This is a genomic window from Actinokineospora terrae, assembly GCF_900111175.1.
Taxonomy (GTDB): domain Bacteria; phylum Actinomycetota; class Actinomycetes; order Mycobacteriales; family Pseudonocardiaceae; genus Actinokineospora; species Actinokineospora terrae.
Genome location: NZ_FOGI01000003.1, coordinates 67,177 through 124,293, shown reverse-complemented (window position 1 = coordinate 124,293; position 57,117 = coordinate 67,177). Strand labels below are relative to the sequence as shown.

At 69.9% G+C, this 57,117-nt stretch carries 55 protein-coding genes (1 of these 55 only partly in view); 35 read left to right on the top strand and 20 right to left on the bottom strand.

Annotation, left to right across the window (positions count from 1 at the left end):
- Window positions 1–487, bottom strand: the 5' portion of a protein-coding gene (locus BMY07_RS06640; RefSeq protein WP_092775588.1) for a cysteine hydrolase family protein. Its footprint begins 65 nt before the window's first position; the window shows 487 of its 552 coding nt (coding positions 1–487); it begins with the start codon at window positions 485–487; the stop codon falls past the left edge of the window.
- Between the two features lie 71 nt (window positions 488–558).
- Between BMY07_RS06640 and BMY07_RS06635 the strand changes: the two genes are divergently transcribed.
- Both BMY07_RS06635 and BMY07_RS06630 read left to right on the top strand, forming a co-directional pair.
- Window positions 559–1,500 carry a GlxA family transcriptional regulator gene (locus BMY07_RS06635; RefSeq protein ID WP_092775587.1) on the top strand — a complete coding sequence of 314 codons (942 nt, stop codon included), beginning with the start codon at window positions 559–561 and terminating at the stop codon, window positions 1,498–1,500.
- 179 nt (window positions 1,501–1,679) lie between these two features.
- Window positions 1,680–2,321: a hypothetical protein gene (locus tag BMY07_RS06630; RefSeq protein ID WP_092775586.1), complete on the top strand. Its 642-nt coding sequence runs from the start codon at window positions 1,680–1,682 to the stop codon at window positions 2,319–2,321.
- On the opposite strand, the gene BMY07_RS06625 is transcribed toward BMY07_RS06630, so the two are convergent.
- Together BMY07_RS06625 and BMY07_RS06620 are read right to left on the bottom strand one after the other, a co-directional pair.
- Window positions 2,318–2,965: a response regulator gene (locus BMY07_RS06625; protein WP_092775585.1), complete on the bottom strand. Its 648-nt coding sequence runs from the start codon at window positions 2,963–2,965 to the stop codon at window positions 2,318–2,320. The two genes, BMY07_RS06630 and BMY07_RS06625, sit on opposite strands and share 4 nt — an antisense overlap.
- Window positions 2,962–4,251 carry a sensor histidine kinase gene (locus BMY07_RS06620; RefSeq protein ID WP_143073387.1) on the bottom strand — a complete coding sequence of 430 codons (1,290 nt, stop codon included), beginning with the start codon at window positions 4,249–4,251 and terminating at the stop codon, window positions 2,962–2,964. Before BMY07_RS06620 ends, BMY07_RS06625 begins: the two co-directional genes overlap by 4 nt.
- 230 nt (window positions 4,252–4,481) lie before the next feature.
- Here BMY07_RS06620 and BMY07_RS06615 point away from each other — a divergent pair, with 230 nt between their 5' ends.
- Window positions 4,482–6,047: a chitinase gene (locus BMY07_RS06615; RefSeq protein ID WP_092775583.1), complete on the top strand. Its 1,566-nt coding sequence runs from the start codon at window positions 4,482–4,484 to the stop codon at window positions 6,045–6,047.
- 61 nt (window positions 6,048–6,108) lie between these two features.
- Here the strand turns inward: BMY07_RS06615 and BMY07_RS06610 are convergent, their stop codons facing one another.
- The 3 genes from BMY07_RS06610 to BMY07_RS06600 form a co-directional block, all read right to left on the bottom strand.
- Window positions 6,109–6,882, bottom strand: a complete 774-nt coding sequence (locus tag BMY07_RS06610) for an enoyl-CoA hydratase-related protein (RefSeq protein ID WP_092775582.1) — start codon at window positions 6,880–6,882, stop codon at window positions 6,109–6,111.
- A 9-nt stretch (window positions 6,883–6,891) separates the two neighbouring features.
- A complete protein-coding gene (locus BMY07_RS06605) occupies window positions 6,892–10,596 on the bottom strand; it encodes a wHTH domain-containing protein (protein WP_092775581.1) in 3,705 nt (1,234 codons plus the stop codon).
- A gap of 220 nt (window positions 10,597–10,816) precedes the next feature.
- Window positions 10,817–11,356, bottom strand: a complete 540-nt coding sequence (locus BMY07_RS06600; protein WP_177215476.1) for an NUDIX domain-containing protein — start codon at window positions 11,354–11,356, stop codon at window positions 10,817–10,819.
- A gap of 44 nt (window positions 11,357–11,400) precedes the next feature.
- Between BMY07_RS06600 and nucS the strand changes: the two genes are divergently transcribed.
- Entirely contained in the window at window positions 11,401–12,060 is a 660-nt protein-coding gene (gene nucS / locus BMY07_RS06595; RefSeq protein WP_177215475.1) for an endonuclease NucS, read from the top strand.
- An 8-nt stretch (window positions 12,061–12,068) separates the two neighbouring features.
- Here the strand turns inward: nucS and BMY07_RS33445 are convergent, their stop codons facing one another.
- On the bottom strand, window positions 12,069–12,878 hold the full coding sequence (locus BMY07_RS33445) for a hypothetical protein (protein ID WP_143073386.1): 810 nt from the start codon (window positions 12,876–12,878) through the stop codon (window positions 12,069–12,071).
- 151 nt (window positions 12,879–13,029) lie between these two features.
- A complete protein-coding gene (locus BMY07_RS06585) occupies window positions 13,030–13,626 on the bottom strand; it encodes a hypothetical protein (protein WP_245782241.1) in 597 nt (198 codons plus the stop codon).
- Window positions 13,627–13,703: 77 nt separating this feature from the next.
- Between BMY07_RS06585 and BMY07_RS06580 the strand changes: the two genes are divergently transcribed.
- The 9 genes from BMY07_RS06580 to BMY07_RS06540 all read left to right on the top strand — a co-directional run bounded on the left by BMY07_RS06580 (window position 13,704) and on the right by BMY07_RS06540 (window position 22,978).
- Window positions 13,704–14,897 carry an MFS transporter gene (locus tag BMY07_RS06580; protein WP_092775576.1) on the top strand — a complete coding sequence of 398 codons (1,194 nt, stop codon included), beginning with the start codon at window positions 13,704–13,706 and terminating at the stop codon, window positions 14,895–14,897.
- 109 nt (window positions 14,898–15,006) lie between these two features.
- Complete coding sequence (locus BMY07_RS06575) at window positions 15,007–16,695, top strand: sodium:solute symporter family protein (protein ID WP_092776056.1); 1,689 nt, start codon at window positions 15,007–15,009, stop codon at window positions 16,693–16,695.
- A gap of 10 nt (window positions 16,696–16,705) precedes the next feature.
- Window positions 16,706–16,969: a hypothetical protein gene (locus BMY07_RS06570; protein WP_092775575.1), complete on the top strand. Its 264-nt coding sequence runs from the start codon at window positions 16,706–16,708 to the stop codon at window positions 16,967–16,969.
- A 45-nt stretch (window positions 16,970–17,014) separates the two neighbouring features.
- Window positions 17,015–18,004: a DUF3558 family protein gene (locus BMY07_RS06565; RefSeq protein ID WP_092775574.1), complete on the top strand. Its 990-nt coding sequence runs from the start codon at window positions 17,015–17,017 to the stop codon at window positions 18,002–18,004.
- Between the two features lie 34 nt (window positions 18,005–18,038).
- Entirely contained in the window at window positions 18,039–19,028 is a 990-nt protein-coding gene (gene dhaK, locus BMY07_RS06560; protein WP_092775573.1) for a dihydroxyacetone kinase subunit DhaK, read from the top strand.
- On the top strand, window positions 19,028–19,645 hold the full coding sequence (gene dhaL / locus BMY07_RS06555) for a dihydroxyacetone kinase subunit DhaL (protein WP_092776053.1): 618 nt from the start codon (window positions 19,028–19,030) through the stop codon (window positions 19,643–19,645). The genes dhaK and dhaL overlap by 1 nt, the downstream gene beginning before the upstream one ends.
- 21 nt (window positions 19,646–19,666) lie before the next feature.
- The gene (dhaM, locus tag BMY07_RS06550) at window positions 19,667–20,308 is read left to right on the top strand and encodes a dihydroxyacetone kinase phosphoryl donor subunit DhaM (RefSeq protein ID WP_092775572.1); all 642 of its coding nucleotides are present in this window, start codon (window positions 19,667–19,669) and stop codon (window positions 20,306–20,308) included.
- A gap of 668 nt (window positions 20,309–20,976) precedes the next feature.
- Window positions 20,977–22,758, top strand: a complete 1,782-nt coding sequence (locus BMY07_RS06545) for a 3-hydroxyacyl-CoA dehydrogenase family protein (protein ID WP_092775571.1) — start codon at window positions 20,977–20,979, stop codon at window positions 22,756–22,758.
- A 13-nt stretch (window positions 22,759–22,771) separates the two neighbouring features.
- Entirely contained in the window at window positions 22,772–22,978 is a 207-nt protein-coding gene (locus BMY07_RS06540) for an FmdB family zinc ribbon protein (protein ID WP_092775570.1), read from the top strand.
- Here BMY07_RS06540 and map read toward each other — a convergent pair.
- A complete protein-coding gene (map, locus tag BMY07_RS06535; protein WP_092775569.1) occupies window positions 22,975–23,739 on the bottom strand; it encodes a type I methionyl aminopeptidase in 765 nt (254 codons plus the stop codon). The genes BMY07_RS06540 and map overlap by 4 nt on opposite strands.
- 46 nt (window positions 23,740–23,785) lie before the next feature.
- On the opposite strand from map, the gene BMY07_RS06530 reads away from it, so the two are divergent.
- The gene (locus tag BMY07_RS06530) at window positions 23,786–24,052 is read left to right on the top strand and encodes a helix-turn-helix domain-containing protein (RefSeq protein WP_092776050.1); all 267 of its coding nucleotides are present in this window, start codon (window positions 23,786–23,788) and stop codon (window positions 24,050–24,052) included.
- 63 nt (window positions 24,053–24,115) lie between these two features.
- Here the strand turns inward: BMY07_RS06530 and BMY07_RS06525 are convergent, their stop codons facing one another.
- Window positions 24,116–25,051 (bottom strand): carbohydrate kinase family protein, encoded by a 936-nt coding sequence (locus BMY07_RS06525; protein WP_092776047.1) that lies wholly within the window; start codon window positions 25,049–25,051, stop codon window positions 24,116–24,118.
- 207 nt (window positions 25,052–25,258) lie between these two features.
- Between BMY07_RS06525 and BMY07_RS06520 the strand changes: the two genes are divergently transcribed.
- A complete protein-coding gene (locus BMY07_RS06520; RefSeq protein WP_143073385.1) occupies window positions 25,259–25,492 on the top strand; it encodes a hypothetical protein in 234 nt (77 codons plus the stop codon).
- Window positions 25,493–25,640: 148 nt separating this feature from the next.
- Here the strand turns inward: BMY07_RS06520 and BMY07_RS06515 are convergent, their stop codons facing one another.
- Together BMY07_RS06515 and BMY07_RS06510 are read right to left on the bottom strand one after the other, a co-directional pair.
- Window positions 25,641–26,003, bottom strand: coding sequence for a HesB/IscA family protein (locus BMY07_RS06515; RefSeq protein ID WP_092775567.1), 363 nt, complete (start codon window positions 26,001–26,003; stop codon window positions 25,641–25,643).
- A 122-nt stretch (window positions 26,004–26,125) separates the two neighbouring features.
- Window positions 26,126–27,154, bottom strand: a complete 1,029-nt coding sequence (locus BMY07_RS06510; RefSeq protein WP_092775566.1) for a glycerate kinase family protein — start codon at window positions 27,152–27,154, stop codon at window positions 26,126–26,128.
- Between the two features lie 44 nt (window positions 27,155–27,198).
- Between BMY07_RS06510 and BMY07_RS06505 the strand changes: the two genes are divergently transcribed.
- Window positions 27,199–27,849, top strand: a complete 651-nt coding sequence (locus BMY07_RS06505; protein ID WP_092775565.1) for a DUF3043 domain-containing protein — start codon at window positions 27,199–27,201, stop codon at window positions 27,847–27,849.
- Window positions 27,850–27,925: 76 nt separating this feature from the next.
- Here the strand turns inward: BMY07_RS06505 and BMY07_RS06500 are convergent, their stop codons facing one another.
- On the bottom strand, window positions 27,926–28,240 hold the full coding sequence (locus tag BMY07_RS06500) for a hypothetical protein (RefSeq protein ID WP_092775564.1): 315 nt from the start codon (window positions 28,238–28,240) through the stop codon (window positions 27,926–27,928).
- A 241-nt stretch (window positions 28,241–28,481) separates the two neighbouring features.
- Here BMY07_RS06500 and BMY07_RS06495 point away from each other — a divergent pair, with 241 nt between their 5' ends.
- The 3 genes from BMY07_RS06495 to BMY07_RS06485 all read left to right on the top strand — a co-directional run bounded on the left by BMY07_RS06495 (window position 28,482) and on the right by BMY07_RS06485 (window position 32,502).
- Window positions 28,482–29,348 carry a helix-turn-helix domain-containing protein gene (locus tag BMY07_RS06495; protein WP_245782240.1) on the top strand — a complete coding sequence of 289 codons (867 nt, stop codon included), beginning with the start codon at window positions 28,482–28,484 and terminating at the stop codon, window positions 29,346–29,348.
- Between the two features lie 5 nt (window positions 29,349–29,353).
- Window positions 29,354–29,542 (top strand): DUF397 domain-containing protein, encoded by a 189-nt coding sequence (locus BMY07_RS06490; RefSeq protein WP_092775562.1) that lies wholly within the window; start codon window positions 29,354–29,356, stop codon window positions 29,540–29,542.
- Between the two features lie 77 nt (window positions 29,543–29,619).
- Window positions 29,620–32,502 carry an NACHT domain-containing protein gene (locus BMY07_RS06485; RefSeq protein ID WP_092775561.1) on the top strand — a complete coding sequence of 961 codons (2,883 nt, stop codon included), beginning with the start codon at window positions 29,620–29,622 and terminating at the stop codon, window positions 32,500–32,502.
- Window positions 32,503–32,567: 65 nt separating this feature from the next.
- Here the strand turns inward: BMY07_RS06485 and asnB are convergent, their stop codons facing one another.
- Window positions 32,568–34,496 (bottom strand): asparagine synthase (glutamine-hydrolyzing), encoded by a 1,929-nt coding sequence (gene asnB / locus BMY07_RS06480; RefSeq protein ID WP_092775560.1) that lies wholly within the window; start codon window positions 34,494–34,496, stop codon window positions 32,568–32,570.
- Between the two features lie 296 nt (window positions 34,497–34,792).
- Between asnB and ctaC the strand changes: the two genes are divergently transcribed.
- Complete coding sequence (gene ctaC, locus BMY07_RS06475; RefSeq protein WP_092775559.1) at window positions 34,793–35,752, top strand: aa3-type cytochrome oxidase subunit II; 960 nt, start codon at window positions 34,793–34,795, stop codon at window positions 35,750–35,752.
- 50 nt (window positions 35,753–35,802) lie between these two features.
- On the top strand, window positions 35,803–36,204 hold the full coding sequence (locus tag BMY07_RS06470) for a cytochrome c oxidase subunit 4 (protein WP_092775558.1): 402 nt from the start codon (window positions 35,803–35,805) through the stop codon (window positions 36,202–36,204).
- A 201-nt stretch (window positions 36,205–36,405) separates the two neighbouring features.
- On the opposite strand, the gene BMY07_RS06465 is transcribed toward BMY07_RS06470, so the two are convergent.
- From BMY07_RS06465 to BMY07_RS06450, 4 genes are read right to left on the bottom strand one after another with little or no spacing between them, the layout of a single operon-like run.
- Entirely contained in the window at window positions 36,406–37,002 is a 597-nt protein-coding gene (locus tag BMY07_RS06465) for a DinB family protein (protein ID WP_092775557.1), read from the bottom strand.
- Between the two features lie 48 nt (window positions 37,003–37,050).
- Entirely contained in the window at window positions 37,051–38,094 is a 1,044-nt protein-coding gene (trpD, locus tag BMY07_RS06460; protein WP_092775556.1) for an anthranilate phosphoribosyltransferase, read from the bottom strand.
- Window position 38,095: 1 nt separating this feature from the next.
- On the bottom strand, window positions 38,096–38,506 hold the full coding sequence (locus BMY07_RS06455; protein WP_092775555.1) for a hypothetical protein: 411 nt from the start codon (window positions 38,504–38,506) through the stop codon (window positions 38,096–38,098).
- Between the two features lie 57 nt (window positions 38,507–38,563).
- Window positions 38,564–38,971, bottom strand: coding sequence for a hypothetical protein (locus BMY07_RS06450; protein ID WP_092775554.1), 408 nt, complete (start codon window positions 38,969–38,971; stop codon window positions 38,564–38,566).
- Window positions 38,972–39,054: 83 nt separating this feature from the next.
- Here BMY07_RS06450 and ctaE point away from each other — a divergent pair, with 83 nt between their 5' ends.
- The 5 genes from ctaE to BMY07_RS06425 all read left to right on the top strand — a co-directional run bounded on the left by ctaE (window position 39,055) and on the right by BMY07_RS06425 (window position 44,367).
- Window positions 39,055–39,684, top strand: coding sequence for an aa3-type cytochrome oxidase subunit III (ctaE, locus tag BMY07_RS06445; RefSeq protein WP_092775553.1), 630 nt, complete (start codon window positions 39,055–39,057; stop codon window positions 39,682–39,684).
- Between the two features lie 82 nt (window positions 39,685–39,766).
- The gene (qcrC, locus tag BMY07_RS06440; RefSeq protein WP_092775552.1) at window positions 39,767–40,564 is read left to right on the top strand and encodes a cytochrome bc1 complex diheme cytochrome c subunit; all 798 of its coding nucleotides are present in this window, start codon (window positions 39,767–39,769) and stop codon (window positions 40,562–40,564) included.
- The gene (qcrA, locus tag BMY07_RS06435; RefSeq protein WP_092775551.1) at window positions 40,561–41,694 is read left to right on the top strand and encodes a cytochrome bc1 complex Rieske iron-sulfur subunit; all 1,134 of its coding nucleotides are present in this window, start codon (window positions 40,561–40,563) and stop codon (window positions 41,692–41,694) included. Before qcrC ends, qcrA begins: the two co-directional genes overlap by 4 nt.
- Entirely contained in the window at window positions 41,691–43,343 is a 1,653-nt protein-coding gene (gene qcrB / locus BMY07_RS06430) for a cytochrome bc1 complex cytochrome b subunit (RefSeq protein ID WP_092775550.1), read from the top strand. The genes qcrA and qcrB overlap by 4 nt, the downstream gene beginning before the upstream one ends.
- Window positions 43,344–43,449: 106 nt before the next feature.
- The gene (locus tag BMY07_RS06425) at window positions 43,450–44,367 is read left to right on the top strand and encodes a serine hydrolase (RefSeq protein WP_245782239.1); all 918 of its coding nucleotides are present in this window, start codon (window positions 43,450–43,452) and stop codon (window positions 44,365–44,367) included.
- 5 nt (window positions 44,368–44,372) lie between these two features.
- On the opposite strand, the gene BMY07_RS06420 is transcribed toward BMY07_RS06425, so the two are convergent.
- Window positions 44,373–44,651: an Lrp/AsnC family transcriptional regulator gene (locus tag BMY07_RS06420; RefSeq protein ID WP_092775549.1), complete on the bottom strand. Its 279-nt coding sequence runs from the start codon at window positions 44,649–44,651 to the stop codon at window positions 44,373–44,375.
- A gap of 95 nt (window positions 44,652–44,746) precedes the next feature.
- Between BMY07_RS06420 and BMY07_RS06415 the strand changes: the two genes are divergently transcribed.
- The 9 genes from BMY07_RS06415 to BMY07_RS06375 all read left to right on the top strand — a co-directional run bounded on the left by BMY07_RS06415 (window position 44,747) and on the right by BMY07_RS06375 (window position 55,290).
- Window positions 44,747–45,175, top strand: coding sequence for a YbaB/EbfC family nucleoid-associated protein (locus tag BMY07_RS06415; RefSeq protein WP_092775548.1), 429 nt, complete (start codon window positions 44,747–44,749; stop codon window positions 45,173–45,175).
- Window positions 45,176–45,217: 42 nt separating this feature from the next.
- Entirely contained in the window at window positions 45,218–46,936 is a 1,719-nt protein-coding gene (locus BMY07_RS06410) for a DEDD exonuclease domain-containing protein (protein ID WP_092775547.1), read from the top strand.
- Between the two features lie 19 nt (window positions 46,937–46,955).
- Window positions 46,956–47,615: a hypothetical protein gene (locus tag BMY07_RS06405; RefSeq protein ID WP_092775546.1), complete on the top strand. Its 660-nt coding sequence runs from the start codon at window positions 46,956–46,958 to the stop codon at window positions 47,613–47,615.
- A gap of 71 nt (window positions 47,616–47,686) precedes the next feature.
- Window positions 47,687–49,039 (top strand): NYN domain-containing protein, encoded by a 1,353-nt coding sequence (locus BMY07_RS06400; protein WP_092775545.1) that lies wholly within the window; start codon window positions 47,687–47,689, stop codon window positions 49,037–49,039.
- A gap of 5 nt (window positions 49,040–49,044) precedes the next feature.
- Window positions 49,045–50,829 (top strand): D-alanyl-D-alanine carboxypeptidase family protein, encoded by a 1,785-nt coding sequence (locus BMY07_RS06395; RefSeq protein WP_092775544.1) that lies wholly within the window; start codon window positions 49,045–49,047, stop codon window positions 50,827–50,829.
- 128 nt (window positions 50,830–50,957) lie between these two features.
- Window positions 50,958–51,143 carry a hypothetical protein gene (locus BMY07_RS06390; protein ID WP_092775543.1) on the top strand — a complete coding sequence of 62 codons (186 nt, stop codon included), beginning with the start codon at window positions 50,958–50,960 and terminating at the stop codon, window positions 51,141–51,143.
- A 458-nt stretch (window positions 51,144–51,601) separates the two neighbouring features.
- Window positions 51,602–52,657: a C40 family peptidase gene (locus BMY07_RS34805; RefSeq protein ID WP_218150616.1), complete on the top strand. Its 1,056-nt coding sequence runs from the start codon at window positions 51,602–51,604 to the stop codon at window positions 52,655–52,657.
- A 109-nt stretch (window positions 52,658–52,766) separates the two neighbouring features.
- Window positions 52,767–54,122: a peptidase MA family metallohydrolase gene (locus BMY07_RS06380; RefSeq protein ID WP_245782238.1), complete on the top strand. Its 1,356-nt coding sequence runs from the start codon at window positions 52,767–52,769 to the stop codon at window positions 54,120–54,122.
- Between the two features lie 19 nt (window positions 54,123–54,141).
- On the top strand, window positions 54,142–55,290 hold the full coding sequence (locus tag BMY07_RS06375; RefSeq protein WP_092775542.1) for a glycosyltransferase family 4 protein: 1,149 nt from the start codon (window positions 54,142–54,144) through the stop codon (window positions 55,288–55,290).
- A 41-nt stretch (window positions 55,291–55,331) separates the two neighbouring features.
- Here the strand turns inward: BMY07_RS06375 and BMY07_RS06370 are convergent.
- On the bottom strand, window positions 55,332–57,117 hold a 1,786-nt coding region (locus BMY07_RS06370; protein ID WP_177215474.1), incomplete at its 5' end, for a HEAT repeat domain-containing protein.

Here is a 57,117-nt window from a genome sequence, read left to right as displayed (position 1 = left end):
TGGTGGCGGTCGCCCGGGACAACTCGTCGGCGGTCAGGACAGTGCCATCCGGACCCGCTTGGTCGAACGTGAAGGTCGCGTCCAACGCCACGTGCACCTCGTAGCCCAGGTTGCCGCCAACGCGCGCGGTTGTCTCAACGCACATGTTGGTCTGGATGCCCGCGAGCACGATCCGGTTGATGCCCTTGGCGGTGAGCCACTGGTGCAGGTCCACGGCACCGTGGAACGCGGAGTTGACGTGCTTGGTGAACATCAGGTCCGGCTCCGCGCCGTCCAGTTCCGGCTTGAACCGCGCCCCGGGCGTGCCCTGCTCCAGCGGCGACCCCTTGAACAGGGAGTCGTGCCGCACCAGCACGAGTGGCTGCCCCGCCGAGGTCCAGGCGTCGAGCAGGGTCTTGATGTTGGACTCCGCCGCCGGGTTGTTGCGCTTGCCCGCGCGCGGGTCGTCGAAGCCGCGCTGCACGTCGATCAGGATCAGTGCTGTCATGCGGTCAACGGTGCCGGGTCCGCCTCGGGTTCTCCAGGTGCAGAAAAGGCGCGATGCGATACTTTCCTGCCATGCGCGCGATCGGGGTTCTCCTGCTGCCGGGCACCCGCCTGTTCGACTTCGCCGTCGTCAACGAGGTGTGGTCGGTCGGCCGCACCGGTGTCGGCCCGTTCGAGGTCCGGCTCTGCGGCCCGGCCAAGCGCCCGGTCGACCTGCACCCGGCGGGCACGGCCACGCCGACGCACGGCCTCACCGGGCTGACCGACTGCGACCTCGTCCTCGTGCTCGGCCGAGCCGACCCGGCCGCCGAGGTGCCCGCGTCCGTGCGCACCGCCCTGCGCGCCGCGCACGCGTCCGGCACCACCGTCGCCGCCCTGTGCTCCGGCGCCTTCACCCTCGCCGCCGCGGGCCTGCTGGACGGCCGCAGGGCCACCACCCACTGGGCACTGCTGGACGACCTCGCCGCCGCCTACCCGACCACCCTGGTCGAGCGGGACGTCCTGTTCACCGAGCACGACGGACTGCTCACCTCGGCAGGCGTCGTCGGCGGCCTCGACCTGTGCCTGCACCTCGTGCGCCGCGACCTCGGCCCCCGCGCCGCCAACACCCTCGCCCGCAGGCTGGTGATGCCCCCGGTTCGCGAAGGCGGCCAAGCGCAGTACGTCGACGCCCCCATCCCCAACCGCCCCGAACGCGGCGACATCGCCACGACGATCGACTGGGCACTGTCGGTCTTGAGCGACCCGATCGGCATCCCAGACCTAGCCGCTAGAGCCCGGATGAGTCCCCGTGGCTTCCACCGAGCGTTCGTCGCCGCGATGGGCGACACGCCCGGTCGCTGGCTCTTGCTCCAACGGCTCCGGCTCGCTCAACTGCTCCTAGAGACGACAACCCTGTCCGTCGACCGCGTCGCCACCCGCAGCGGCCTCGGCACATCCGCCAACCTCCGCCGCCGCATGCGAGCCGAGTTCGGCACCACCCCGTCGACCTATAGGCGCACCTTCGCGAGCTAGCGGTCTGTCTCGGCCACGCGCTCGCGGAGACGGTCGCGGATCTCGTCTGGTGTGTAGGCGCGGCGCTGGCGTTCTGCTCGGGCTATAGCTGCTCCGGTAGCGGCAACGCCGACGACGCCGGCTAGTCCTAGGAACTTCCAAACGCGTCGCATGTGCCGAGGTTACCTAGGCTCAGGGGCATGGGCTCTCTCACTCTGGACGAGGCCGTCGGGCTGACCCGCACCGGTGATCTGTGGCTGTTCCGCGGCCGCACCGCCGCCGACCGGGCGATCCAGACCCTCACCAACTCCCCGGTCAACCACGTCGGCATGGCGGTCGTGCTCGACGACCTGCCGCCGCTGATGTGGCACGCGGAGCTGGGCCGGTCGCTGCCGGACCGCTGGACCGGCGAGCGCCAGCGCGGCGTCCAGTTGCACGACCTGCACGACGCCGTGGTCGTCTGGGCCACGAGGTACGGGCAGAAGGGCTGGCTCCGGCAGCTGCCCGAGCCGGTCACCCAGGCCCAGGAGGACGCCGTCCTGCGCACCATCGCCCGGCTGGACGGCACGCCGTTCCCGTCGACCGCGCGGCTGGCAGGCCGGTGGGCGAAGGGGCGGGTGCCGCTGACCCGCTGGCAGAAGCCCAGGCAGGCCGAGTTCGAGAGCGCGTACTGCGCCGAGGTCGTGGCCGCCACCATGATCGAGATGGGCCTGCTCCCGGCCACCGACCGCGCCCACGCCTACGACCCTGGCACGTTCTGGAGCGGCGACGGCCTCGACCTGCCGCACGGCCTGGAGATCGGGGTCGACGTCCCGCCGGGCAGCACCCCCGCGGGCACCTAGCCGACCAGGCCCGCTTCCTGGGCCAACACCGCTGCCTGGACCCGCGAGCGCAGGTCCAGCTTGGTCAGCACCCGCGACACGTGGGTCTTCACGGTGGCCTCGCCGATGCCGAGGCGGCGGGCGATCTGCTGGTTGGACAGGCCCTCGCCGACGCAGACCAGCACCTCCGATTCCCGGTCGGTCAGCTGGTCGAGACCCGGCGGCGACACGACTTCGCGGGGTTGCGCCGCGGCGAAGGCGTGGATCAGGCGCCGGGTCACGCTCGGTTCGATGACCCCGTCGCCCGCGGCCACTACGCGGATCGCGTCGATCAGGCGGGGTGCGTCGACAGACTTAAGAAGGAACCCGGACGCGCCCGCGCGGAGCGCCCCATAGACGTAAGAGTCCATGTCGAACGTGGTGAGCACTAGGACCGCGCAGACACCGTCCGCAACCAGCCTGCGGGTGGCCTCTATGCCGTCCACCTCCGGCATGCGGACGTCCATCAGCACTACGTCGGGCCGTAGTGCAGTGGCCTTGCGAACCGCCGCGGCACCGTCACCTGCCTCGGCGACGACCTCGATGTCCGGGGCGGTGTCGAGGATCATCGCCAGACCGTTGCGGATCGCGGCGTGGTCGTCGGCCACCAAGACCCTGATCGTCACGCTTCCTCCACCGGGAACTCGGCACGCACGCGCCAACCGCCTTCGACCGGTCCCGCGGACAGTGTCCCGTGAACCGCGTCGACTCGTTCGGCCATCCCCAGCAGACCGGCCCCAGTGGGATTGGGTGGCCCGGCAGGCCTGTCGCTGGACACTTCGACTACCAGGGTCTCGCTGGACCTGTTGATCCGTAGGGACACGCTGGCTCCTGGCGCGTGTTTTACGGCGTTGGTAAGAGATTCCTGCACGATCCGGTAGGCGGTGAGGTCCACGGCTGCCGGTAGGTCATCTATCCCGTCCACCTCAACCGTGACGGTCAGCCCTGCCGCGTTCGCCGAGCGAACAAGACGCTCGAACTCGGCTAGCCGCGCGGGTGAGGTGAACGCGTCCTGCCCGTCGGTCGAGCGCAGGAGTCCGATCATGGCGCGCATCTCGGCCAGGGACGCCAGGCTGTTCTCCCGCATCGACCGCAGCACGGTCCTGGTCCGCTGGGGGTCGTGTTCGCGCATCGTGAGCAGCGCCTCGGACTGGATCGCGATGGCCGACAGGTGACCGGCGATCACGTCGTGCAGGTCCCGCGCCATGCTCGCCCGCTCGGCGGCCACCGCCGCGTCCCGGTCCAGTTCGGCGATCCGCGCCAGCTGGTCCGCCCGCGCCCGCTCCGCCTCGGCGATCTCCCGCTGCTGGCGCACGTTGAGCGCCCACCACACAGGCATCGCGGGTAGCGAGCACGCGCTGATGATGATGAGCAGCGCTATCCGGAACGAGTCGGACAAGACGAGCGCCACCATGATGACCAGGCCGAGGTAGCACCACAGGATGATGACGACTGTCTGGCTTGACCGTCGCGATCCGTAGAGCACGGCCAGGTAGATCAGGTCGCCGAAGGCCAAGGCGATCGCCAGCGTCAGACCCATCGCGATGTCTATGGCCAGCAAGGGCACACCTGCGGCTAGGGCTATCCCGGGCGCCTTGTGCTTGGCGAGCTGGAGCAGGCATAGACCCGCCAACACCGCGTACCGCACCCAGAACGGCCCCTTGAGCGCCCCCGAGTCGACCAGGCTGGGTGCGTTGATGGCGAAGAGGACGACACCGAGCAGGTAGACGAAGACGATCTGCGCGAGCCGCCTGCCCCACTCCTTGACCACACGACAATCACAGCACACGCCTGCCTGCCCCGGCTCAGCCGACAGTCGAGCCCCGAGGTCCCCCGAAATGATGACACCGGCCGCGGTGCCCATGATCGTCCACAGCGGACCGGGCAGCGCGGCCGGACCTGGTGTGACCACAAAGGATGGTAGAGCTGTCGATCGCCAGGCGGGCGGGTGGTCCCGCCGTGCGCCATACGCCGATCGGGGGTGGTCACGCACCGTTGATGGTCCACCGGCGCGCGGGGGACGCGCGGGGTGGGCAGGGGTTGCCGCTCGGCGCCCCGGGGGTTGACAGCGCGCAATGGTCTAGTCCATTTTGAGGTGGTCCCGATCACCCTGCACCTGCACATGCCCCCTTGGAGGCAGCCATGACGTCCCGCGCCAAGCGGGCGATCATCGCCCTGCTGTCCGCCCTGTCGGTCACCACAGGCCTGGTCCTGGCCTTCGCGGGCAACGCCGCCGCGGCCAACCTCGTCGCCAACCCCGGATTCGAGGCGGGCAGCCTCTCCGGCTGGACCTGCTCCGGCGGCGGTAGCGTCACCGGCACCGACAAGCGCACCGGCAACTACGCGCTGACGGCCGCTCCTGCGGGCTCGGACAACGCCCGTTGTTCGCAGACCGTCACCGTGAACCCGAGCTCGCGCTACACCCTGACCGCGTGGGTCAAGGGCTCTTACGTCTACCTCGGCGCCTCCGGGACCGGCACCACCGACGTCAGCACCTGGCACCCCGGTGGTTCGTCGTGGGTGCAGCTGTCAACCAGCTTCAGCACCGGCGCCAGCACCCGGTCGGTCACCGTCTACCTGCACGGCTGGTACGGCCAGCCCGCGTACCTCGCCGACGACGTGAGCCTCGACGGCCCGGGCACCCCGCCGACCTCCACTACGACCACCACGACGACGACCCGCCCCACGTCGTCCACCACCACCACCACGACGACCACCCCGCCGTCGAGCACCACCACGACCACTACACCGCCGTCGAGCACTACGACGACGACCACCACCACTACGACGACCACCACGCCGAACCCGAACCTGCCGCTGCCCAAGCACGTCCTGACCGGGTACTGGCACAACTTCGACAACGGCGCGAAGGCCCTGACCATCGCGCAGGTGCCGACCACCTACGACATCATCGCGGTGTCGTTCGCCGACGCGGTGCCCGCCGTGCGCGGCCGGGTCGAGTTCAACCTCGACCCCGGGTTGTCCAAGAAGCTCGGCGGCTACACCATCGAGCAGTTCAAGGCCGACGTGAAGACCGCCCAGGGCCGCGGCCAGAAGGTCATCATCTCGGTCGGCGGCGAGAAGGGCACCATCTGGGCCGGTGACACCGCCTCGGCCACCGCGTTCGCCAACAGCGTGATCGAACTGATCCGCACCTACGGCTTCGACGGCGTCGACATCGACCTGGAGAACGGCGTCAGCGCCCAGTACATGGGCCCGGCGCTGCGCAGCATCTACAACGCGGGCGGCAAGATCATCACGATGGCCCCGCAGACCATCGACGGCCAGTCGACCGGTCAGGCGTACTTCCAGCTGGCGCTGGCGGTCAAGGACATCCTGACCATCTGGAACATGCAGTACTACAACTCCGGCACGATGCTGGGCTGCGACCAGCAGGTCTACTCGCAGGGCACGGTCAACTTCCTGACCGCGCTGGCCTGCATCCAGCTGCAGGGCGGCCTGCGCGCCGACCAGGTCGGCCTCGGCCTGCCCGCGTCGCCGTCCGGGGCCGGTGGCGGCTACCAGTCACCGACCAACGTCAACAACGCGCTGAACTGCCTGGCGCGTGGCACCAACTGCGGCACCTTCAAGCCGTCGACCACGTACCCGGACATCCGGGGCGCGATGACCTGGTCGATCAACTGGGACGCCTCTAACGGGTACGCGTTTGCCAACACGGTGGCGCCGTTCCTGGACACCCTGCCGTAAGAGGGGGCCGACCGGTTGAACGTGCGCGGCGGGGCGAGGGTGCCCGCCGCGCACGTTCTGTTTAGTCAGGCCAGACCGGCGTGCGCTTCTCCAAGAAGGCCGCCATCCCCTCCTTGGCCCCCTTGAGCTGGGACGCCGACGCCATGACCTCTATGGCCAACGCGTAGGCGTCCTGCTCAGGCCTATCCAGCTGCGCATAGATCGTCTGCTTCCCCAGCGCCTTGGACGCACCGCTGCCTCTAGTAGCGCGCCTCACCAGGTCGTCTACCGCGTTGTCGAGCTCATCATCCGGCACCGCCCGATTGATCAGCCCCCACTCCTCAGCGGTCCTAGCGTCGATGACGTCACCGGTGAGAGCCAGCTCCATCAGCCTCTTACGCCCCACAGCCCGCGCCACCGGCACGGCAGGCGTGTGACAGAACCACCCACCCTTACCGCCCGGCAGCGCAAACCCCGCCGACTCGGCCGCGATGGCCAGGTCGCAGGTAGCCACAAGCTGACACCCCGCCGCCGTGGCCAGCCCATGCACCCGCGCAACCACAACCTGCGGCACCGTCTGGATGGTCCGCATCAACTCGGTGCACAGCCTGAGCAGCCCTCTTACCCCCAGCAAGTCCCTAGCCGCCACATCCGCGAAGTCATGCCCCGCCGAGAACACCGGCCCCGCCCCCGCCAGCACAATCCCCTTGGCATCCGACGTCCCCGCCACACAGAACGCCGCCAGCAACTCCGCCAAGTGCTCCGCCGACAACGCGTTCCGCCGCTCCGGCCGATTCATGGTGATCCGCACGGTCTCACCCTCACGGGTGACGAGGATGTGCTGGTAGTCGGACATACCCCGACCCTAGCCACCCACCCGCGGCACCCGCCCCATCAACCGCTCGATCGCCTCCTCCACCGGCTCCACCTCGAAGTCAAGCTCTTCCAACCGCGCCACCACCTCGGCGACCGGCAACCCCGTGGTCAGCGCGAGGCCCAAGACCTGCCTGATGGACACGGGCTCGTCGGGAGAGTGGGTTTCCCGTTCGTCGAACCGCACCAGGAGTGAGGGGCCGTCCTGGTCCTCGAACGGGCGGAACGCGATACCCAGTTCCGCCAAGCGGGCGGCTGTTCCGTCCCACGGACCGAGGTGCGCGTTCCGCGTCACCAACGGCTGGAGATAGCCGGGAGCCCGGTGCTGCTGGAGGAAGATCTGGCAGCTGCGCTGCCAGTGGAATATCGCGCTGTCCGCGCGGGTCGCGACGTCGATGTCCGGCACGACGCGCGGGCGGCACGAACCTTGCTGCTCGATCCAGTCCAGCACCGCGCTCAGTGATCGCTGCGTCCGGTGTGACACGAAGATCGCCGCGTGCAGAGCTCTTGCCGGTGACCACGTTTCGTCGGGCAGGTCGAGTTCGCCGATGAGGGGATCGGTCCCCGGGTCGTCGAGCCACGGACGCCCCTGGGGTTTCCGGCTGGGAAACCAAGACCTGGCAGCAGGGTTCTCGTCGGCTGAGCCGGTCACGCGGTAGCCGAGCACCGCAAGTCGGTCGACAACTGCTCCCAGCGGCCACCGCAGGTGTTCGGCGGCCGATTCCGCATGCCTCGTCCCCACCTCGGCGCCGACCAGCCAGCCCGGTCTTCCGTCCAGGTCCCGGCTCAGGAGTACGACATCGGCTTCCGTGTACCGCCGCGGCACGGGGAACTCCGCCACGTCGAACGAGTACGCCCGGAGTCGCTCCGCCACCTCGGCGGGGGACAGGTTGGCCGCGCGGGAGTACCAAGCCACGTGCCCCTGCGGGATCGACCGCCCCGCCGAGAGCGCGGCGAGCAGCGCGCGGTCGCCCGGCTCGGCGCGTTCGGGCAAGCTGTCGGGGTTCTCGACCGGATATCCCAGCTCGGCGAGTCGTCGCGCCACCGCTCTGGGGCCGCGGCCGAGGAGGGCCGCCACGTCCGCGATGTCGGCCGCGTCGACCGGATCCGCCCGGGCAGCCACATCCGGCGATCTCGTGGTCCTGTTGAGCCGGGCGAGCACGGTCCAGTCGGAAGGCAGGGCGGGCATGATCGAACCGGCCCGGACGGGTCCCCCGGCGCCGAGCAGTGCGGGCACGTGCGCCAGCAGGTGCCAGAACAGGATCCAGTCCGGCATCGGGTGCAGCCACGCGCCGCTGTTAGTGCGGCTCCGGTCGTTGTTGATCCCACCGGGGGAACAGCCGATCCTGGCGAAGTCCTCCCCCAGGCTTGTCGCGTTCGTCTCGATCGCGGCCGAGGCGACGATGTCGGCCACGCCGGGGCTCGTGTCCGCCACGTGGTGCAGCCACCGCTCCGAGAGGAATTCGGGAGCGGCCACGAGCAGCGTAGGCGCGGCATCGTCGAGCAGCCGTTCGACCTGGTCGGACACGTCGTCGAGCACGGTGGTGCGGTCGACGGTGAGCCGTGGCACCCAGTCCCGCGTCAGGTTCACCACCGCGCCGCGGAGGTCTGGGTGGTTGGTGAGGGTCTTGAGCACGCCAAGCTGCTTGGCAGGCGTGGTGTAGAGCCCGTCGGCCAGCAAGGCACCTCCGTTCTCGCACCACACGACCTGCCCATTGGGTTCCTGGGGACCGTGGACGAGTTCACCCGAGCCGTTGACACCGCTGGTGTTCCTCGGCCGGAACACGAAGGGTTCCCACTCGGCGGCCACCCCGTCGTCCTCGGCCGTGGTGTGGAACTCGGCGATGCCCAGCAGGCGGTCCAGCACCTCGACACAGGAGAAAGTGCTCTTCAGGTCGCGCAGGTACAGGGTGACGGTGGTACCCGGTTGCGTGCCGTGGTCCTCGACCTGGCTGATCCGGAACAGGTGGCCGGGACCCACGATCCACACCCGCCACACCGGGCCGGGGCGGCCGCCGTGGCGGTCCATGCGGCAGGTGGTGACCTCGATCTCGTCGGCCAGCATGAAGTAGCTCAGGACGCCGATGCCGAAGCGGCTGTTGGGGTGCAGGTGGATGTCGCGCTCGGCCCACTCCGCCTGCTCCTCGGCGAACTCCGGGCGATCGGCGAAGCGGATTCCGGCCTGGGAGAACACCTCGCGCAACTCCTGGGCGCCCATGCCGATGCCGTTGTCGGTGCAGCGCAGGTAGTGGCGGCCGGTGTCGTCGACTCCCTGCTCGAAGGTGATGCGCCCGGACCAGTCGGTCCGGTCCAGGAACTGGTGCCGGGCTTGGCGGTACCGGCAGGCGTCGAGGGCGTTCTGGTACAGCTCGCGGACGGCGAGGGACCTGTCGCCGTAGAGCTGTTCGCCCATGAGGAGTTCGCGCACGCGGGTCTCGTCGAGGCGGAACCGGGTGACGGGGACCGTGAACGCCGGGATGCCGTCCACCGAGGCGGGGACGACCCGGTCGGCCGAGGCGCGGGCGGGCAGGAGGAGCAGCGGTTGCAGGTGCGCGTCGTCGGCGGACACCGCGTGGATGGCGCTGAGCACGGCATCCACCCGCGTCACCTGGTCTCGCAGCGCTTCCATCACGGCCTCGTGGTGGCACTCGGCGACCAGACCGAGTCCGATGTGGACGGGCTCCCAGCTCAGCTCGGCCAGCGTGGACCGCAACCGCGCCAGGTCGACCGGGTTCGGCACGCCCAGGTGCTCGACCACCACCGGCGACAGCGCGATCGGCTCGACGGCGAGGGCGTGGGCGGCGGCGAGCAGCAGCCCGATCAGGCGTTCGCGAACGACGACGCCACCGAGGTGGCTGGTGCGGGGCCTCAGGTCGAGCCGGTCGGGGTTGCCGAGATCGCCGGGGGAGAGGCGGAACAGGCGGGTCACCCGGTCGAGGGCGTCGACCACGACCCTGCGGGTCGGTTCGGGCAGGTCGAGGCTGGTCGGCGGGAGCGGTTGGGTGGCCAGCCAGCGGTGACGCAGCCACTTGTCGATCTCGGGGAGGCCGCGGGCGACCAGGCGCCGCTCCTGCTGGCCGTCCAGGAAGCGGGCGAACGAGGCCTCGTCCACGTCGACCCGCACTGTGCGGGCGTGGTGGGCCAGAGGCGCGAGCGCCAGTAGAGCGGCCTCCAGCGGCGAGAACCCGACCTCGCCGATCAGGCCGATCAACGCGCCGACCTGGGCGGTCACCCGTTTGGGCAGGGCGTCATCGCGCCAGGGGTCGTCCGGCGCGCGGCTGGCGGCGAACAGCTGCTCGGCGGCGGTCATCGCCATCGCCACGTGGCCGCTGGCCTCGTCGACGCCGGTCCACGCGGGGTGCGAGCGGACCAGGTCAGTCCAGTCGGCGGCGGCCGGGCGGCGTGCGGGAGTCGGGCGCGGTGACCTCTCCGCCCTGCCGTGCAGGGCGCGCCAGTACCTGAGGTCCGTGGTGAGCGCGGAGACGGCCCCCGCGCGGGCGCCGTGGTCCGCGTAGGTCTCCACCAGTGCCTGCACGACGTTCCACGGCGGCGCGGACACCGTCTGGCCGAGGTGGAGTTCGGAGATCCGGCTCTTGGACACACCGGTCCGCTTGCCGACCGCCGCCAGCGGTGGCTTGCCGCTCTCCTCCCACAGCTGCCTGAGCCTCTCGCAGAGCTCGGCGACCTCGTCCGCCATCCGGTCCTCCTCCCGTCCGTCCGGTGTGGTTGGGCTCCCACCTGGGGTTCTACCGCGCGCCGTCCGGTCTCGTCCGCGTTCCGGGACACCGGGTGCCACCGGGCGACAGCGTTTCCCCCGAACGGCCCATACGAGGGAGGGAACGGGATGAGCGAGGTCCTGGAACTGGTCAAGGCGGTGCTGGAGGCCGCGGTCGCGGGGGTCGCGGCCTACCAGCTGTTCACGCGGAAGCGTGGTGCTCGTGCAAGAGCAGCTGCGTGTAGGCGGCGACGCTCTGGGCGTCGGTGATGTCGCCGGTGCGGATCATGGCTTCGAAGGTGGCGCGGGGGAACCAGGCGGCGCGCATGTCCTGTTCCTCGAGTTCGCGGGCGGGTGGGCCCTGGGTGAGGTCGGTGGCGAGGTAGACGTGGCCGCGTTGGCTGGACATGCCCGCAGCGACGTCGAGGGTGCCGATGGGGGTCATGGTGGCGGCGACGAGGCCGGTCTCCTCGCGCAGTTCGCGGGCGGCCAGTTCCTCGGGCGCCAGCACGGCGCGGTCGGGGGCGGTGCCCTGGGGGAACTCCCAGCGGCGCAGGCCGAGCGGGTAGCGGTACTGCTCCACCAGCATCAGGCGCTCGCCGTCGAGCGGGATGACCAGGGCGTAGTCGGGCTTGTCGATCACACCGTAGATGCCGGGGCTGCCGTCGTGGCGGCGGATGCGGTCTTCGCGGACGGTCATCCAGGCGTTGGCATAGACCTGTGTCGAGTCGAGGCGTTCCACAGGGTCGATCCTGCCGTGCCCGCCGGACGGGCTAACCTGCCCCGGTGCGTCTCGTGATCGCTCGTTGCCAGGTCGACTACGCCGGGCGGCTCACCGCCCACCTGCCGATGGCCAACCGCCTGCTGCTGGTCAAGGCGGACGGCTCGCTGTCGGTGCACTCCGACGACCGCGCGTACAAGCCGCTGAACTGGATGACCCCGCCGTGCTGGCTGACCGAGGAGCCGGGGGTGTGGACGGTGCAGAACAAGGCGGGCGAGAAGCTGGTCATCACGCTCGAGGAGGTCATGCACGACTCCGCGCACGAACTCGGCGCCGAACCCGGCCTGGTCAAGGACGGCGTCGAGGCGCACCTGCAGGAGCTGCTCGCCGAGCACATCACCACCCTCGGCGACGGCTACACCCTGGTGCGCCGCGAGTTCCCCACCGCCATCGGCCCGGTCGACATCATGTGCCGCGACTCCGGCGGCGCCTCGGTCGCCGTCGAGATCAAGCGCCGCGGCGAGATCGACGGGGTCGAGCAGCTGACCAGGTACCTGGAACTGCTCAACCGCGACCCGCTGCTCGCCCCGGTCCGGGGTGTGTTCGCCGCGCAGCTGATCAAGCCCCAGGCCCGCGTCCTCGCCGAAGACCGCGGCATCCGCTGCGTCACCCTCGACTACGACACCCTGCGCGGCATCGAGTCCGACGAGTTCCGCCTGTTCTGACCCGCCTCTCAGCGTTTGGCGGAGCTTGTTCCCGCCTTGGCGAGAACCTGCTCCTTCAGTTCGCCACGGCGCGTCTTAATCGCCTTGCCGACACGGCCGCGATCTCGCGAGAGGTCGCGTTGCAGTAGCTTGATGTTCTTGCGCGCCTCTACCAGTGCCGACTTCCACTCCGTCAAGCAGGCAGTCAAGTTCGACTGCGGATCCAGATCGGGCACCTCCAACGCGCGGTCCAGTTGCGCGAAATTGGGTTGTTGATTGGTGGGCAACCTGTTGACGGCGGCGGAGAACGAGCCTTGCCGGTAGCCGATCACTCTGGCCACTTTGTGCTCGACTTCTTCGGCCAGCGCGGGGAATCTGTTTTTCTCCTGCTTGCCAAGGTCGATCAACGACTGAACTGCTTTCAGTAGATCTGTGATCTTGCCGACCATCATTCGATATTTCTTGACCATTCCTTCTTGTTGCCGAAGAAGTGTGATTAGCTCGCGATACACCGAATCGTGATTCTTGGCAAAAGTATTGATCTGCTTGTTGAGAGTTCTTTCGTTGCTGCGCAACTGGGCTTGGCGGGTATTTCGACAATATCTGGCATAGCGGAGTGCTCGGCGACCGTCCCGCAGCGTCGTGGCCATTACGAGGTCGCCGCCAAGAAGCCCGAAGAACCAGCGCGTACGCCAGTCCTGGCCTGCCGCCATTTGCTTGAACGTTCCTCGCTTCTCTTCCGCTGTCGCCCTGAGCGGTCCGAGGTCGGCCTCGGCCTTGAGGAACTCGCGGGCACGCTCGAGGGCGAGATTCCACGATTCGTGTTGAGACACTGCCACGATTGCCCTCCGCGTAGGTCATGGTGCTGCATGCGACTGAGGCTTGTCGATTTCGCAAGTTAGCACGCCACTTGGCGGGTGGAGGCCGCGCTGCTATTGGCAGTAATCGGACAGTTTCGTGCCACGCGCCCGCCGGGATCGACGCGTGGTGTCACTCCGTGAAGAAGTCGACCATTGCCTGGTAGCGGGGATGGGGTTCGCCGATCCAGCGGCCGGGGCCGACCTGGTTTTCCCAGGTGCGGTGGTGCTCCAACAGGGCGTTGACGAGGTCGGTGGCCAGGGCGGCGGCTTCGTAGAGGTCCTGGTCGGCGGTTTGGGCGCTCGCGCCGATGATGAGGCCGCGGACGTTGGCGGAGTGGCCGTAGCGGAAGTGGCCGGAGCCGAGCAGGTGCTGGTCGACGAGGGCGGCCTCGCCGTGGTTGTGGCCGGTGTGGCGGTGGCCGGAGGCCTTGGCGGCGGCGTTGGGGAGGAAGGGGAGCGCCTCGTCGCCGAGGGTGAGGGCGGCCAGGACGGCTTCCTCGTCGCGCTCCCACCTGGGGGCTGTCGGGTCGAGGACGACGAAGGCCATGCTGGACCTCGGGTAGCGGCCCGCCTGGTGGCCGTCCCACACGCTCTCGGCGCGGCGGAGTCCCGCGCTGAACAGCACGTCGGCGAGCGCGGCGTCGTCGAGCATGTAGTCGTACGGGTTGCGGCGGTGTCGAACGCGCACGACAAGCCCGTGCGGGGAGGCACCCTCTCGAATGGTCACCAGCGCATTGTGCGCGACGACCGGCGGTGGGGTCCCGGTGGCGGCGCTCACCACCCTATTGGTATAGACCTTGTCGGGTGAGCACCTCGAACCGGCTGTGGACCCCGACCTTCGCGCTGTACTTCACCGCGCGGATCGTGTCGATGCTCGGCGACATGATGATCCCGGTGGCGATGTCGGTCGCCGTGCTGGGACTCGGGTACGGGGTCACCGGCGTCGGGTTGGCCCTCGGCGCGTGGATGGGTGCTTTCGCGCTGTGCGTCGTGTTCGGCGGGGTCGTCGCCGACCGGTTCCACCCGTTGCCGCAGATGGTCGGCGCCGACGCGGTGCGCTGCGCTGTGCAGGCCGGGCTGGCGGTGTACCTGCTGCTGGGGCACCCGCCGCTGTCGTTCGTCGTCGGCACGTCGTTGCTCGGTGGCGTCGCGACGGCGATGTTCCAACCGGGCCTGACCAGCATGGTGCCGCAGGTGGCCGCGGACCCGCACCGGGCCAACGGGGTGCTGCGGATCAGCCAGGGCCTGGCGACCATGCTCGGCCCGGCGCTGGCGGGCGTGCTCGTCGCGACCACCTCGATCGGGCTGGCGTTCGCAGTGGACGCGGCGACGTTCGCGGTGAGCGGGATCTGCCTGCTGCTGGTGAAGGTGCCCCGCTTCGAGGTGACCGGCACCGAGTCGACCTGGCACAACCTGCGCGCCGGGTGGCACGAGTTCCGGTCCCGGTCCTGGCTGTGGTCGGTCATCCTGATCTGGTGGGTGCTCGGCGTCCTGGTCTGGGGCCCGATCCACCCGCTGGGCGCGGCGTCGATCATCGAGGTGCACGGCACGGCCGCGTTCGGCTACGCGGAGGCCGCCTTTGGCGCGGGCAGCGTCCTCGGCGGCCTCGTCGCGATCAGGCTGCGCCCGGCACGGCCGTTGTTCAGCGGCGGGATCGCGATGTTCCTGTTCCCGCTGATGCCGCTCGCCGCCGCGCTGGTGCCCGCCGTGCCGGTGCTGCTGTCGCTCTACGCCATCAGCGGCCTCGGCTGGGCGTTCTGGGGCGTCCAGTGGGCCACCGCCGTGCAAACCCAGGTCCCCCAGGACAAACTCAACCGCGTCGCCGCCTACGAGGTCGCCGGTTCCATCCTCGCCGTCCCCTTGGGACAGGTCCTCGCAGGCCCCGCCAGCACCACCTTCGGCGTCCACCCCCTGCTGTTCGTCGCCGCCATCGCGGGCACCGGCTGCGCCATCGCCCTCGTCACCACAGCCCCGATCCGCCGCCTCACCCGGGTCTGACCGGCTGAATCGGGCAAAGCGGACCCGCGGGAAGTTCGTCATGCGGCGGGTGCCGAGGGGGTTCATGCTGTCCCGGTGATCACAGCGAGGTGACTGGGTGGTGGTTGGTGTGCACCTTCTCGCGGATGCCGATTTGCGGTTGGACGCGGCTCCGATCGACTATGTGCTGCTGGGTGTCTATTTCGTCGTGGTACTCGGGATCGGGGCGCTGGCGCGGAGATCGGTGTCGAGCAGTCTGGACTTCTTCCTGTCCGGGCGGTCGTTGCCCGCGTGGGTGACCGGGTTGGCGTTCATCTCGGCGAACCTGGGCGCGGTGGAGATCTTCGGGATGACCGCGAACGGGGCCCAGTACGGGATCCCGACGATGCACTACTACTGGATCGGTGCCATCCCGGCGATGGTGTTCCTCGGTCTGGTGATGATGCCGTTCTACTACGGCTCGAAAGTGCGCAGTGTCCCCGAGTTCCTGCTGCGCCGGTTCGGGAAGTTCGCGCACCTGGTCAACGGCCTCAGTTTCGCCGCGGCGCAGGTGCTCATCGCCGGGGTCAACCTGTTCGCGCTCGCGACCGTGGTCAACCTGCTGCTCGGGTGGCCGTTGTGGCTCAGTGTCGTGGTCGCCGCGGTCATCGTGTTGGCGTACACCTCGCTGGGCGGGTTGAAGGCCGCGGTCTACAACGAGGTCATGCAGTTCTTCGTGATCGTGGCGATGATGCTGCCGCTCACCTTCGTGGGCCTGCACAAGGTCGGCGGGTGGGACGGGCTGGTCGCCAAGATCACCGCGGCCTCACCGGGCACCGCGTCCGAGCAGCTGAACTCGTGGCCGGGCATGAACCTCACCGGTATCGGCAACGCGACCCTCAGCGTGCTCGGGATCGTGTTCGGGCTGGGCTTCGTGCTCTCCTTCGGTTACTGGACAACGAACTTCGCCGAGGTGCAGCGGGCCATGTCGGCCAAGAGCATGTCGGCGGCGCGGCGGACCCCGCTCATCGGCGCGTACCCGAAGACTTTCATCGCGCTGATCATCATCATCCCCGGCATGATCGCCGCGGTGCTGGTGCCGGAACTGGCCGCGTTCAAGCAGGGCCAGGACACCGGGGTCACCTACAACAACGCCATCCTGCTGCTGATCCGCGACCTGCTGCCCAACGGCATGCTCGGCATCGCGATCACCGGCCTGCTGGCGGCGTTCATGGCGGGCATGGCGGCCAACGTCAGCTCGTTCAACACCGTCTTCACCTACGACCTGTGGCAGGCCTACGTCCGCAAGGACAAGCCGGACGAGTACTACCTCAAGGTCGGTCGCGTGGTGACGGCGCTGGGCTGCCTGGTGGCGATCGGCACCGCGTTCATCGCCAGCAACTTCACCAACATCATGGACTACCTGCAGACCCTGTTCGGCTTCTTCAACGCGCCGCTGTTCGCGACCTTCCTGCTCGGCATGTTCTGGAAGCGGATGACCCCGCTGGCCGGTGGGCTCGGCCTGATCGCGGGCACGGCCTCGGCGATCACCGTCGACGTGCTCAACCGCAACGACGTGCTGCACCTGGCCGGGCAGGGCGCCAGTTTCGTCGCCGCGAGCGCCGCGTTCGTGGTCGACATCGCGGTCAGCGTGCTGGTGTCGCTGGTGACGCGGCCCAAGCCGGACTCGGAGCTGGTCGGCCTGGTGTGGTCGCTCACCCCGCGTGACCAGCTGCGCCACGACGACACCGGGGAGAACGCGGGCTGGTACCGCAAACCGGGGGTGCTCGCCGCCGGGGTGCTGGTCGTGACGCTGGCCCTCAACATCGTCTTCTGGTGAGGAGCGGGACATGGCTGAGAAGCGGGCCGCAGGCCTGTTCGACCTGCGCGGGGTGCTGGCGCTGCTGTTCGCGGTGTACGGGTTCGTGCTGACCGTGCTGGGTGTCGCGTTCACCACCCAGGCGGACCTGGACAAGGCCGCTGGGGTGAACGTGAACCTGTGGATGGGCCTCGGGATGCTGGCGGTGGCGCTGCTGTTCGCACTCTGGGTGCGCCTGCGACCGCTCACCGTGCCCGAGGGCGAGCAGCCGGAGCAGTCCGAACGGGACGCCTGACCGGTTCCCCGCACGGGCCGGGCCCCGGGTGGTTACCGTTGGCCCGTGCGGGGTTCCTTATCACTGATCGCGGCCGGTGCGGCGCTGGCGCTCGTCGCCGGGTGCGGCGCGTCGGTCGACCTGTCCAAGTCCACGTCACCGCGGCGCACGGTGCCCGCCGGGTCCGGCTTCGAGCCGACCACCTCGGCGCCCGGCCCGACCGGCACCGTCGACCCCGAGGTGCTGCGCCGGGTCGACCCGTGCGGCCTGCTCGACGAGGACACGCTCAAGCCGCTGGGCCAACCGGCGGAGAGCAGGCTGCGGGACTTCTCGCAGTGCTCCAACTACATGAAGGACTCCGAGGGCAAGGAGCTCAACTTCACGCTGAGCGTCGGCGACCTCACCATCGGCCAACCCGACGCGGGTTCCGAGATCGACGGCCTGCCCTACGTCCAGTCCGAATTGGAGGACAAGTCCGCGTGCTTCGCCACCGCGATCACCGAGACCAACCCCAACCGCGGCATCACGGTGCAGGTCGGCCGCCGGGACAAGGGCAACCTGTGCGTCCCGGGCAAGGCCGTGCTGCACTCCGCGCTCGCCAAGATCCGCAAGAGCCCACCGCAGCTGGAACTGGCGAAGAACACCCTGGTCGAGCTGGAGCCGTGCACGCTGATCTCGGAGACCGTCATCGCGACCGCGGTCGGCGCGAACTCCCGCAAACGGCCGAGCGGGGCGCACGCGTGCTCCTGGAACGGCGACGGTGTGTCGTTCATGCTCACCTTCCGCATCGGTGTCCGCCCGGACACCATCGCCGACTCCGCAGGCACCACCCCGATCAACCTGGGCGACGGCGTCACCGCCCAGCAGAAGCCCGACAAGGACGGCGCCCGCTGCCGGGTCGAGTGGGCGCACGCCGCGTTCCCCGGTGACGACGAGCGCGCCGAGGTCGTGGCCCTGGACTACAGCCGCTACTCGGACAAGGTGGCGGGCGAGGACCCGTGCGCGAAGGTGCAGACCGTGGCCAAGTCGCTGATCCCGAGGTTGCCCAAGCGGTAGCGGGCGGAGTAGGAACGGTCCGGGGAGGCGAGTGATGAAGAAGATCATCAACAACCCGGCCGACGTGGTGACCGACGCCCTGCGCGGGCTGGCCGCCGCACACCCCGCACTGCTGCGGGTGACCCGGGACCCGGCCGTGGTGGCCTGGGCCGGGTCGCCGGTGGCGGGCAAGGTCGCCGTCATCTCCGGCGGCGGGTCCGGCCACGAGCCCCTGCACACCGGCTTCGTCGGCCCCGGCATGCTCGACGCGGCCTGCCCCGGCGCGGTGTTCACCTCGCCGACCCCGGACCAGGTCCAGGCCGCTGCCGCCCAGGTCGACGGGGGTGCGGGCGTGCTGCTGCTGGTCAAGAACTACACCGGCGACGTCCTCAACTTCGAGACCGCCGCCGAGTTCCTCGACAACACCCGCACGGTCCTCATCGACGACGACGTCGCGGTCCAGGACTCGTCGTTCACGGCCGGGCGCCGGGGCGTGGGGGCGACGGTCCTGGTGGAGAAGATCGCCGGGGCGGCCGCCGCTGCCGGTGCCGACCTGGACACCTGCGCCCGCCTTGCCGAGGCGGTGGTGGCGGGCGCGCGGTCGATGGGCCTGGCGTTGACGGCGCCGACCGTGCCGCACGTGGGGTCGCCCAGCTTCGTGCTGCCCGAGGACGAGGTGGAGGTCGGCATCGGCATCCACGGCGAGCCCGGCCGCCGCCGCGAGCCGCTGACCGACGCGTCCGCCCTGGTGGCCGCGCTGCTGGAGCCGATCCTGGACGATCTGCCCTTCGTTGCGGGGGACGAGGTGCTGCTGTTCACGAACTCCATGGGCGGCACACCGTTGCTGGAGCTGTACCTGGCGCACGGGATCGCCGAGGAGTTGTTGGCAGCACGCGGGATCACTGTGATCCGACGACTGGTCGGGCCGTATGTGACGAGCCTGGACATGCAGGGCATCAGCCTGACGCTGCTGCGCCTGGACCCCGCGCTGACCGACTTGTGGGACGCGCCAGTGCACACGGCGGCGTTGCGCTGGGGCATGTGATGGGGTGCGACGCCCGCTCGGTCGCCGCCGCTGTGGTGGCCGCTGCTGGGGTGGTTGGGGAGCACCGGGACGAGCTTGTGCGGCTGGATCAGGCCATGGGGGACGCTGATCATGGCGAGAACCTGCGGCGGGGGTTCGGGTTCGTGGTGTCGGCGTTGGATGAGTCCACTCCGGACACACCGGGGGCGGTGCTGAAGCTGGTGGCGTCGGTGCTGATCTCGAAGGTGGGCGGGGCGGCGGGGCCGTTGTTCGGGACGTCGTTCCTGCGGGCGGCTGGGGCTGTTGGTGCTGCTGAGGAGTTGACGCCGGAGTTGGTGAGCGCGGCACTGGGGGCGGCACTGGGCGGGGTGGTGGCTCGGGGTAAGGCGGAGTTGGGGGACAAGACGATGGTCGACGCCCTAGCCCCTGCCGCCTCGGCCCGAGGCGCCGACATCCCCACCTTGCTGACCGCTGCCGCTATCGCGGCCGACGCCGGAGCCGAATCGACAATTCCTTTGGTGGCCCGAAAAGGCCGCGCGTCTTACTTGGGCGAACGCGCGATCGGCCACCTGGATCCTGGTGCGCGCTCGGTGGCACTGCTGCTGCGCTCCTTCGCCAACTCGGCGATGGGGTTGTGACCGCGAGACGGGGGTTGGGTTGTGACTGTTGGCATCGTGATCGTGTCGCACAGTGCCGCACTGGCGGCCGGGGTGGTCGAGGTCGCGGCCGCGATGGCACCGGATGTCGTTTTGGTGGCAGCGGGCGGGTTCGACGGCGGGCTGGGTACTGACATCGACTTGGTGTCGAACGGGATCGCGGCGGCGCAGGGTGGGGATGGGGTGGTGCTGCTGTACGACATCGGCAGTGCGAAGATGGTCGCTGACCTGGCCGTGGAGATGCTGGGCGATCCCGAGCAGGCCGCCGTGGTCGACGCGCCGCTGGTCGAGGGCGCGGTCGCCTCGGCTGTCGCGGCCCAAGGCGGCGCCACCCTCGACGAAGTCCTCTCGGCCGCCGCCAGCGCACTCAACCTCGAAGACGTCGAGCGGTCCGACGGCGTCGAGCTCACCCTGATCGAAGACCTCCACGCCCGCCCCGCCGGGCTCATCGCCAGATCCCTCGCCGATCTCGACGCCACGGTGACCGTCACCCACAACGCCCGCTCGGTCGATGCCCGGAGCCCCCTGGCCCTGATGTCCCTCAACGCCCAAACCGGCGACCACCTAACCCTCGCCGCCACCGGCCCCGACGCCGCCGAGGCACTACGGCGCACAAAATCCCTGGTCGAACGCGGTTTCGCCTAACCGCGCCCACCCTGGTCCATACGAGCTGACACAGGGCCATCCCGCGCTCACGATCGTCGGCCCTCACCCGCCTCCACGTTCGTTGGCCGAACCGCGCTCCTCGGACTCTCTGCCCCCAACCCGATAGAGACCGTGCGACGTTGGCCTCCACGTGCCCACCAAGGTCGTTTGTCCCACCGCGCCCCTCTGAGTCGTTGGCCCACACGCGCTCCTCGGAGTCGCTGGTGCCAACTGCTCGATGGGGCGGACTTGTTTTGTGTGGGGTGGCACCCTCCGTAAGCTCGCCGCGCGGGGGAGGGCCGCTTTTCAGGCCCCGCCTTTGTGCTCTTCCCAGGAGGGTGCAGGGGCCCCGCGCAAAACGAGTCCGCCCCATCGAGCAAAGCTCAACACTCGCGCCCAGGCCAATGCCGAAGGCGAGGTCTGTCCGTCGACGGCGAAGCCGAGACCGAGAGCCGAACACCCCTCAGCTCAAGATCAAACTCGTCACAGCAGCCCCCGATATACAGCTTACCGAGAGCCACCGACAAACCGAGCGGAGCGACCAGCCCCCTGTGGACAACCCACCCCAGCAGAACCGGTCCAGTGGCGCACCTCACCCCCCACCCTCCACCCCTCGTGGCATCATCAGCGCAAGATGTTACCGGCAGGTAGCAACGCGGGAGGTCGCTGTGGCGCGGGAAATCACCATCGTCGGCGTTGTCGGGTTGGGCACCATGGGGGCTGGGATCGCGGAGGTACTGGCGCGCAGTGGCGTGCGCGTGATCGCCGTCGACGTCGATGCCGCAGGGGTTGAGCGGGGCCGCGGGCACATCGAGCACTCCACCTCCCGGGCGGTCGCCAAGGGCAAGCTCGACGGCGGGGCGCGTGATGCTCTGCTGGGGTTGATCAGCTACGGCACCGCGTTGACCGATCTCGCCGACGTCGACCTCGTCATCGAGGCGATTCCGGAGTCGTTGGACCTCAAGGCCCGCCTGTTCGCCGAGGTGGACCGGATCGTGCGGCCGGAGGTGGTGCTGGCGTCGAACACGTCTTCGTTGTCGGTCACGCAGATCAGTGTCCACACCGGACGGCCGGGGAAGGTTGTCGGGTTGCACTTCTTCAACCCGGCGCCGGTTCTGCGACTGACCGAGGTCGTGCGCACGGTCGTCACCGAGCCGGATGTGGTCGCCGACGTGGTCGAGTTCGCGCGGCGGTTGGGCAAGGAGCCGGTGGTGATCGGCGACCGGGCCGGGTTCATCGCGAACGCGCTGCTGTTCGGGTACCTCAACCACGCCGTCGCCATGTACGAGTCCCGTTACGCCACAAGGGAAGACCTCGACGCGGCCATGCGGTTCGGCTGCGGCTACCCGATGGGCCCGTTGGCGCTGCTGGACCTCATCGGCCTCGACACCGCGTACGAGATCCTGGAGACGATGTACGGCCAGTCGCGCAATCGGTTGCACGCGCCGACGCCGATCCTCAAGCAGATGATCACCGCAGGCCTGTTGGGGCGCAAGAGCGGCCGCGGCTTCTACACCTACGACGGCCCCGACTCGCCTACCGTGGTGGCTGACGCGCAGACACCCAGAACGTCCTCTGAGGACACAAAAGGCGTGCGCGAGGTGCGGCGAGTCGGCGTCGTCGGAACCGGGACCATGGCCACCGGCATCGTGGAAGTGTTCGCAAGCAAGGGGTTTGACGTCATCCTGCGTGCGCGGTCGGCGGAGAAGGCGGCTGCGGCGATCGGGAAAGTCGGCAAGTCGCTCGACCGTCAGGTGGCCAAGGGGCGACTGTCCGAAGAGGATCGAAACGCGACGCTGGGACGGATCACGCCTGCGGTCGAGTTCGCCGAGTTGGCCGACTGCGACCTCGTGATCGAGGCGGTCGCGGAGGAGTTGTCGGTCAAGCAGGCGGTGTTCGGCGCGCTGGACGAGGTCGCGAAGCCCGGTGCCGTGCTGGCGACCACGACGTCGTCACTGCCGGTCATCGAGTGCGCGGCGGCGACCTCCCGGCCGCAGGACGTCATCGGGCTGCACTTCTTCAACCCGGCGCCGGTGATGAAGCTGGTCGAGGTCGTCTCGACGATCTCCACCGGGGCCGACGTCGTGGCGACCGCGGGGGCGGTGTGCGCGCGGGTCGGCAAGCACCCGGTGCACTGTGGCGACCGCGCCGGGTTCATCGTCAACGCCCTGCTGTTCCCGTACCTCAACGACGCGGTGCGCATGCTGGAGGCGCACTACGCCGACGCCGACGACATCGACACGGCGATGAAGGTCGGCTGCGGGCTGCCGATGGGGCCGTTCGAACTGCTCGACGTGGTCGGCCTCGACGTGTCGCTGGCCATCGAGCGGACCCTCTTCAACGAGTTCCACGAGTCCGGCTACGCGCCAGCCCCGCTGCTGGAGCACCTGGTCACCGCGGGCCGCCTGGGTCGCAAAACCGGGAAGGGTTTCCGCGACTACAGCCGGTGAGGATAATGACCCCGTGCCCACCTACGAGTTCCGCTGCCGCGAATGCGGCGCCACCTACGACGTCAACCGCCCCATGATCGCCGCCAACGACCCCGCCCCCTGCCCGGACGGCCACGCCGACACCGTCAAGCTCCTGACCATGGCAGGCCTGTCGGGCCGCGCGGGCGCGGGCGCACCCCCGGCGGGCGGCGGCTGCTGCGGTGGGGGTTGCTGCAGCTAGAGGGTCGTGAGGATCCGGGGGCCGTCGTCGGTGATGGCGACGGTGTGTTCTACGTGGGCGGCTCGGCGGCCGTCTGTGGTGCGCAGGGTCCAGCCGTCGTCGTCGGTGGTGAAGGGGTCGGTGCCCGCGTGCAGCATGGGCTCGATGGCCAGGACCATGCCCGCGCGCAGGCGCAGGCCGCGGCCGGGGCGGGCCTCGTTGGGGACCGACGGGGACTCGTGCATGGACCGGCCGATGCCGTGGCCGCCGAAGTCCGGGGGGATGCCGTAGCCCGCGCCGCGCGCGGTGGTGCCGATGGCGTTGCCGATGTCACCGAGGCGGTTGCCGGGGACGGCCACCTCGATCGCCGCCGCGAGGGCCCGTTCCGCGGTCTCGATCAGGCGCAGGTCCGCCGGGTCGGGGGTGCCGACGACGAAGGACATCGCCGCGTCGCCGTGCCAGCCGCCGACGTGCGCGCCGAAGTCGATGCTCAGCAGGTCGCCGTCGCGCAGGCGGGTCCGGTCCGGGATGCCGTGCACGATCGCGTCGTTCACCGAGGTGCACAGGACGGCCGGGTACGGGGTCGGCGCGAACGCGGGCAGGTAGTCCAGGAACGACGACCCGGCCTTGTGCTCGGCCAGCACCTCCCGCGCCACCTCGTCCAGCTCCAGCAGCGTGACCCCCACGTCGGCGGCCGCCCGCACCCGCGTCAACGCCGTGGCGACCACCCGCCCCGCAACCCGCATCGCGTCCAGCTCGGCCGCGGTCTTCAGCTCGATCATGCGGATAACTATACCGGTATAGCTATCCCGCGCTAGCATGGCACCCATGGTCCGGCCCCCACTCAGCCCCGACGAACGCCTCCGCGGCGAACTCCTCGGCACCCTCCTGCGCACCGCCCGCGGCCCCCGCAGCATGGTCGACGTCGCCGCCGCCGCCAGAATCTCCGTCGAGACCCTCCGCAAAATCGAACGCGGCCGAGTCCCCACCCCCGCCTTCTTCACCGTCGCCGCCATCGCCGGTGCGGTGGACCTGCCACTGGCCGACCTGATCGCCGCCACCGTGCCGGAACAACCAGACCAACTCACGGCATAAGCGGCCTGCCGACGCGAACGGGGCCGCCACCCAAGTAGGTGACGGCCCCGCAAAACTGAAAGATCAGCCGGGGAGGATGGCGCCGATTTCGGTGCCTGCCTCCGGGCCGAAGGCCTCGCTGATGCGCGACACCGCCGTCGCCTTGGAGAACTTCCACTCCTGGGGGCCGTCCGCCTCCAGGACCAGCACGGCGACCATCGAGCCCAGCTGGGCCGACCGCTCAAGGCTCAGCCCCTGCGTAAGCGCGGCCAGGAAGCCGGCGCGGAAGCCGTCGCCCACGCCGGTCGGGTCGACCTTCGCGAGTTCCGGCACGGCGCCCACCTGCAGAGACGTCCCGTCCTGGGTGACGATCTCCACGCCCTTCTCGCCCAGCGTCGTGATGCGCAGGCCGACGCGGGACATGACCTCGGACTCGGACCAGCCCGTCTTGCGGCGCAGCAGTTCCCACTCGTAGTCGTTGCCGAAGAGGTAGTCCGCGCCCGTGATGAACTCGCGGATCTGGTCGCCGTCCATCCGGGCCAGTTGCTGGGACGGGTCCACGGCGAAGGTGTAGCCGCGCTCGCGGCTCTCCGCGGCATGGCGGAGCATGGCGGCGGGGTCGTTCGGGCTGATCAGGACGAGGTCGAGGCCGCCCACTCCTGCGGCGATAGGGGCGAGTTCGATCTGGCGGGCCTCCGACATCGCGCCCGCGTAGAAGGACGCGATCTGGCACTGCTCGTCGTCGGTGGTGCAGACGAACCGCGCGGTGTTGGCGACCTCGGAGACGTGGACGCCCGAGGTGTTGACGCCGTGGCGTTCGAGCCAGGAGCGGTAGTCGGCGAAGTCGTCGCCCGCCGCGCCGACCAGGACCGGGGCGGTGCCCAGGACCCCGAGGGCGAAGGCGATGTTGGCGCCGTTGCCGCCGCGCCGCACGACGAGGTCGTCGACGAGGAAGCTCAGCGAGATGCGGTGCAGCTGTTCGGTGACGAGTTGCTCGGCGAACTTCCCCGGGAAGTGCATCAGGTGATCTGTGGCGATGCTTCCGGTGACGGCAACGGGCACGGAGCCCTCCCTGTCTCCTCGGCCCGGCGACGCCTGATCGACGTCGAACCAGGCTCGGCGCGGTCATGCGGTTCTACCACCCACCCGGGTGGCATCCGATCACCTTCGAACACTACCGCCTGGTACCCCTGGGAACTGCCGCCATCGGGGCCTAGCGTGGCCAGGATGAGCGCATCACAGCAGGTGAGGACCCTGGTGGACGCAGAACCGGAATCCTCGCCACATCACCGGGCCGCCCAGCTGCCGGAGAGCATGGGCGAGCTCATCGCCGACTGCGCGGGCATCCCGCCCGAGCTCACCCACCACCGCCCGGCCCTGCCCGGCCCGCGCGTCCCAGCCCCCTGGCAGGTCGACGACGCGACACACGCCCAGGTAGCAGACCTAGACGAGTACGTATAACTTTCCCCCGCCGCCCGCCCCTCGTCCTCGCCCGGCATCGTTCCCGGCTTGGCGGGCGCACCGCCGCCCGGACAGGCGAGGCGACCAGGCGGACCTGAGACGCGCGAAGGGCCCGTGACCAGGTCACGGGCCCTTCGCGGCGCAACGACTAGTGGAACGAGTCGCCGCAGGCGCAGCTGCCGCCCGCGTTCGGGTTGTCGATGGTGAAACCCTGCTTCTCGATCGTGTCGACGAAGTCGATGGTCGCACCCTGCACGTACGGGGCACTCATCCGGTCCACGGCGACCTTCAGGCCGTCGAAGTCGCGGAACAGGTCCCCGTCGAGGGTGCGCTCGTCGAAGAACAGCTGGTAGCGCAGACCCGCACAGCCACCGGGCTGCACGGCGATGCGCAGGTGCATGTCGTCGCGGCCCTCCTGCTCGAGCAGGGCCTTGGCCTTGACGGCGGCGGCGGCGGACAGTTCGACACCGTGGGTCGCCGCCTCGGTGCCAGTCTCCTGAGCGGTGGTCATCGTTCTCCCTGGGAAAGTCCTACGCGGGCTCGTAACCGACTCAACAGCGCTCGCCCGGCCTTTGTTCCGTGCCTACCGCGTCCATGGTGGCACACCCGGGACCCCCAGCGGCACGGATGCGGTCACCGCCACTGCCTCGCCACGTGTTCGGCCAGGTCAGCCAGGGTGCCCACCGGGTCAAACAGTGCGGCGTCCACCGAGCCCGCGTGTTCGGTGACCGCGTGCGCCTCCGCGACCCCGATCGACCCGGCCTGCCTGCGGCCCACCGACACCTGACCGGCCAGCACCACGCACGGCACGCCCCGCTCCGCCGCCGACCGCGCCACCGCCGTCACCAGCTTCCCGCGCAGCGACTGCCAGTCGAAGCTGCCCTCGCCGGTGACGACCAGGTCGGCCCGGTCCAGCACGTGGTCGAGCCGGGTCGCCGCCTGCACCACCTCCGCGCCGGACACCACCGACGCCCCCAGCGCCATCAACGCGAACCCCAGCCCGCCCGCCGCGCCCGCACCGGGCCGGTCCCGCAGGTCTTCCCCGTACCGGATCGCGACCTCGTCCGCCCAGGCCGCCAGCCGCGCCTCCAGCCGGTCCACCGCCGCCTCGTCCGCGCCCTTCTGCGGGCCGAACGTTGCCGCCGCGCCGTGCGGGCCGAGCAGCGGGTTCTCCACGTCGACCGCCGCGAACAGCTCCGGCAGCGGACCGTCGAGCACCTCCAGCGCGCCCCGCCCGCCGTCCGTGGTCGCCGAGCCGCCCAGCCCGATCACCACCCGCGACACCCCGGCGTCCCGCGCGGCCAGCACCAACTCGCCGACACCCCTGGTCGTGGCCGTCTCGCACGACTCGACGCGCCGGTCGTCGGGCACCAGGTGCAGGCCGACCGCCTCCGCCGACTCCAGGTAGGCGACCCCGTCGTGGATCAGCCACTTGGCGTCGACGGGCTCGCCCAACGGCCCGGTCACCGAGGTCAGATGCGGTGTGGCGTCCTCAAGAGCGCCCAGCAGCACCTCGACGAACCCCGTCCCGCCATCGGCGAGCGGGCGGGTCACCAGGCGGTGGGCCGGAGCGCCCCTCCGCCACCCCGCCGCGATCGCGTCGGCGGCCTGGGCTGAGGTGAGCGTCCCGCCGAAGCAGTCGGGAGCGATGACGACTCGCACGGGCGCAGCGTAGCGACAGACGGGCTTGTCCTACGCTTGTCGGCGTGAGGTTCCTGCGCCGCAATTCCGCCGACAAGTCCGAAGCCACCGAGGTGGGGGATGACGCCGTCACAGTCGGCGACGCTGCGCCCAGGGGCCACACGCCCGGTAAGGGCAAGCCGACCCCCAAGCGCCGCGAGGCCGAGGGGCGTAAGCGCGGCCCGGTAGCGCCACCGCCGAAGACGACACGTGAGGCGCTCAAGCGTGCCCGCGGCAACAAGGAGGACCGCAAGGCCCTCTCCGCGCAGCGCCGCGAACAGCGCGCCGAGCAGCGCCGCCGGATGGCCGACGGCGACGACCGGTACCTGATGCCGCGCGACCGCGGGCCGGTCAAGGCGTACGTGCGGGACCTGGTCGACAGCAAGCGCAACCTGCTGGGCCTGTTCATGCCGCTGGCGATCCTGGTGTTCGTGTCGCTGCTGTCGACCTCGCTGAAGGTCCAGCAGTACGCGACCCTGGTCTGCCTGGTGATGCTGGTCGCGATGGTCGTCGAGGCCGTGCTCAACGGGCGCCGCGTCGTGCGCCGGGTCCGCGAGAAGTTCCCGAAGGAGACGGTCGGCGGCGCCGGGATCGGGTGGTACGCCTTCGTGCGGGCGACCCAGCTGCGCAAGCTGCGCGTCCCCAAGCCGCGGGTCACACCGGGTACCGCCGTCTAGCTCTCTCTATCCGACGTGTGGGGCCGTTTCCTCTTGGGAGCGGCCCCACACGTCTGTGCGGAGCGGGCACGGGGGCTCAGATCTCGTCGGGGGTCTCTGGGGCTGCCCAGATGAGACGGGCCTGGGTGTTGGCGCGGGTGAAGAGGGGGAGCGCGGACTCGGGGGCGGTCAACGTCATCCGCAGCGGGCGGTAGATGCCGACCAGTTCGGCGTGCTCGGGGAAGGCCATGCCCCAGGCGGCGATGCGGGCGTCGTGGCGGTCGCCGAACTCCTCGACGATGGCGAAGACGCGGGGGGCCTCGTCGGCCACCGCGCCCGCGAGCAGGGCGGCGAACTCGGGCTCGTCGCAGGCCGGGGGCCTGGTGCGGGCGGCGGTGGTGATGGTGGTCATGAATTGCCTCCGTCGTGGGCTAATATTGGACCCCGCTGGTTCTTGTCATCGCCGCAACGGTTACGGTCGCAACCGTGCACCTTCACGATTTGCCAGCGTCACTGGCTACCCAGTGCCGATGAGCTTATTGTGTAACTCCAGTTTGTATAGTCACCTAAACGAGTGATCCGGTGCGGGTCACTCAACGTGATCGGCTGTGGAAGGATCTACGGCCATGACGAGCCCATCGCGGTCGATCAGCATGCAGCGGCGGCTGCTCGGCGCGGAGCTGCTGCGGCTGCGCGAACTCGCCGGTCTGACCCAGGACGAAGCCGCCGAGCACCTGGGCAAGGCGGGCAACAAGATCAGCCGCGTCGAGTCGGGGAAGATCGGCATCGACAAGACCGACCTGGACGTGCTGCTGGAGCGCTACCAGGCATCGGAGAAGGACCGCCTCTGGTGCCGAGAACTGTCCCGCCTGTCCAAACCCAAGCGCGGCAGGCCCACCGGCGAGACGACGCTTTACCTGGGACCGCGCTGGTTCCGCGCCTTCCGGGACCTGGAAACCGACGCCAGCGAGATCATGGAAGTCGGCACGGAGATCATCCCCGGCATCCTGCAGACCGACGACTACATCCGCGCCATGTTCGACGCACAAGGCGAAGATGCGGCTGACCATGTCGTGGACGACGCCCTGCGTGTGCGGGCCGACCGGCGAACCCTGCTGAACAGGGAGAACGCAGCTCGGTTCGCCTTCGTGCTCAGCGAATCAGTGGTGCGCCGTCAGATCGGCGGGCCTGCGGTGATGGCTGACCAACTGCGTCACCTGGCTGAGATCGCTGTGCAGCCGAATGTAACGCTCCAGATCATCCCGTTCGACGCCCGGTCTTACGCCCACCTGTGCACGGACTTCACGCTGTTCCGGTTCGGCCACGAGATGGCCAATGACATCGTCTACCTGGAGATGTTCTCCGACGCCGCCTACCTCGACAAGCCGCCGGAGACGGTTCGCCGCTACGGGGAGCTGTTTGGAAGATTGCGAGGGGTAGCCCTCGGCCCGGTCGAATCGCGACACTTGGTGGCAACCGTGGCGGAGGAGTACGCCGCGGTGGCAACCACAGGGAGATGACAGCTATGTCCGACTGGGCCACGGTCCCGTTCCGCAAGTCCACCCGCAGCAGCACCAACGGCGGAAACTGCGTGGAGGTGGGCTTCCGTCCCGGCTTGGTTGCCGTCCGGGACTCGAAGTCTCCTGCTAGCGGCCTGATCGAACTGCACATCACCACGTGGACCAAGACCATGGCGTCGTTCCGCGCCTCGTGACGCCACTGGCCGCCTGTCACCCGGGACGGGCGGCCGGTACGTTGGCACGCACTGGCCGTACGGTGAACGGAGTCAGGGTGCGGGTCCCGATCGCGCTGGCGGTTGGGGTGGCAGCGGTGTTGGCCACCCTCATCGCGCAGTGGCAGGCAGTGGTCGCGTTGATCACCGGGGCCGTGGTGACCGCGGTGACCCAAGTCCTGGTCGAGGTGTGGAAGCGGCGCAAGGCCCAGTTGGTGGACAACGTCAACCGGGTGGTGGACCGGGTGGTGAGCCAGTTCCCGCGCAAGTACCGAGACTACGTGGCGAGCACCTTGCGGTACATCGACCAGAAGGGGCTGGCCACCATCGGTGAGGCCAACCCCGACCTGGACGACGTCTACGTGGACGTCAGCATGGCTCCCATGGCGCCGCACCAAGCGGACGCGGGGATGCTGCCCGGCGGGTTGAAGGATCCGATGGAGCGGCGCGACTTGGCGCACTTCCTGGACGAGCAGATGCCTGCGGTCCTCGCCGTGGTGGGGGTTCCGGGCAGCGGCAAGACAACGCTGCTCCGGCACACGGCGCGGTTCATCTGCCAGCAACCGAAGGGCAGGCGAAGGTCGGTGCCGATCCTGCTGTACCTGCGCGACCACGTCGACGCGATCGCCGAGGACAAGACGATCCTGTTACCCGAGCTGGTCCGCGAGTCCATCGGGCGGCTGGCCGCGAGCGAGCCGACCGGGTGGTTCGGTGATCAGCTCGCCAACGGACGCTGCGTGGTACTGCTCGACGGGCTCGACGAGGTGGCGGGCCAGGGGAATCGGCGGCTGGTAGCGGCCTGGGTGGAACGTCAGGCGCGCCAGTACCCCGACAACGACTTCGTGATCACCTCCCGGCGGGAGGGAATCCTGGACGCGCCCATCCACGGATCCCAGATGCTGCAGACCCGGCGGTTCACCCAGGCGCAGGTCCGGCGGTTCGTGAACCGGTGGTACCTCGCCATGGAGCGGATGAGCTCGAAACCGGGCGACGACCAGGTCCCGCAGCGCGCCAAGGCCGCCGCCAACGACCTGCTGGGCAGGCTCGACTCCGCACCGGGCCTCGCGGACTTCACCGCCAACCCGCTGCTGCTCACGATGATCGCCAACGTGCACAAGTACCGCGGCGCGTTGCCCGGCAGCCGCACGAACCTCTACAGCGAGATCTGCCAGGTCATGTTGTGGCGCAGGCAGGAAGCCAAGAACCTGCCCATCGGGTTGAGCGGGGACAAGAAGGAGCAGATGCTGCGCGCCTTGGCGTACCGCATGATGACGGCCGGGGTCGGCGAACTCAAGCGCGCTGACGTGCTCGACGAGTTCGCACCCACGTTGCGCAAGCTGTCCACCCCGCTCACCGCGGCGGACATCCTCGCGGACGTGTCGTCAAACGGCCTGCTGATCGAGCGCGAGGAAGGCTTGTACGCCTTCGCGCACAAGACGTTCCAGGAGTACCTCGCCGCCCGCTACATCAACGAGAACGCCAAGGGCGACGAACTCATCTACCGGGTCGACGACGCGTACTGGGAGGAGACGATCCTCCTGTACACCACCATGGCCGCGGCCGACGACATCATCCGGGGCTGCCTGGCCTCCGGTACGGCCAACGCGCTGTCGTTGGCGTTGAAGTGCCTGGAGCAGCGCGACGTGCTCGAGTTGGAGCCCGACGTACGCGACGAGTTGGCGTCGCTGCTGACGATCGAGCGCTTCGACCAGGCGACCGCCCACCAGCGCCGCACGACCGCGACGATCCTGGCGCACCGGTACACCATGTCGTGGGCGCACCCCCGCCGCGGGGTCCGGATCGCCGAGCGGCCCGTCCCCGCCGATATCTACCGCATCTTCGAGCTGGAACAGGGCCGGGCCAGGGAGGGCGAGGCCACCGGCGCCTGCGGCGGCATGTCCGGGGTGCGGGCCGAGCAGTTCTGCCGCTGGTTCAACGACCTGCTCGACAGCGACCAGGCCTACCGACTGCCGCGGCGAACCGAACTGGACAACCACACCGGCTCGGACATCGACAGCCGCCTCGTGTGGGTCAAGGACGAGGCGATCGGCGTGTGGGCCCGGCACGGCAAGCCGCACCTGGTCACCCGCGCCGCGCTGTTCAACGCCCTGCGCCACGACCTCCAGCACCTGCCGACGGTGTTCCTTCTCCTCGTGCTGCACGCGTACCGCACGGCGCACGCACCGTCCGACTTCCCGGAGCAAGACCAGAAGGCACCCAGGGCCGCGCCGACCGAGGTGAGCGGGACGCTCCGGGCCGCCCTGCGCATGGCGCGCAGCGCCGGGGACGACGAGGTGCTGGTTCCGCTGATCGGGCGGTTGGAGCGCATCGCCCTGGTCTCGGAAGAACGCAGGCAGTCGCAGTGGTACCAGGACCTGGCCGAGATCACCGAGGAGATCTTCGCCGAGGTGCCGGAGGCCGATCCCCTGCTCTCGGCGAGCTCCTTGGCGGAGGCGCACATCGGCAGGCCGTTCGCCGCCGCGGTTCTCAAGATCAGCGGTGAGCCGACGTCCGCCCCGGTCCGCAAGTTCATCGAGGCGCTGGCGGACAGGTCCGAGCTGTCCGCCTGGGACGAGTGGGACGCCCCGCCGGAGGCGCTCCCCGCGCTGCTGCGGGCGGTCCTCGCTCGACTGGCCAAGTTGTTCACGCGCCCTGATGCCTGGCCCTACCGCGCCATGGACCTGTTGGGCTCGCTGCTACCCCTGGCGGACGCGGAGAACCCGGTGATCGACCCCGGCGACGCCAGACTGGCCCGGCTGGTCTGCTTCGGGCTCTCGGCGCTCACCCGATCCGACAACGACGACCTCGCCCTACGGCTGCTCGACGTGGCCGCGGGGTTCACCCTGCTGGAGTCGCGCACCGATCGAACCGCCGACTCCGACGAGACGATCGTCCTGGTCGCCGACTGGTCGAAGATCACCCATCCGAGAACCGGCCCGTAGCCGATCTCCGGTCGTACCGCGACAAGGGCCGCCCGCTCAAGGCGGGCGGCCCTTCCCTGCACTACTCAGAGCTTCACCGGGTAGTGCGGCTCAGGCACCACCGGCGTGATGCGGCGCTCGATGAAGATGCCGTGCCACAGCATGAACACCAGCAGAGCCCAGATCCGCCGACTGTGGTCCAGCGTGCCCGCCTTGTGCTCCTCCAGCAGCCGCATGACCGCGTTCTTGTCGATCAGCGCGTCCGTCTGCGAGGCCATCACGATGTCGCGGGCCCACTCGTACATCTCGTCCTTGAGCCACAGCCGGATCGGGACCGGGAAGCCCAGCTTGCGGCGGTTCAGCACGTGCGCGGGCACGATCCGGCGCAGCGCCTGGCGGAGGGCGAACTTGGTGGTCTCCTTGGTGATCTTCTCCTCGAGGGGCACCTCCGCCGCCACGCGGAAGACCTCGGGGTCCAGGAACGGGACCCGCAGTTCCAGGGAGTTCGCCATGGTCACCTTGTCGGCCTTGACGAGGATGTCGCCGCGGAGCCAGGTGAACAGGTCGACGTGTTGCATGCGGGTGACCGGGTCCCACGAGACCGATTCGCGGTAGTGCGGGGCGGTGACGTCGCGGTGGCCTACGCCGGGGTCGAAGGTCCGGAGCACTCCGCGCAGCTGGTCGTCGCGGAAGATGCGGGCGTTGCCGTAGTAGCGCTCCTCCAGCGACAGCGAGCCGCGGCGCAGGAGGTCCTTGCCGCGGGTGCCCTCGGGGATCTTCGCCGAGACGCGGCCCATGAACTTGCGCAGGGAACCCGGCACTCGCTCGAACGGCGCCAGCGAGAGCGGCTCCCGGTAGATCGTGTACCCGCCGAACAGCTCGTCGGCGCCCTCGCCGGACAGCACGACCTTCACGTGCTTGCGGGCCTCGCGGGCGATGAACCACAGCGGCACCAGCGCCGGGTCGGCCACCGGGTCGTCGAGGTACCAGACGATCAGCGGCAGCGCGTCCATCATCTCGCGCGCCGACACCGTGCGGACCACGTGCTTGACCCCGATCGCGGCCGCGGACTCCGCGGCGACGTCGACCTCGGAGTAGCCCTGGCGCTCGAAGCCGGTGGTGAAGGTCACCAGGTCCGGGTTGTGCTCGCGCGCCAGCGCGGCGATCGCGGTCGAGTCGATGCCGCCGGAGAGGAACGAGCCCACGGTGACGTCGGCGCGCATGTGCATCCGGACCGAGTCGCTCATGACGTCGGCGATCCGCTGGTAGAGCGCCTCGGCGTCGGCCGGGCCGCGCACCGGGGTGGGGGAGAACCGCGGCTGCCAGTAGCGCTTGGTGACCGGCTCCTCGCCCGGCACCAGCGTGAAGCAGGTGCCCGACTCGATCCGGTGAACCGCGGTGTGCAGCGACGCGGGCTCCGGCACGTACTGCAGCGTCAGGTAGTGCTGCAGCGACCGCCGGTCCAGCTCCTGCTTGATGCCCAGCAGCGGCGCCAGCTCCAGGATCGACTTCTTCTCGCTGGAGAACGCCACCCCACCGGGGCCCGCGGCGTAGTACAGCGGCTTGATGCCGAACGGGTCGCGCGCGCCGAACAGGGTCTGCTTCTGCGAGTCCCAGATCAGGAACGCGAACATGCCGCGCAACCGGGTGACCGCCGCCTCGCCCCAGTAGTGGTACGCCGCGACGATCGTCTCGCTGTCGCCGTCGGTGAGGAACCGGGCGCCGTGCCGCTCGGTCAGCTCCGCGCGCAGCTCCAGGTAGTTGTAGATCTCGCCGTTGAACAGCAGCGTGTACCGCTGCGGCGTCTCCGGCGGCCCCCACGGCAGCGGCTGGTGGGAGTGCTCCAGGTCGATCATGGACAGCCGGTTGAAGCCGAAGACGACCTCACCGCCGGTCCACGTGCCGCTCTCGTCCGGGCCGCGGTGGCGCTGGCAGCGCATCGCCGCGCCCACCGCCGACCGCGCCGCAGCGGCGTCCATCTCAGAAGGGCAGACCAGGCCAAGCAGACCGCACACGCTTCTCGCGCACCTCTCCGTGTCGAGCTCCGGCGCCGAGCCGGGTGAACCAGGTGGATGTCCGGCGGGGAAGACGTCAGTATGCCGGGCGTGGTTGCCTGCGCCGGGACGTGGTCACAGGTGTGCCGCCGGGTGTGACCGACATCCGATCACCCCTCGGGGGGTGTGGCCCGGGTCGCTGGGCTAGGCTCCGCATTGCTCCCACGAGCGCCGATCGCCGCTGCCCAGCGGTGGGCCCGGGGCCGCGCGGGGGCAGCGCAAGTGCGTGGAGTTACCGCTCGAGGAGGAGTCGCGCAGTGGGCACACCCAAGGCCGCAGGCAACCGTTCGCCGGTCGCCCGGCTGACCAAGGTCGCCGGTCTTGTCGCGCTCGTCGTCCTGGGCGCCTCCGGCTGCTCCACCGACGAGGTGCTGCGGTTCGGCTGGCCCGAGGGCGTCACCCCGCAGGCCGAGCGGATGCGCGAGTTCTGGACCTGGTCCGTGGTCGCCGCGCTGGTCATCGGCGTGATCACCTGGGCGCTCATCCTGTGGCCGGTGGTCGCCCACCGCAAGCGCGGGGAGACGCTGCCCAAGCAGTTCCAGTACAACCACTTCCTGGAGTGGATCTACACCGGCATCCCGGTGGTGATCGTGGTCGTGCTGTTCTACTTCACCGCCACCACCCAGAACTACGTCCAGGCCGAGACCGACAAGCCGGACGTCACCGTGGACGTGCTCGCGTTCCAGTGGAACTGGGAGTTCGACTACAAGAACTACCGCAACACCAAGGGCGCCCTCGACGTCCCGGCCAGCCCGGGCGACACCACGGTCCGCACCATCGGGTCGTCGGCCGAGATCCCGCTGCTGGTGCTGCCGACGAACCGGACGATCCAGTACAACCTGCGCTCCCGGGACGTCATCCACGCCTTCTTCGTGCCCGAGTTCCTGTTCAAGCGGGACGTGTTCCCGTACCCGGACAAGAACAACCAGGACGCGACCTTCCAGAACCGCATCGACAAGACCGGCTCGTTCGTCGGTCGGTGCGCCGAGCTGTGCGGCACCTACCACGCGGTGATGAACTTCGAGGTCCGCGCGATCACCCCGGAGCAGTTCGACCAGTACCTGGCCCTGCGCACCAAGGTGAACCCCAAGACCGGCAAGGGCTACACCGCCGCCGAGGCGCTCACCGAGATGAACTGCGGCGAGCTGTGCTCCCCGGTCGCGGTGACCACCAAGCCGTTCAACACCGACCGCACCGCCCGCACCGCGACGAAATGAGCGGTCCACAGCGGACCACGTGCTCGAACAGGTGAAATTGTGAGGACACCATGAAGGTCGAAGCCAGGCTGTTCGACATCACCACCGCCTTCTTCTTCCTATCCGCCATCGTCTACGGCGTCTGGGCCAAGGAGCCGGTCGGCACGGTCGGCCTCATCCTCACCGGCGGCCTGTCCCTGATCGTGGGCACCTACTTCCACTTCATCGCCCGCCGCCTCGACCAGCGCCCGGAGGACAACCCGGACGCCGAGGTCAGCGACGGCGCCGGTGAACTGGGCTTCTTCAGCCCGGGCAGCTACTGGCCGGTCGCCCTGGCCGCCTCGGCGGCGCTGGCCGCCTTCGCCATGGCCTTCTGGCAGATCTGGCTCCTGGTCATCGCGATCGTCCTGATCTTGCTCGCGGTCGGTGGGCTGGTGTTCGAGTACCACACCCGTCCAAACTCGACGGACTGACGCCCAGTTGGTTGGGGCCCCGCACTCTCCGTGCGGGGCCCTTTCCCGTTCCTGTTCCGCCCGCCATACCCGTCCCACCCGGCGACCGAGTTATCCACAGGGCGGCCCGCCAGTTCTCCCGTTCCGTCAGTGCCCCTCGGTAGGCTGTATGTCGGGGGCTGCTCAGACCGGTTTGATCTTGTTGGCCTCGCGCAAGCCCGCCTAGGCCACCGGTTCCGCGCCCCCGGCGGCCTTGGCCGCCCGCTCGACCTCCGCCCGCCGCGCCGCCCAGAAGGCCGCGTCCTGCCCTCGCTGAGCCATGGCCGCCGGGTCCATCTCGACCCCCCCGTCCAGCTGCTCGCGCAAGATGTCGGCGTGCCCGGCGTGCCTGCTGGTCTCCGTGAGCATGTGGACCAGGACGTTGAACAGCATCACGTCCGGCCGCGGCCACCAGGGGACATGGCCGGGCGCGTCGATGGCCAGGGCGGCGATGGTCGTGTCGGCGTGCTCCCAGGCGCGGCGGTAGCGGCCGGTGATCTCCTCGCGCGTCTCGTGCTCGGTCGCCCACAGGTCGGTGCCGCGCTGGTCGAGGTCGTCCCAGCGCGGGACGGGCTCGGGGAACGGCCGGTCGAAGACCTCGCCGAAGTACCGGGCCTCCGACAGCGACAGGTGCTTGACCAGACCGAGCAGGTTGGTCCCGGTCGGGGTCAGCGGACGGCGGATGTCGTACTCGGACAGCCCGTCGAGCTTGCGCAGCAGCACCTCGCGGAACTCCCGTAGGTCGCCGTGCAGGTACTCCTTGGCGAAGTCATCGATCATGACCCCGAGGATGCACCAACCGCGCTGGGCAGCCCCCGGTGCCGCCGCTCAGGCTCGGGCGAGCTCCTGTGAGCGCGTCACCCACCGCGCCAGCAGCGCCTCCGCCGCCCCGCTGTCGATCGCCTCGGCCGCCTGTCCCAGCCCCGCCTCGAAGTCCGCGTACAGATCCCCCGTCAGCCCCCGGAACGCCGCGATAGCCCCGGCCGCGTTCAGCACCACCGCGTCCCGCACCGGACCGCGCTTGCCCGCCAGCAGGTCCCGCACCACCTGCGCGTTGAACGGCGCGTCCCCGCCCCGCAGGTCCGCGGGCACCGACGCGGCCACACCCAACCGCGACGGGTCGAACGCCACCCGCTCGACCGACCCGCCCGACACCACCCACACCGAGGTGGTGGTTGTCGTGGTGATCTCATCGAGATTGTCGTCACCGCGCACCACCAGCACAGAGGCCCCGCGAGAGGCGAAGACCTCCGCCATCACCGGCGCCAGCCGCAGGTTCGCGCAGCCCACCAGCCCGGCGCGCGGCTGGGCGGGGTTGGTCAGGGGGCCCAGCACGTTGAACGCCGTGGGAATCCCGATCTGGCTGCGGACCGGACCAGCGTGCCGCAGCGCCGGGTGGAAGGCAGCCGCGAAGCAGAAGGCTATGCCGACCTCCTGCACGCAGGTGGCGACCGCCGAAGGCGACAGTTCGATCGCGACGCCCAGTTCTTCCAGGACGTCGGCGGTTCCGCACTTGGAGGAGGCGGCCCGGTTGCCGTGCTTGACGACGGGCGCGCCCGCGGCGGCCGTCACCAGGGACGTCATCGTGGAGATGTTGACCGTGTGCGCCTGGTCGCCGCCGGTGCCGACCACGTCCACCGCGTCGATGTCCAGGTGGACCAGGCGGGCATTGGCCATCATGCCGTCGGCCAGACCGCCGATCTCGGCCGCCGTCTCGCCCTTGGCGCGCAGGGCCACCGCGAACGCCGCGATCTGCGCGGGGGTGGCCGAACCGGACATGATCTCGTTCATCGCCCAGGACGTGTCGCCCGAGGTGAGGTCCTGGTCGTCGAGGAGCTGGTTGAGCAGGGACTTCCAGGTCAGCTCCGCCATCTCAGCCCCGCACTAACGGCAACCGCTTGGTCCGCAGCACGTCGGCGACGGTCTCGGCGGCGGTCAGCGGGTCGAGCGGGTGCACCACGACGGCGTCGGCCTGCGACCAGGTCGCCAGCCAGCGGTCGTCCTTGCGCCGCACCGCGATGACGATCGGCGGGCAGTCGGTGATCTCGTTCTTGAGCTGCCTGCACAGGCCGATGCCACCGGTGGGCTGGGCCTCGCCGTCGAGGATGGCCAGGTCGATGCCGCCCGCGTCCATCTCCATCAGCACCTCGGACACGGTGCCGACCTCGACGTAGGCCACCCGGCCGATGTCCGCGGCAGGCCTGCGCCCGACAGCTGTGATGATCGTCTCGCGCACCTCGGGACGGTGGCTGAAGACCAGGACCTTCAGTGCTGCTGTGCTCATGCGCGGCGTCCTGTCGTGATCGGGTGGGCGGACACCCACGATGTTATCGGTCTCACGTCAGCCCGGTTGCAAGACGTCCCACCCGCGCGCGTCCCCGCCGAGCCGACTGGCCAGGCTGACCATCCTGGACCGCTCCCGCGAGCACTCCAACGCCGACACGACCTGCCCGCGCGCGGCCACGACCAGCACGAACCCCGCCTCGCCCGCGCCGAGTTCCCGCAGCGTGTAGCCGTCTTGGCCCACCACAGCGGCCGCCTCGGCCACCCGGGCGACCGGCAGCGACAGGTGGTGGCGCAGCACCGCCGGATCGGGCGCGCGGAAGTCACCGGACCGGGTGAGAGCGGTCGACGCGGCCTCGGCGTCGTCGAAGCACTCGGCGACCACCACCAGACCCGGCGCGTCCGCGGTCAGCCCGGGGCGTTCCCCCTTGGTGAACGCCGTACGGAGCCTGCCGAGAAAGCCCACGTCCCCGCCCCTCTCCCCGCCACACGGGTGTGACGCGGTCTACTCGCGACCCGACCGGGCGAGCCCACTACTCGCAAGACATAATGCGACCCGTGACTGCAGCAGCGCCCTCCATTGGCCAGCGTGTGCACTCGCTGAACCGGCCGAACATGGTCAGCGTCGGCACCATTGTCTGGTTGTCCAGCGAGCTCATGTTCTTCGCCGGGCTGTTCGCCATGTTCTTCACCGTCAAGGCGCAGAACAGCACCGGCCACTGGCCGCCGCCGCTGGAGGCGGGTGGGGAGCCCATCCACCTGGACGTCCCGTACGCGCTGCCGTTCACCATCATCCTGGTGGCCTCGTCGTTCACCTGCCAGCTCGGCGTGTTCGCCGCCGAGCGCGGTGACGTCTTCGGCCTGCGCCGCTGGTACCTCGCGACCCTGGTGATGGGCGCGATCTTCGTCGGCGGCCAGGCCTACGAGTACTACAACCTGGTCAACGAGGGCGTGACCATCCCGTCCGGGGCGTTCGGGACGGTCTTCTTCCTCACCACCGGGTTCCACGGCCTGCACGTCATCGGCGGCCTCATCGCCTTCGTGTACCTGCTCATCCGCACCAAGCTGAGCAAGTTCACCCCGGCCCAGGCCACCTCGGCGATCGTCGTCTCGTACTACTGGCACTTCGTCGACGTGGTGTGGATCGGCCTGTTCGCGGTCATCTACCTGGTCCCATGACCGCCGCACCAGGTCCCGCAGCCGTCAAGCCCGCCACCACCAGCACCACCGGGCCCGAACCGACAGCAAGGGTTGCCGCTCTATGAACAAGAAACTGCCGCGCCGCGGCAAGCTCCGCAGGCGCGTGGCCGGTCTGCTTGCGCTGGGTTTCGCGCTGATGTCGGTCGGCGTCCTGTACTCCGCGTTCGCGCCGGAGCCGCCGGTGGCCCGCGCCGAGGGCGACCCGGCCCTGGTGCGCGAGGGCGAGCAGATCTACAACACGACCTGCATCAGCTGCCACGGCGCCAACCTGGAGGGCGTGGCCGACCGCGGCCCCAGCCTGGTCGGCGTCGGCGAGGCGGCCACCTACTTCCAGACCGCGACCGGGCGGATGCCCGCGGTCCGCCAGGAAGCCCAGATCGAGCGCAAGCCACCGAAGCTCGACCCGCACCAGATCGACGCCATCAGCGCGTTCGTCGACTCCAAGGGCGGCGGCACCAAGCTGCCCGAGGAGAGCGGCAAGGCCCTGGTCGGCGACAACCCGGCCCGCGGTGGCGAGCTGTTCCGGCTCAACTGCGCCTCCTGCCACAACTTCACCGGCCGCGGCGGCGCGCTGTCCTCGGGCAAGTACGCGCCCAAGCTGGACGGCGTCACCGAGACCCAGATCTACGCGGCCATGCTGACCGGCCCGCAGAACATGCCGAAGTTCTCCGACCGGCAGCTCACGCCGGAGGAGAAGAAGGACATCGTCGCCTACGTCAAGTCGGTGACCGACGGCAACAACAACCCCGGTGGCAACCCGATCGGTGGTCTCGGGCCGCAGTCCGAGGGTCTGATCGCATTCATCGTGGGGATCGCCGCCCTGGTCGGTGTGACCCTCTGGATTGGGGCTAAAGCATGAGTTCCACCGACCCCCAGCAGCTGCCGACCGAGGAGGAGCTCGCGGGGATGTCCCGCGAGGAGCTGGTCCGACTCGGCGGCAAGCTCGACGGTGTCGAGGTCGTCGAGTACCCGGACCCGTGGCCGGTCAAGGGCACCCGCGCGGAGAAGCGCGCCGAGCGCCTGGTCGCGCTGTGGTTCCTGCTCGCCGCCGTCGGTGGGCTCGCCTTCGCCGGGGTGTTCCTGTTCTGGCCGTCGGCCTACACCGCGCCGGACACCGACGGGTACTTCCTGTACTCGCTCTACACCCCGCTGCTCGGCGCCACCCTCGGCCTGTCGGTCGTCTCGGTCGGCCTGGGCACGCTGCTCTACACGAAGAAGTTCATCCCGCACGAGATCGCCGTGCAGCAGCGCCACGAGGGCAGCTCGTCCGAACTGGACAAGGCCACCCTGCTGGCGCACCTGGCCGACTCGGGCACCCGCAACGGCATCGCCCGCCGCTCGCTGATCAAGCGCACCGCCGGGCTCGGCGCGGGCGCGATGGGCCTCGGCGTGGGCGTCTTCGCCCTCGGCGGCCTGGTCCGCGACCCGTGGGCGCAGACCGACTCGCCCAACTCGCTGTGGCACACCGGCTGGAAGTCCGACAACGGCGAGCGCGTCTTCCTGCGCCGGGCGACCGGTGACCCGGAGGAGGTCGTGCTGGTCAAGCCGTCCGACCTGGACGCGGGCGGCATGGAGACGGTGTTCCCGTTCCGCGAGTCCGAGCGCGAGGACCACGAGGCGCTGTCGAAGGCGCTCAAGCGCTCCGACAACCCGGTCATGATCATCCGGCTGCGCCCCGAGGACGCGGCTAAAGTGGTGAAGCACCAAGGTCAGGAAGATTTCAACTACGGCGACTACTACGCGTACACGAAGATCTGCAGCCACCTCGGCTGCCCCACCTCGCTCTACGAGCAGCGGACCAACCGCATCCTCTGCCCGTGCCACCAGTCGCAGTTCAACGCACTGGAGTACGCCAAGCCCATCTTCGGTCCGGCGACCCGCAAGCTGGCCCAGCTCCCCATCGCGGTCGATGAGGAAACGGGTTACCTTTACGCCAGGAGCGATTTCATCGAGCCGGTTGGGCCCGCCTTCTGGGAGCGCAAGTCATGAGTGCCATCACCTCGCCCACGAAGCCAACCAACGCTGCCCTGCGCGCGGCCGGTGGCGGCGCGAAGTGGGCAGACGAGCGGTTCCACCCGGCCGGTGGCCTGCGCAAGCAGCTGAACAAGGTCTTCCCGACGCACTGGTCGTTCCTGCTCGGCGAGATCGCGCTCTACAGCTTCATCGTGCTGCTGCTGACCGGCACCTACCTGGCGCTGTTCTTCGACCCCTCCATGCAGGAGGTCGTCTACCAGGGGTCGTTCGCCAACCTGCGCGGCCTGGAGATGTCCAGGGCGTACGAGTCCACGCTGATCATCAGCTTCGACGTGCGCGGCGGCCTGTTCGCCCGGCAGATGCACCACTGGGCCGCGCTGCTGTTCATGGCCTCGATCGTCACCCACATGTTCCGGGTGTTCTTCACCGGCGCGTTCCGGCGCCCGCGTGAGGTCAACTGGGTCATCGGCGTGAACCTGTTCCTGCTCGGCGCCACCGAGGGCTTCGCGGGCTACTCGCTGCCCGACGACCTGCTCTCCGGCGCCGGCCTGCGGATCATGTCCGGCCTGCTGCTGTCGATCCCGGTGCTGGGCACCTGGGTGCACTGGCTGCTCTTCGGCAGCGAGTTCCCGGGCGAGGACATCGTGCCCCGGCTCTACACGGTGCACATCCTGCTGCTGCCGGGCATCCTGCTCGCGCTCATCGGCATCCACCTGGCGCTGGTCTGGTACCAGAAGCACACCCAGTTCCCCGGTGTGCGGCGCAAGGAGACCAACGTCGTTGGCGTGCGCATCATGCCGGTGTTCGCGGTCAAGGGCGGCGCGTTCATGGCCGTCGTCGTCGGCGTCACCGCGGCGCTGGGCGGTCTCTTCCAGATCAACCCGATCTGGAACTTCGGACCGTTCAACGCCTCGCACATCTCGGCGGGCACGGTGCCCGACTGGTACATGGGCTGGACCGACGGCCTGATCCGGCTGTGGCCCGCGTGGGAGATCTACCTCGGGAACTACACGATCCCGGCGGCGTTCTTCCCGTTCATGCTGGGCCTGCCGCTGCTCGGCGGCATCGCGACGGTGTACCCGTGGATCGAGCGCAAGTTCACCAAGGACTACGCGCACCACAACCTGCTGCAGCGGCCCCGCGACGTCCCGGTCCGCACCAGCCTCGGCGTCATGGCGATCACCTACTTCATGGTGTCGCTGCTCTCGGCGGCCAACGACGTGCTGGCGGAGAAGTTCTTCATCTCGCTCAACGCCACCACCTGGATGGGCCGCATCGGGCTGCTGGTGCTGCCGCCGATCGCGTACTTCCTCACCTACCGCATCTGCCTCGGGTTGCAGCGCTCGGACCGCGAGGTGCTCGAGCACGGTGTGGAGACCGGCATCATCAAGCGGCTCCCGCACGGCGAGTTCATCGAGATCCACCAGCCGCTCGGCCCGGTGGACGACCACGGCCACCCGATCCCGCTGGAGTACCAGGGCGCGGCGGTGCCGAAGAAGATGAACAAGCTCGGCTCCGCCGGTGCCCCGGTCGTCGGCTCCTGGCTCACGCCGGACCCGGCCGAGGAGACCGCGGCGCTGGCTCGGGCCAGGGCGGCCCAGCACGGCGAGCAGACGGCGCTGGAGGCCGGTTCGTCGGCCGAGGACCCGTCGAAGAAGCACTGATCTGACTGCTCGTGTGGGGCGGCACCCGGTCGGGTGTCGCCCCACACGCGTTCGTGGCCTGGACTTTCCCTGCCGCACGTCGAGGATTCGCGATAGCCTCGCTGCCGTGATCGAGCGGGTGTTACGCGCAGTGACGGTGGCTGTCGTGGGGCTGTTGCTCGCCGGGTGCGGTGCCGACACGGTCGCGGTCTCCGCCGGGGAAGCCCCGCACCACGCCGTGGCGCCGTCGTCCGCTCCGTCCGGCTCGCCACCCGGAGCGTCGCCTGAGGGGTGCCCGCTGCCGCAGTCGGGGTTCGACTGCGACTTCCAGCGCCGTTTCGCCGCCGCCCAGGCCTACGCGGCCGGTCGGCCGGGCACGGTGGGCATCGTCGTCCGCGACCGCCAGACCGGCGCGGTGTGGCGCAACGACCACGCCGGGGACATGACCTGGACGGCGTCCACGATCAAGCTGGCGATGGTGGTCGACCTGCTGCGCCGCGACCGGGAACGCACGATCCGGCTGTCCGCGCACGACCGCGAGCAGATGACCTCGATGCTCCACCGGTCCGACGACGACGCCGCGACCGCGCTGTGGACCAAGTACGGCGGATCCGACCACACGGCGTTCAACCGGTCGTTCCCCCGCTACGGGATGACCTCGTTGCAGCCCCAGCGCGGGTACAGCAAGGTCTTCCCGTACTGGGGCTTCCAGAAGTGCACCGCCGACGACCTGGACCGCCTGATCAACTACGTGCTGGGGGAGCTGCCCGCCGCCGACCGGGGGTTCGTCCTGGACCAGATGCGGCAGGTCGCGCCCAACCAGCAGTGGGGGGTGTGGGGGGCGGGGGCCGCCGCGCACCCGGGCAACAAGGACGGGTGGTCGGAGGAGGACGGCGGGTGGGTGATGAACACCGTGGGCTTCGTGGGCCCGGGTGAGCGGTACACGCTGGCCATCATGAACAATCTGGCAGGCCGCGGCGGGTACGACGAGGGCCGCCAGACCGACACCGAGATCGCCCGGGTGATCTTCGAGGGGCGCTTCTAGTCGGTTTAGTCGTCGCCGAGGTCGAAGGCGGCCTGGGTGTCGTGGCTGGAGAAGGACCGGTAGGCGATGTGCGTCGCGGTGTCCAGGACGCCGGGGATCTTGCTGATGTGGCCGGGGATGAGCCGCGCCAGGTCCTCGTGGTCGGGCACCCGCAGGATCGCCACCAGGTCGATGTCGCCCGCGCAGGAGTAGACCTCCGCCACACCGTCGACGTCCGCGATGGCCTGGGCGGTCTCGGCGATGGCGTCGGTGGCGGCGCTGATCAGCACGATCGCGGTGATCATGGTCCGGGGCCCCTCTCGCGGGTGTGCTCGACCCGGCCAGCCTAGAGCAGCGGGCCGCTACGCTCGTGCCCGCGAGCCGAGGGAGAGGACACGGGGTGCAGACACCGGACGAGTGGCTGGCCGACTTCGAGGCCAAGGTCGCCGACCTGCAGCAGAAGGCCACCGACTTCAAACAGGCCGTCGAGTCGTCGGCCACCACCAAGACCTCCGCCGACGGCACCATCGCGGTCACCGTCGCCCCCAACGGAGCCCTCACCAACCTCACCCTCACCGACGTCGCCCTCGGCACCACCGGCAAGGCCCTGGCCGGGCAGATCATGGCCCTGGTCGTATCCGCCCGCCAATCCGCCGCCGACTCCGTAGCTGGCGCTTTCGTCCCCCTCGGCGGCGCCGCCGACATCGTCCAGCACATCGAGCCCCCTGCCGAGGCTGGTGCAGAACCTGCTCCCCGCAAACGCCCGGTCGCGGACGACGAGGACTTCTCGGAGTCGACCCCGGTCTACAAGGACAACGACAGCTGGTGACCGCCGGGGAAGTGTCGGTGGGGTGATCTAGCTTCGGGTGTGATGAGCACGACGACGAGCACCCGCGCGCAGTTGGCCTTCGACGAGCTGGGGACCCCGTTGCGGGAGACGACGTTCGTCGTGTTCGACCTGGAGACCACCGGGGGGAGTGCGGAGCAGGACGCGATCACCGAGTTCGGTGCGGTGAAGGTGCGCGGCGGTGAGGTGATCGGGGAGTTCGCGACGCTGGTCGACCCGGGGCGGGGGATTCCGCCGGAGATCGTGCAGCTCACCGGGATCACGAACGCCATGGTGTACGCGGCGCCGCGGGTGGATGAGGTGTTGCCCGCGTTCCTGGAGTTCGCGGCGGGGTCGGTGCTGGTCGCGCACAACGCCGGGTTCGACGTCGGGTTCGTGAAGGCGGCCTGCCAGCGGTTGGGGTACGCGTGGCCGAAACCTGCCGTGGTGTGCACGGTGCGGCTGGGCAGGCGGGTGCTGAGCCGCGAGGAGGCGCCCAGCTGCAAGCTCTCCGCGCTGGCCCAGCTGTTCCGCGCCACGACGACGCCGATCCACCGCGCGCTCGCCGACGCCCGTGCCACCGTCGACGTGCTGCACGGTCTGCTGGAGCGGGTCGGGTCGCTGGGCGTGCAGTCGCTGGAGGAGCTGCTCGACTACATCCCCGAGGTGACGGCCGCGCAGCGCCGCAAGCGGACCCTCGCCGAGCACGTGCCCACCGAGCCGGGCGTGTACCTGTTCCGCGGCCCGTCCGACGAGGTCCTCTACGTCGGCACCGCGACCGACCTGCGCCGCCGCGTCCGCCAGTACTTCACCGCCAGCGAGACCCGGCGGCGCCTGCGCGAGATGGTCGCCCTCGCCGAGCGGGTCGACACGATCACCTGCGCGCACCCGCTGGAAGCCGAGGTCCGCGAGCTGCGGCTGCTGTCGGCGCACAAGCCCGCGTACAACCGCAGGTCCAAGAACCCCCGCCACGGCTGGTGGGTTGTCCTGACAGACGAACCGTTCCCCCGGTTGTCCCTGGTCCGCAAGCCCCGCGACGGCGCCCTCGGGCCGTTCCGCGCGCGTGGGCACGCCGAGGAGGCCATGGCCGCGTTGCAGGAAGCGACTGGCATCCGACCGTGCTCGCTGCGGATCGCGGTCGGCGGCGGCGAGGCGGCCCCGTGCGCGCTGGCCGAGCTGGGCCGCTGCGGAGCGCCGTGCGTGGGACGCCAAACACCCGCCGCGTACGCCCCCGCGGTCGACGCCGCCGTGTCGCTCGTGGCAGGCCGTGACCTGGCCCCCTTGAACCGGCTGCACTTAAGGCTGACTGACCTGTCGTCCAGTCAGCGCTACGAACAGGCAGGCGCGGACCGCGACCGGATGCGCTCACTGATCCGCGCCCTCGACCGCGGCCAACGCCTCAGCGCCCTCGCCCAGGTCCCCGAACTCGTCGCGGCCCGTCCGGACGGTAGCGGCGGCTGGGAGTTCGCCGTCGTCCGCCACGGCCGACTCGCCTCGGCCGGGGTCGCCCGCCGGGGTGTGCCGCCGATGCCGGTGGTGGCCGCGCTGGTCGCCGCCGCGGAGACCGTCATCCCCGAGCCGGGCCCGCTGTTCGGCGCCCCGGCGGACGAGGTCGGCGTCGTCCTGCGCTGGCTCGACAAGCCCGGCACCCGGATGGTCCAGTGCTCCCACCCCTGGTCGGAGCCCGCCCACGCCGCCGCGAGCTGGCGCCCCTGGCTCGACCGCGCCGACCGGGCCCGCGCCTCCACGCTGCCCCGCGACTAGCACCTGCCAGACTCGCGCCGTGTCCGAAAAGTCGAGTCTCACCTTCGTCGGCATCCACCTCGGCCTGCTGGTGATCGCCACCGTGATCGTGCTGCTGACGCAGAGGCGGGGTCGGCGCTACCTCACCGGCCTCGACGCGGACGGGGTCGCCGCGTTGGCCGGGCACTTTCCCGACCTCGCCGTCATCCGCGCGACGGTCCTGGGCGACATCGAGCTGCACCCGGACGGCACGGTGACCCGGCTGCGCGACCACGCCGGGCGGGCACCCGGCGGTGGGACTCGGGAGTCCCCGTCTCCCGAGGTCGACCTGGAGCCCCCGGCGCGGGACTGGCTCCTCACCGCGCGGATCCGGGTGACCGCGTTGCTGGGGGTGCTGACCCTGGCCGGTGCCGTGTTCGTCGTGCTGCTGCTGGCTTCCGGCGCCTCCGTGGTCACCGGCGCCGTCGTGGTTATCCCTACCGTCGCCGCCTGGCTCTGGCTGCACGGTCGGGTCGGCGCCGCCGCGCTTAAGGAGCTCCAGCGTCAGGTACCCACTACGGCCCAGTTGGGGCCATCCGCCACGGATAGCGACTTCCTCCCGATCGCCCTCTATGGCCCACGCGCGTGGGACGACGAACGCGCCGCGTACTTGCTCGCGCCTACCCGCCGTGGCGAGGAATCGACACTGGTGGAGGACTGACCAGCGCGTGGTCCACCCGCCCCGGCGCGGTTCCTCGCTGCGGGTTCGCGGCGCAGGGCTAGCCTTAAGGGATGGCACTGTCCTCGCTGCCCGAACCCCCCGCGGGGTCGGAGTCGTCCACATCGGACGATCCGGGTCCCGTCGTGGAGTGGTCAGGGCTGCCGGACCCGGTTCGCGGGCGGCTCGCCGAGCTGGCGGCGGAGGCGGTCGGGGCGTTGCCGAAGGTCGACGTGCCGCAGCAGTTGCGGGCGGTGGCGCGGTTCGCGCCTGCCAAGCGGGCGCGGCTGGGCGGGTCGGCGATCATCGCCTGCCTGCGGGACGTGCCCGGGTTCCGCACCGCCGTCGTGCAGTGGTGCCGCGACCACAAGCCCGCCGCGCTCGACCTCGGCGGAGATGACCCGGTGACGGTCGCGGCCGCAGCGGTGCTGCTCGGCGAGGAAACCGCGGTGCACTACCTGGAACTGGTGTCGCGGCGGGCGTCGGACTCGTCGCTGCGCGCGGAACGGGACGCCGCGGTGAACCGGTTGCGCAAGGTCGAGGCCGAGTTGGAGCGGGTCAAGACCGAGCTGGCGTCCTCTAGCGGTGCCGCTGACAGCGTCCGCGCCGAGGGTGAGGTCGAGCTCGAGCGGTTGCGTAAGCGGCTGCGGGAACAGGGCGCCCGGCTGCGTGCCGCGAAGGATGCCGCCGCCGCCGCTGAAGCCGCCGCTGAGACGATCCGGGCCGAGGCGAACGCCGAGCTGGCCGTGTTGACCGAGCAGCGCGACCGCGACCGTGAACGCGCCGAGAACGAACGGGCCCGCGCCGCCCGCGCCGAGGCCGACGCCGAGATCGCCCGTCAGTCCGCCCGCGAGGCCAGGCAGGCCGACGAGGTCCGGCTGGCTCTCTTGGTCGACACGCTGGACGGCGCCGTCACCGGCTTGCGCCGCGAACTCGCCCTAGGTGGCGGCGGGCCCCGCCCCGCCGACTTGGTGCGTGGGGCGACGGCAGCCCAAGGAGTCGTGGGACGGGTAGAGGATCCGGCAGCGCTAGAGCGGCTGTTGGCACTACCTGCCGTGCACGTGGTCGTCGACGGCTACAACGTCACCAAGACCGGTTATGCCGAGCTGTCTCTAGCCGACCAACGCGACCGCCTCATCCGCCAACTCGCGTCCCTCGCTGCCCGCACCTCCGCCGAGGTCACCCTCGTCTTCGACGGCGCGGGCGTCGTCGCCGTCCCGGTCACCGCCCCCCGCGGCGTCCGCGTCCTGTTCAGCGACCCCGGCGTCCTCGCCGACGACGTCATCAAGGCCCTGGTCACCGCGGAACCCGAAGGCAGGCCAGTGGTCGTCGTCACCTCCGACCGAGCCGTAGCCGACGCGGTCCGCAGACGCGGCGCACACCCCGTGCCCTCCGCCGTCCTGCTCGCCAGGCTCGGCCGCGTGTAACCCCCATGCGCTCGGCCCTCGCCCTCGGCGCGGCAGTGCTGCTACTGGCAGCCCTGCCGAACCACCCGGCACCCGCGCAGTCCCGACTCGAGGCCGGATCCGAGCGCGCGCAGGCCGACCCGCCGCAGGTTGAGGCTGGGGTGGCGCCTGGCACGGTGCCTCCTGATACGCGGCCGGGTGAGGCGTTTGCCGACCCCAAGGTGGCGGCGTTGCAGCGGACCGCGACTGATGTTCAGCGGGAGCTCGCGACCCTCTCCCAGCTCGCGCACACCGCCCAGGACGAGTTGGACGAGGCGAGTGCGCAGGTCACCGGGGCCACCACGCGCCGGGCGGAGGCTGATCGGGCCGTGGCTGAGCAGCAGGCCGAGGTCGACGCCTATACCTCCGCGCTCTACTCCACTCTCGGTAAGCCGGATGCCGTGCGGGTTCTGCTCACCGCTGGCAGTCCGGATGACTTCCTGGCCGGGAATTCCCTGGTCGGGCGTCTGCGGGCGGATCTTGACGCCAGGCTCGGGGCTGCCGTCGACCGGCAGCGAGCGGCTGCGAAAGCCGAGATTGGCGCTCTCGGTGCGCAGCGGACGGCCAGTGAGCGCAGGGCGGAGTTGGACCGGCGCAGTGCCGACGCCTCTAACCGCGCTGCGGCGGTGTCGTCCGAGTTGCGCGGGAAGCTCGCGGACACCGACGCCGCCGTAGTCGCGTTGCAGAAGGCGCAGCTGGAACGGAACACCACTACGGCCGCCAACTGGAAGGCCTACACCGACCGGCTCGCGGCAGCGAAGGTCGTACTACCGAAGGCCGTGGACCTGCGCGATCCCGACCGTCTACCTGCCGGGCTGCTTCCGCTCGTTGGCACTAACGGTGCTCGTCAGCCCGGTGTGGCGCAGGTCGTCGTGGGTGGCGATCGGCTGTTGGTGCTGCCTGAGGAGACGCAGAAGGCGGTCACGCTAGCTATTGGCGCGCTCGGGAAGCCCTATGTGCCGGGTGTCGGCGGAGAGGGCCCGACCGCGTACTCCTGTGACGGGCTCGTCCGCGCGGCATATGCGTCGAGTGGCATACCCCTGCCCGGCACCGTAGGCGAGCAGTACGGCGTTCTGGCACCGGTCACCGACCCCAGGCCCGGAGACGTCGTCTTCATCGGGCCCGCGCGGCTGGGTGCGCAGAGCGTCGGGATCGTCCTGGACGAGAAGTCGATGCTCGTGGCCGACGCCAGGTTGGCCGGTGTGGTCGTGGCAGACCTACCTGGGGCCGACACCGTCCTGGGCTTCGGCAGGCCTTCCCTAGCGCTCCGAGACCCCCAAGCGGCACCCAAGGCCACTGACGGTGGGCTCACCTGGCGCTGTGGCGGCGTGCAGCTCCCGGCCCGGTCCGCAGGGGAGGCCGCCAGCGCCTGGGGTGGCTATCCGAACGGTCTTATCCCGCTCACGGCCCTCTGTCCGATCGGCGTCGGTAGTCACGCCCTGCGCTGCGACGCCGCTCAGGGCTACCAGGCGATGTCGGCGGCCTTCGGAACCGCGTTCGGCCGCCCACTATGCGTCACAGACTCCTACCGGGCTTACGCCGCGCAAGTGCAGCTCTACGCGGTCAAGCCCGCTTTGGCCGCCGTTCCCGGAACCAGCAACCACGGATGGGGACTGGCCGTCGACCTCTGCGGCGGCGTGCAGACCGCGGGCTCGGCCGAATACGCCTGGATGATCGCCAACGCCCCGGCGTTCGGCTGGTCGAACCCGCTTTGGGCCCGCCGGGGCGGCGGCCGGGAAGAACCCTGGCACTGGGAGTACGTGGCGGCCTGAGTCGCCATTGATCGACTCGTTCGGGGTAACTTCTCGAACAGGTGAGCGAAATTGTCGGTGCCCTCTCCTAATGTCGTCCTTGATCGACGGCACCGATCGACGGCTGGGGTATCGGAAGGGGATGGACCATGGTCATCGACTGCGACACCTGCGAGGTCCGCGGCGACGCGTGCAAGGAATGCGTGGTCACCGCCCTGCTCGGCGCGCCGCCCACGGTCGACCTCGACGAGCGCGAGTGCGCCGCCATCGACGCGCTGGCCAGCGCGGGCATGGTGCACCGGCTGCGGCTGATCCCGATCGAGAAGTCCGCCTGATGGACCCGACACGCCCGGGGTGAATCCGGCTCGCGGTGAGTGGTCGCTTCGCGCGCCGAGCGGTTTGGGCGATCTGCCACCTGCGGGTGAACTGCACTGTTGTCGTCATCACAGACGGCAGTCGGTACTGCTCCGTTGGTGTTTTCCGCCGGCTGGCAAACCTTTTTCGCCCTCGCCGGTGGACGCGTGGGCTTACTTTTCGTAACCTGTCCGAGATCTCGCGGCCCGCAGCCACCACCCCGAGGTGGCGACGCGAGATCGCCGCCGAATCGGCCCCCTCCCCGGGCTGAACCGGATTCCCCCACGGTGGGGCTGTCCTCGATCGGGCGCGTTGTGGCCGAGCTGTTGTGGCCCTGCCGCATGCGCCGACCCGGTCGGGTGGTCCCCGGTGCCTGGGCGCACCGGGTGATCGTGATCGGCCCCGTCGGCGGTGCGACAGACGAAGGAGTACGCGCGACGTGTCGTCGCATCGACTCAAACGTGCCAAGCGCGGTGCCCTGACGGTCACGGCCGTCATCGCCGTGGTCGCGTTCTCGCCGTCCCCAGCCTTCGCCCAGCCCCCCGCGCCGCCGACCACCGCGAGCGAGGCGCTGGCGAAGTACCAGGAGCTCAACAAGCAGACCGAGAAGGTCAACGAGGACCTGCTCAAGGCCAAGACCGACCTGCAGGCCAAGCAGGTCGAGTTCGACAAGGCCACCAACGACGTCGCGCTCGCCGCGGCCAACGAGAAGCAGGCGCTGGCGCTGGAGGAGCAGTTCCGCGGCCAGGTCGACCTGCTGGCCAACGCCTCCTTCCAGGGCGCCAGGTTCAACAAGATCTCCGCGCTGCTGACCGGGTCGTCCGCCGACGACTTCCTCGAGCGGGCCTCCGCGCTCAACGTGCTCGCCGAGGACAACCAGGAAGCGCTGTCGAAGTACACGACGGCGGTCACCACCGCGGCCGACTCGCGCAAGCTCGCCGAGGACGGTCAGCGCAGGGCCGCCGAGGCCAAGGCCGCCGCGGAGAAGCTCGCCGTGGACGTGACCAAGACCCGCGACGACCTCGAGGCGCAGAAGAAGGTCGTCCAGGAGGCCTACTCCAAGCTCTCCTCCAAGGAGAAGACCGACCTGCAGGGCCCCAAGGACGACGGCGTCTACCTCGCCCCGGCCGGTGCCGCCGGTCGGGCCATGGAGGTCGCCCTCGCCCAGCGCGGCAAGCCCTACGTGTGGGGTGCCGAGGGCCCGAGCAGCTTCGACTGCTCCGGCCTGGTGCTCTACGCCTACGCCGCGGCCGGGGTCAGCCTCCCGCACTCCAGCCGCGCCCAGTACGGGTACGGCAAGGCGGTCTCGCGCAGCGAGCTGCAGCCCGGTGACCTGCTGTTCTACGGCAGCAGCGCGGGCTCGATCCACCACGTCGCGATGTACATCGGCGGCGGCAGGATCGTGCACGCCTCGACCTCGGGTGTCCCGGTGAAGACCGACACCGTCGAGGGCGGCGGCCGCGACTACTTCGGTGCCCGGCGCATCGTCGGCTGAGTCGACTCCGGCGGACCCGGGCCCCTGGTGGGGTCCGGGTCCGTTCGTTTTCCCGCCTGAGCCCCGCCGCGTGGTCGCCTCGCGGGGCCCGCGGCCCTAGGATTTGCCGGTGGCCACCAGGGCGAGGGCGAGAGCGTGGTTGAGCGCCGCGGTCGCCGCGTTGACCCTCGCCGGGCTCACCGTGGCGAGCCTGCCGCACGCCCCCGTCGAGCAGCCCGGCCAGGTCGGGCAGGCACAGCCGATGGGCGCCCTCCCGCCGCCGAGCGAGTCCGAGCAGACCGCGGCCGTCGAGCGCGCCACCGCCGTCGACGACCTGCTGCACCGCCGCGCCACCGCCGTGGTCAACCGGGACGAGGCCGCGTTCACCGCCACCCTCGACCCCCGGGCCGACCCGGCGTTCCTCACCGAGCAGCGCGCGCTGTTCGCCAACCTCGCCGACATCCCGCTCGACACCTGGTCCTACCTGCTCAGACCCGACGACACGCTGGACCTGACCACGCTGTCCGCGCCCGCCGCCGACCCGTCGGCCGAGCTGTGGGCGCCCGCGGTGGAGCTGCGCTACGGGCTGCGCGGCATCGACCAGATCCCCACCACCCGGCCGATGGGGTTCCTGTTCGCCAAGCGCGCGGGCACCTGGTACCTGCGGTCCGACTCGGCGCTGACGGACCTGGGGCGGCGCAGTTGGCGCGGGCCGTGGGACTTCGGGCCTTGTGTGGTTACCCCTACCGAGCACGGGCTGGTGGTGGCGCACCGGGGGAGTCAACCGATGGTTGACCGTCTTGTGCGTGAGCTGGACTCTTCGGTTGCCGCGGTCAGTCAGGTGTGGGGGGACAACTGGCCTAAGAAGGTGGCGTTGATCCTGCCGGACAGCCCGGTGGAGATGCGTGCCCTGGTCGGGCCGGACTTCCCGGTCGAGTCCGTGGTGGCGGTAGCTATCGCAGACAGGGTCGACACCGCTCGTCATACCGCTACCGGGCAGCGGGTCGTGTTGAGCCCGACCGGCGCTAGAGCCCTGTCGGTGGCGTCGCTGCGGGTAGTCCTAAAACACGAGATCACCCACGTCGCCGCGCGCGCCGAGACCGTCGACGGGTCCCCGATGTGGCTGCTGGAGGGCTTCGCGGACTACGTCGGGTACCGCGACAGCGGGATAACCCTCGCCCAAGGTGCCCCTGACCTGGCCAAACGCGTCCGCGACTCGGGTCCGCCCGCCGCGCTGCCCGAGGACCGCGACTTCCGCGCCCGCGACCGCAGCCTGGACCTGGCGTACCAGCAGGCCTGGTCCATCGCCCGCTTCCTCGCCGACCGCTACGGCGAACCCCGCCTGGTCGACCTGTACCGCGAACTCGCGGGCGCGGGCCCCATCTCCGCCAGCGACACCGACGACCTGCTCCGCCGCGTCATCGGCGTGGACCGCGCGGGCCTGCTCAAGCAGTGGCAGTCCTACCTGCGCGCGACCCTGCGCTGACCGCCGCTAGGTTGGACGGGTGCGCAAGACCCTCCTGGTCACCAATGACTTCCCCCCGCGACCGGGGGGCATCCAGTCGTACCTCCACTCCTTCGCCAAGTGGCTCCCCGGCCAGGAGCTGGTCGTCTACGCCCCGGCCTGGGACGGCGCGGAGACCTTCGACGCGGCCCAGCCGTTCACGGTGGTCCGCCACCCGGGCAAGCTCATGCTGCCCACCCCCGCGGTAGCCCGCCGAGCCCGCGAGATCCTCCGCGCGGAAGGCTGCGACTCGGCCTGGTTCGGCGCGGCAGCCCCCCTGGCGCTGCTCGCCCCGGTACTCCGCAAGGCAGGCGCCCGCCGGATCGTCGCCAGCACCCACGGCCACGAGGTCGGCTGGTCAATGCTGCCCGCGGCGCGGCAGTCCTTGCGGCGCATCGGTTCCACGACCGACGTGGTGACCTACGTGAGCGGGTACACACGGTCTCGATTCGCGGCGGCCTTTGGTCCACAGGCGGCCTTGGAGCTACTTCCGTCCGGTGTGGACACTGAGCTCTACCGCCCCGATGCTGGTGCCAGGTCGGCGATTCGTGCACGGCACGGCCTAGGTGATCGTCCGGTGATCGTGTGCGTCTCCCGGCTGATGCCTCGCAAGGGCCAGGATGTGCTGATCCGGGCACTACCGGCCATCCGCTCGCGAATCCAGGACGCGGTGCTGCTGTTGGTGGGCGGGGGGCCTTATCGGTCGAGGCTGGAGAGTTTGGCCGCGGCGGCAGGGGTTTCCTCGCACGTGGTGTTCACGGGGGCTGTGCCCTGGGAAGAACTCCCCGCACACTACGCAGCCGGGGACGTCTTCGCGATGCCATGCCGGACGCACGGCAAGGGCCTGGACGTCGAGGCGCTGGGAATCGTCTTCCTGGAGGCGGCTGCTACTGGACTGCCCGTGATCGTGGGGGATTCCGGCGGGGCACCGGAGACGGTGCAGGACGGGAAGACCGGACACGTGGTCGACGGACGCGCCGTGGCGGACATCGCCGCTCGGATCGTCGAACTGCTGGGGGATCCGTCACGCGCCGCGGAAATGGGCGCCGCAGGCCGGAAGTGGATGGAAAAGGACTGGACCTGGACAGCCCGAGCCGCCCGCCTACGCCACCTCCTGGACGGCGAAACCGTCTATCGCTTCGGCGCCTGACGGTCCTGTGTGGACGGTAGAACTCGCTCGGCGGTACCAGGTCAGCCGTCCGAGCGGCGGAATGCCGCCGCCACGTCCAGTGCGACCCGAGCCGCCCGCAGCGCGGCCTTGGTCTGCTTGTCCTCCTTGTTCATGCCCATCTCCTCGTCACCGAGGTCGCTCACGCACTTGAGCACCGCCCCGCCCACGAACTCCCTTGCCTTGAACGCCTCCCAGACAGCGTGCATCACCCCGTGCGCCTCGGTCTCCACCCCGCCCATGTCGGCGGACAGGCCGACCAACTGCGCGCGCAACTCGGACTCCCGCCAGGCGACCACCTTCTCGCCGCTGGCGAAGTCCTTCACCACCAACCGCGCACCTCCCAGCGAGGCGTCGAGCCTGCCCCGGGTGTGCAGCCAGTTGACGAGCCGCAGAACCTGCTCATCGGTCCGGTACACCTGCGGCCGGAGACCACCACCCTCCGGCCGCACCTTCTCCGGGCCGTAGTCGAACACCTCCCGGGCGAACAGCACATCGCCCAGTGCCACACCGTGCTCGTCGAACCCGCCGCACACTCCGATGAGGAACACCAGATCAGGCCGGAACGCCGACAACAGATCCCGCGTGACCGCCGCCGCTGATGGGCCGCCCTGGTCGGTGGCTTGTGTGGTGGCCACGCGAACAGGGGCTTGACCGGTGGAAGACAACTCGAAGACGTCGTAGTACCGCCCGTCGCGCTGCACCCCGACGGTGGCGATACCGCGCTCGTCGAGCACCTGGAACAGGGCCTTGGTCTCCACCGGCACAGCCGTGAGCAGGGCGACGTGGCACTTGTCGTCGATTTCCGGCGCGGTCACTTCGAACCTCGACTTCCGTTGTTCGCGGAACCCCATGAGCACTGCCTCGGGGTTGCTGGCGAATGACTCGACCTCGGCCCGCACCTGCTTGCGCTCAGCCAAGTCCTGTTGCGACTCGGCCAACGCCTTGTCGAGGTACGGGTTGTCCGTTCTGCGGTCGCCGATGAGCTCGACGAGGCGGGTGAACACCCTTTCTGCGACAGGCAAGGGGAGCAAGCGCAGATGTCCCAGTGGGGGGTTGATCGTCGACTTGTGAGTGTCCTTCTGTGCGAGCAAGTGGGCAACGCTGGGGAGCAACGACTCTGTGTAGGCCGGGTGATCTGCGGCAGCACGCACGACGGCCTTTGCCGCTGTGCCGCACACACCCCGGTCGGTGTCTCTCGGCCGCTTGTCCGATCGCGGGCGCTCGGGTGCGATCGTGAACTTGATCAGATCCGGGTCGGCGCGACCAGCCCTGGCCAGCCCTTCGAGAGCGGTCGTGCGGTTCATCGGGTCCGGGTCCCTGTAGATCACTCCGACCAGCCAGGCCTTGGTCTCGGGCGTGATCTCCTTGCGGGCCAACAGGTTGACGAGAGCGCCGCGCAGAGCCCTTCCCTGGCGGTCGCTGGGGGAGAAGTTGAGTTGGTCGGCCACCTCCGTGACCCACGCCTCGTCCCCGGTGTCCATGTGCAGGAGGGAACCCACGGCGGCGCGTCGGGTGAGCAACGACTCCTCGGGATTGCCGATGGTGGTTCGAAGGACCTCCGCCGTGTGGACGTCGCCGATTCGACCGAGTGCGGTAGCTGCCGAGCCCCGGACGACGGAGTCGGTGTCTTGTGTGAGTGTGGTGGTGAGTGCGGGTACCGCGAGTGTGCTGCCGATTCGTCCGAGTGCGTTGGCCGCTGAGCCCCGGGTGTAGCTGTCGGTGTCTTGTGTGAGGGCTGTGGTGAGTGCGGGTATGGCGAGTGTGTCGCCGATGAGGCCGAGTGCGTTGGCGGCTGAGCCCCGGACG

Coding starts and splice junctions, on each gene's coding strand:
- BMY07_RS06635 (WP_092775587.1), top strand. CDS start 559: ATGCGCGCGATCGGGGTTCTCCTGCTGCCGGGCACCCGCCTGTTCGAC.
- BMY07_RS06630 (WP_092775586.1), top strand. CDS start 1,680: ATGGGCTCTCTCACTCTGGACGAGGCCGTCGGGCTGACCCGCACCGGT.
- BMY07_RS06615 (WP_092775583.1), top strand. CDS start 4,482: ATGACGTCCCGCGCCAAGCGGGCGATCATCGCCCTGCTGTCCGCCCTG.
- BMY07_RS06610 (WP_092775582.1), bottom strand. CDS start 6,882: ATGTCCGACTACCAGCACATCCTCGTCACCCGTGAGGGTGAGACCGTG.
- BMY07_RS06605 (WP_092775581.1), bottom strand. CDS start 10,596: ATGGCGGACGAGGTCGCCGAGCTCTGCGAGAGGCTCAGGCAGCTGTGG.
- BMY07_RS06570 (WP_092775575.1), top strand. CDS start 16,706: ATGGCTGAGAAGCGGGCCGCAGGCCTGTTCGACCTGCGCGGGGTGCTG.
- dhaK (WP_092775573.1), top strand. CDS start 18,039: ATGAAGAAGATCATCAACAACCCGGCCGACGTGGTGACCGACGCCCTG.
- dhaL (WP_092776053.1), top strand. CDS start 19,028: ATGGGGTGCGACGCCCGCTCGGTCGCCGCCGCTGTGGTGGCCGCTGCT.
- map (WP_092775569.1), bottom strand. CDS start 23,739: ATGATCGAGCTGAAGACCGCGGCCGAGCTGGACGCGATGCGGGTTGCG.
- BMY07_RS06530 (WP_092776050.1), top strand. CDS start 23,786: ATGGTCCGGCCCCCACTCAGCCCCGACGAACGCCTCCGCGGCGAACTC.
- BMY07_RS06525 (WP_092776047.1), bottom strand. CDS start 25,051: ATGCACTTCCCGGGGAAGTTCGCCGAGCAACTCGTCACCGAACAGCTG.
- BMY07_RS06520 (WP_143073385.1), top strand. CDS start 25,259: ATGAGCGCATCACAGCAGGTGAGGACCCTGGTGGACGCAGAACCGGAA.
- BMY07_RS06515 (WP_092775567.1), bottom strand. CDS start 26,003: ATGACCACCGCTCAGGAGACTGGCACCGAGGCGGCGACCCACGGTGTC.
- BMY07_RS06500 (WP_092775564.1), bottom strand. CDS start 28,240: ATGACCACCATCACCACCGCCGCCCGCACCAGGCCCCCGGCCTGCGAC.
- BMY07_RS06495 (WP_245782240.1), top strand. CDS start 28,482: ATGCAGCGGCGGCTGCTCGGCGCGGAGCTGCTGCGGCTGCGCGAACTC.
- BMY07_RS06490 (WP_092775562.1), top strand. CDS start 29,354: ATGTCCGACTGGGCCACGGTCCCGTTCCGCAAGTCCACCCGCAGCAGC.
- BMY07_RS06470 (WP_092775558.1), top strand. CDS start 35,803: ATGAAGGTCGAAGCCAGGCTGTTCGACATCACCACCGCCTTCTTCTTC.
- BMY07_RS06465 (WP_092775557.1), bottom strand. CDS start 37,002: ATGATCGATGACTTCGCCAAGGAGTACCTGCACGGCGACCTACGGGAG.
- trpD (WP_092775556.1), bottom strand. CDS start 38,094: ATGGCGGAGCTGACCTGGAAGTCCCTGCTCAACCAGCTCCTCGACGAC.
- BMY07_RS06455 (WP_092775555.1), bottom strand. CDS start 38,506: ATGAGCACAGCAGCACTGAAGGTCCTGGTCTTCAGCCACCGTCCCGAG.
- ctaE (WP_092775553.1), top strand. CDS start 39,055: ATGCGACCCGTGACTGCAGCAGCGCCCTCCATTGGCCAGCGTGTGCAC.
- qcrC (WP_092775552.1), top strand. CDS start 39,767: ATGAACAAGAAACTGCCGCGCCGCGGCAAGCTCCGCAGGCGCGTGGCC.
- qcrA (WP_092775551.1), top strand. CDS start 40,561: ATGAGTTCCACCGACCCCCAGCAGCTGCCGACCGAGGAGGAGCTCGCG.
- qcrB (WP_092775550.1), top strand. CDS start 41,691: ATGAGTGCCATCACCTCGCCCACGAAGCCAACCAACGCTGCCCTGCGC.
- BMY07_RS06420 (WP_092775549.1), bottom strand. CDS start 44,651: ATGATCACCGCGATCGTGCTGATCAGCGCCGCCACCGACGCCATCGCC.
- BMY07_RS06410 (WP_092775547.1), top strand. CDS start 45,218: ATGAGCACGACGACGAGCACCCGCGCGCAGTTGGCCTTCGACGAGCTG.
- BMY07_RS06400 (WP_092775545.1), top strand. CDS start 47,687: ATGGCACTGTCCTCGCTGCCCGAACCCCCCGCGGGGTCGGAGTCGTCC.
- BMY07_RS06395 (WP_092775544.1), top strand. CDS start 49,045: ATGCGCTCGGCCCTCGCCCTCGGCGCGGCAGTGCTGCTACTGGCAGCC.
- BMY07_RS06390 (WP_092775543.1), top strand. CDS start 50,958: ATGGTCATCGACTGCGACACCTGCGAGGTCCGCGGCGACGCGTGCAAG.